Below are 56,705 nucleotides of genomic sequence, written 5' to 3'. Positions count from 1 at the left end.
TACCTACCGGCTCTTTTCCATTGTACGTAGACAACAACGGTGTTTTAACCCTTGGTTTAATCCCACTTGCAAACAGTGACGGGTTGGACGCCATCAATCACTTAACCATTCCACAGGCTTCCGTTACCCTTTCAAACACAGATGCAGACGGAAAACAGGAAGGCACAATTTTATCTTATGATATAACCGTTACAAGAAACACTATCCTGGAAATCAAGTACAGTGTAAGTTTTGAAACGTACTTTATCAGTTCTCCTTTAACGATAATTAAAGATGGTGCCGCAAGAAGAATCAGTACGTATTATGTATTGAACAACCAAACCCGAAGATACGGTCAGGCCTCTAAGAGTTATTTAAACAACAACGGTAACAACCCTGCGCCTTTTCCGGCAACTCAAAGAATGGGAGCAGTTGGACCTTTGTACAATTCAAGTTCTTCTTACATCCAATTAACGCCCGGGACACACAACATTAAATTAAAAGCAGAAGTTTCGTCCGGATTACCCTCCATGGCTACCCACGTAAAACTTGCCATGAACACTGATTCTATATTCATGAGAATGTACTAAAAGCCCCCACACCATGAAAACAATTGTAACCCTTTTAACAGTATTCCCTATGCTGCTGAATGCACAAGTAGGGATTGGAACACAAAATCCAACGGCTGCCCTTCATGTTGCCGGAACAAATTCCACCATTCGTATAGAAAGTCAAAGTAACGCTAATTATCCGACTTATAATGACGGCACTAAGCCTGCGTATTCTTACGTGACTGCAAACGGTGATGTTACCATCAACCCTTCAGCCAACAATGGAACCTCACCGGACGGAAGCATTAATCCAATCAACTTTTTGAATTTAAGTCAAAATTTTATTCCTGATGGGCCAAATAATTATGGCACTATTATAAACAACACGCTATCAGAAACCGTTAGTTCCGGATTAATTCACACGTATCCGTTCACCACTACGCACACATCATTAGTGGAGGTTAAATTTAGCATCTCCTCAATTTTATCGAGCACAGACTTAAACACTACACTAACCCCGTTTAACGATATTTCTGCAAGAATATACAGAATCTATTTTTGCATTGATTTAAATAATAACGGACTAGATGCTGCCGAACTGTCACGAAAATATGGGATGAATGCACAATCATTTGCCTCAAGCACTCAGGGTATTTATGGATATGCCTTCACCAACGGACATGGATATTCCACTATTCCCGTTGGGAACCACTCCCTTAAATTCTTTGCAGAAATTGTAGACGCTGAAAGCAAGTTTACCAGCATTGGATTTGGTGGCGACAGAGATTTTATAAGAATTCGTATTTACAACTAAAAGTCCCGGATCATGAAAAAATATATATTCCTTTTAGTCCCGATTGCTGCCTTTAGCCAAGTAGGAATCAACACCAATACTCCACAACAAGGTTTACATGTTGCCGGAAGTACCGCCCAAGTAAAAATAGACGGATTAAGTGCCGCGAACAATCCTTTAAATCTGGGGACTGGAAACACCACCCGAGTATTTGTTGATGGGGACGGAGATTTAGTTTTGGGAACTGCCCAGGACAATATCGCCATTCTTTTTGATGCCGAAAATTATCTGGATGACAATTCAACGCCAAGTATAAATTTAATTACACAGCACGGATATGGAGACGGTTACACCTATGCAGGTGTTCCGAGAGACATTCCTAACTCAACTTTTACCATAACCCGACCTGCCATTATTGAAATCAATTATTCGGTTTCTTACAAAATTGAAAAAAATAACGGCATAAAAGTGTCCGATGGACACGCCCGTGCCGTACAAACTCTTTTATACTTCAGAAGAGATAATTACCTAGGCCCTGTAGTAACAACAGATTTGGATGGGAATCTAATAGGTGGAACCTTCGAAATAGACAACGGAACCTCAACAATTGGAGGCGGCTTGGGAATCGTGGGGCAATATTACAGCAATCACTCCACAACTGTTGGTGAAATTGAAAACTTCCACAACACGGCATCCGACTATGTTAAATTACCTCCCGGGACTTATTGTCCTATGTTTTCGGCACAATTAGCCGTTTCCGATGCCAGTGGTTCCGGAGCCATGAAAATGTATATAGGAACCGGTAATGACGAAGTTCAAATTATCGCCCATTATTATCAATAAAAAACACGCTTTTTAAATAATGCAAAGGCTAATTAGGACACCCTAGTTAGCCTTTTCTAATAAATATTTTTTGGGTGTAGTGCCGAATTTTTTCTTAAACGCTGCAATAAAATGACTTGCCGTACTGTAACCGATTTTCAGTCCTACTTCATTCACATTATACGAACCGGAATCTAAAAGACGTCGGGCATATTCCATTTTATAGTCAAACAAAAAGCCATACACCGTATCTCCGTAAATCTGTTTGAAACCCATTTTTAACTTTTTAAGATTCAGACCTACTTGTTCGGCCAATTCCTGTAATCCGGGCGGTTCTGCCATATGCGCAATAACGATTTCTTTCGCTTTTTTTAGTTTTTGAACATTTTCCTCGTCAATAAGAAAAGGACATTGTTCGGCATTTGGATCTTCGTTACGGTTAAAAAACAAGCTCAGCAATTCATAGCCTTTGCCTTTATAATACATATTCTTAATCGACGGATTCAGTGAATAATGAAACATTTGGTTCAACACAATGGCCATTGACGGGCTAATGTTTTCTTCACCGTAATATTTTTTATCCTTATTCTCATCGCTCAAGAACGGAATATGCTCTGCCTGCTCCGAAAACAAGCCGTGAAATTTTTTAATCGAAACCAAAACGGTAATCAGCCACGATTTGGGGGCAATTTCCATCTGCAGCGGCAATTCTTTCTGCGGATTGTACAACAAAAGCGATTTTTCTTCATTAAGCTCCAATGCATAATTGCCTTGGTTAAATATAAATTTGGCATGACCCTTCAATCCAAAATGAAACTGGATCAACCCCGTTGCAACCTGACGTTCAAAGCGAACCACCTCCTCGGAATCATTCTGAAAACGGAGCAGAATGAAATCTTCTTCAATTTTTATCTCTTCTGTAGAACCCATAGCGGTATTTTTTCGTATATATTTTTAAATCAAAATCGAAAAACTATTTAGAATCGCTCTAAATAAAATAGTTCTGAAGGCTTGATTTTCATACAAATTTAAAAGAAATAACGCTTAAAAGTCAAATTCACTCAAAAATATCCCTGAGCGACATAAAAAGAACTTCCAGCGTTATTTTTATAAAAAGGTACGCACTACTTTTGTTGAACTTTAAGTATAAAGTGAAAAGAATGGAAAATAATACGATATCAAAGCCTGCTTCTTTCTATGTTGTTGGATTGAGTTATAAAAAAGCAGACGCCGAGATTAGAGGAAAATTCAGTTTAGATCCTGAAGCCAAAGCAAGTTTATTGCAGCAGGCAAAGGAAAATGCGATTGACAATTTACTGGTTACCTCAACTTGTAACCGTACGGAGATTTACGGTTTTGCCCAGCATCCGTTTCAGCTGATTAAATTGCTATGTGATAATTCACAAGGAACCGTTGAAGATTTTCAACAAGTCGCTTACGTACATAAAAATTCCGAAGCCATACACCATATGTTTCGTGTGGGGACCGGTCTGGACAGTCAGATATTAGGTGATTTTGAAATCATCAGCCAAATCAAGAACAGCTTTGTCGAAAGTAAGAAAGTCGATTTAGCCAACAATTACCTGGAGCGTTTAACCAACGCTGTCATTCAAGCCAGCAAGCGCATCAAGAATGAAACGGAAATTTCTTCGGGAGCCACTTCGGTGTCTTTTGCCGCAGTGCAGTACATCATGCGCAATGTGGAGGACATTTCCAATAAAAATATTTTACTTTTTGGAACAGGGAAAATTGGAAGAAACACTTGTGAAAACTTAGTAAAACATACCAAAAACGATCACATTACCTTAATCAACCGCACCAAAGACAAAGCCGAAAAAATTGCCGGTAAATTCAATTTAATTGTAAAAGATTATGCGGATTTACAATTGGAAATTCAAAAAGCAGATGTTTTAGTGGTTGCTACCGGAGCGCAAAATCCAACCATCGACAAAGCCATTTTAAATCTGAAAAAACCGTTGCTCATTTTAGATTTGTCCATTCCGAAAAACGTAAACGAAAACGTGCAGGAATTGGAAGGCGTTACCCTGGTACACATGGATCATTTATCACAAATGACCGACGAGACTTTGGAAAACCGCAAAAAACACATTCCGGCAGCCGAAGCTATTATCGAAGAAATCAAAGACGAATTCATCAGCTGGACCAAGGCGCGAAAATTTGCACCGACTATTCACGCACTAAAAGAAAAGCTGAATACCATCAAAGAAAAAGAATTGACGGCACAGCGCAAGAAAATCAGCAATTTTGATGAAGAACAGGCGGAAATCATCAGCAACCGTCTTATTCAGAAAATCACCAACCATTTTGCCAATCATCTGAAAGACGACAACACCATGGTCGATGAAAGCATTGAGTGGATCGAAAAAATCTTCCAGATACCAACCGTGAAAAATGACTAAAAAAATACGCATCGGAACCCGTGACAGCGAATTGGCACTTTGGCAGGCACACACCGTTCAACACCAATTGCAGCAATTAGGGTATTCCACCGAAATAGTAGCCGTAAAATCAACCGGTGACATCATTTTAGACAAGCCGTTATACGAATTAGGCATCACCGGTATTTTCACCAAAACGCTGGATGCCGCAATGATTTCGGGAAAAATCGACATTGCCGTTCATTCCATGAAAGATGTGCCCACCACTTTACCGCAAGGAATTGTGCAAGCTGCTGTTTTGGAACGCGCTAACACCGTTGATATTTTAGTGCACAAAGGCAATCTGGATTTTCTAAACGGAAACGGAACGATTGCTACCGGAAGCTTACGCCGTCAGGCGCAATGGTTAAATAAATATCCCAACCATACCGTGGTGGATTTACGCGGCAACGTAAACACCCGCATGCAAAAATTGCAGGAGAACGACTGGAACGGAGCGGTTTTCGCTGCGGCAGGCTTGGAGCGAATCAACTTAAAACCGGAAACTTATATCGATCTGGACTGGATGATTCCGGCTCCCGCACAAGGGGCGATGGTAGTTGTAGCAATGGAGCACGATGAGTTTGCTTTAGACGCTTTAAGCCAGTTGAACCATATCGAAACTGAGATTTGCACCTATATTGAACGTCAGTTTTTACGAACACTGGAAGGCGGTTGTACGGCTCCAATCGGTGCTTTAGCAAAATATGACGAAGCCAATGACACCATCCATTTTCAAGGGGTTTTGTTTTCCATCGACGGGCAACAGAAAATCGAGATCGACAAAACAGTCGACATCTCCGAATGGAAGAAACTAGGCTTTCATTCCGCACAGGAAATCTTAAACAATGGCGGCAACGAATTAATGGCGGACATCAAATCAAAACTGAAAAAGTAATGAGTGAATCGGTGCGCATACTGTCTACAAAGAAGTTATTATCCAATCAGAAACAATACTTACTGAACGCCGGTTTTTCTGTAGTGGAAGCCGATTTCATTACCACAAAACCCGTTGCTTTCGACTTGAAAAACATTAACGACACTTTGATTTTTACCAGTCAAAACGGCGTGCAAAGCATTTTACAACATCCCAACGTTGCCGAGTTAAAAGCGAAAGAAGTATTCTGTGTCGGGATAAAAACCAAAGCTTTATTGGAAGAAAACGGTTTTACGGTAACCGCGCACATGGGCTATGCGGAAGATTTGGCGGAAATCATCACCTTAATCTATCCGAACCACACGTTCACTTTTTTCAGTGGCAATTTGCGTCGTGATACGCTGCCGAACGCTTTAAAAGAAGCTGGTGTGGTTTATAACGAAATCAACGTATACGAAACGCTTTTAACGCCACAAAAAATTGACTCCAAACCCGACGGCATCTTGTTTTTCAGCCCGTCCGGCGTGGAAAGTTACCTAAAGGAAAATAAAATTTCGAAGGAAATCGCTTTTTGCATTGGGGAAACTACTGCAAATGCTGCGAGTGAATTCGGAATCAAAAATATAATTATTGCCAACCAACCCACCATTGAGAACACGATTATCCAGTGCATCAATGAGTTTAAATAATCCAGGCAGCAAATCTGCACTATACACGAAAACATGATCAAGAACGACTTATTTCTAAGAGCTTTAAAAGGAAAAACCGTAGAACGCCCACCGGTGTGGATGATGCGTCAGGCGGGAAGATATTTACCGGAATTCCGTGCGTTGCGCGACAAATACGATTTTTTCACCCGTTGTGAAACTCCGGAATTGGCGGCTGAAATCACCGTACAACCAATCCGTATCGTAAAACCGGATGCAGCGATTTTATTCTCGGATATTTTAGTAGTGCCGAGAGCGATGGGTATCCACGTGGAATTAAAAGACAATTTAGGTCCGATTATTCCCGACCCGATCCGTACAACGGAGCAAGTGGAAAAAGTATTCATCCCGAATATCGAAGAAAGCTTAGGGTATGTCATGGATGCCATCAAACTGACCAAAGAAATGCTGAACGACGAAGTGCCGTTGATCGGTTTCGCAGGTTCCCCTTGGACCATCTTCTGCTATGCTGTAGAAGGAAAAGGTTCGAAAAGTTTTGATACTGCAAAAGGGTTCTGCTTCTCCAATCCTGTTGCCGCACATACTTTATTGCAAAAAATTACCGACACAACTATCTTCTATTTAAAAGAAAAAGTAAAATCAGGGGTGAATGCCGTACAGATTTTCGATTCTTGGGGCGGTATGTTGTCCCCAGCTGATTATCAGGAATTCTCTTGGAAATACATCAATCAAATCGTAGAAGCGTTAGCGGAAGACACAGAAGTAATCGTATTCGGAAAAGGATGTTGGTTTGCCCTGAATGAAATGTCAAAATCCAAAGCTTCGGCTCTTGGGGTAGATTGGACGTGTTCGGCAAGAAACGCACGTTATTTAACCGGTGGCAATATCACCTTACAAGGAAATTTTGATCCTTCGAGATTATTGTCGCCGATTCCAACCATCAAAAAAATGGTACATGAGATGATTGACGAATTCGGTAAAGACAAATACATCGTGAATTTAGGTCATGGAATTTTACCAAACATTCCGGTGGATCATGCCAAAGCGTTTATTGAGGCGGTGAAGGAATATCAAAAATAAGCTAATCGCCATTGGCTCAAAAAATGAAAGAACAATTTTATTCTTATATACAAAATCTGCAAGACCAAATCTGTAAAGGTTTGGAAGACTTGGACGGTAACGCAAAATTCCGTCAGGATTTATGGGAGCGTCCCGAAGGCGGTGGCGGCAGAACCCGCGTGATTGAAAACGGAAACGTATTCGAAAAAGGCGGCGTGAACATTTCCGCCGTACACGGAGCGTTGCCGAAAACGATGCAGGACTATTTCAAAGTAGGCGAAGTCGATTTTTTTGCCTGCGGACTGAGTTTGGTCATCCATCCTAAAAACCCAATGGTGCCAACCGTGCATGCGAACTGGCGCTATTTTGAGATGTACGATAAAGACGGAAATATTATCAACAGCTGGTTTGGCGGCGGGCAGGATTTAACACCGTATTATCTGTTTGAAGAAGATGCAAAACACTTCCATCAAACCTGTAAAACCGCTTGCGACAAACACAACCCAGAATTCTATCCAAAATTCAAAAAACAATGCGACGAGTACTTCTGGAACGCCCACCGTGACGAAGCACGAGGCATTGGCGGTTTGTTTTTCGACCATTGCAAAGCGACCGAAACCATGTCGATGGAAAACTGGTATGATTTCGTAACTGAAGTCGGCAACAGTTTCTTATCCGCCTATTTACCGATTGTGGAAAGAAGAAAAGATTTACCCTATTCCGAAGAAAACAGAACGTGGCAGGAAATCCGTCGCGGCCGTTATGTCGAATTCAATTTGGTGCACGACAAAGGCACGCTGTTCGGATTAAAAACCAACGGAAGAATCGAATCGATTTTGATGAGTTTACCACCGCACGTGCAGTGGGTGTACGACCATCATCCGGAAACGGGAAGCGAAGAAGAAAAATTGATTGAAGTATTAAAAGAGCCTAAAAATTGGCTTTTAGCTGACAGCCTTTAGCTTTTAGCTGTTTTTCATGAGAGATTATAAAAAAATACTGTTTGGTAAAAATCACATGAGTTGGTTTTAGAAATTTATAAAGTAACTGGTAATTTCCCAAAGGAAGAACTTTATGGATTGACTAGCCAAATGAGAAGGTCGGCTGCCTCAATCCCAACCAACGTAGTTGAAGGTTGTGGCAGAAATACAGATAAAGACTTTTGTCGATTTTTATACATTGCTTTTGGGTCTGCAAATGAATTGGAGTACCAACTTATTTTAAGCAAAGACCTTATTTTTTTGGAATCTGAAAAAGCTACAGCCTTGATTTCAAAAATAGAAGAAATAAAAAAGATGTTAAACACGTTAATTTCAATACTGGAAGCCGAAAAGCTAATCGCTAAAAGCTGACAGCTAAAAAATAAAAATTATGTTCCCATTACACAGAGGCAGAAGATTGCGCGTGAACGAAAGCATCCGCTCGTTAGTGCGTGAAACCAGTTTAAGTCCGGCAGATTTTATGTTCCCGATGTTCATCGCAGAAGGGGAAAACGTAAAAGTCGAAATCCCATCGATGCCAGGGATTTACCGTCGTTCCATCGATTTAACGGTGGAAGAAGTGAAAGAATTGTTTGCCTTAGGCATTCGCGCGGTGAACATTTACGTAAAAGCAAACGACGACTTAAAAGACAACACCGGAAAAGAAGCCTGGAACCCGAACGGACTGATGCAACAAGCCATTCGCGCCATCAAAACCGCTTGCCCGGAAATGATCGTGATGCCGGATGTCGCTTTAGACCCGTATTCGATTTACGGACACGACGGAATCATTGAAAACGGCGATGTGGAAAACGATAAAACCGTGGCCGCTTTAGTAAAAATGGCCGTTTCCCATGCGCAGGCCGGTGCCGATTTCGTAGCCCCGAGCGACATGATGGACGGACGCGTGTTGCGTTTGCGAGAAGGTTTGGACACAGCAGGTTTTCACAATGTGGGGATTATGAGTTATTCGGCGAAATATGCTTCGGCGTTTTACGGACCGTTCCGTGATGCTTTGGATTCAGCACCAAAAGAAGCCGATGTAGAAGTTCCGAAAGACAAAAAAACTTACCAAATGGACTACGCCAACCGTATCGAAGCGGTGAAAGAAGCGCTAATGGACGTGGAAGAAGGTGCCGATATGGTCATGGTAAAACCGGGGATTGCCTATTTGGATATCGTACGCGAAGTGAAAGATGCGGTAAATGTTCCGGTTACGGTGTTCCATGTGTCGGGAGAATATGCAATGATTAAAGCCGCTGCTGAAAGAGGCTGGCTGGATCACGATAAAATTATGATGGAGCAATTAATGTGCATCAAACGTGCCGGTGCGAGTTTAATCTCAACTTATTTTGCCAAAGAAGCCGCTATTTTATTGAATCAGAAATAATGAGAAAATTAATTTTAATGCTTGCTGTTCTTGCCCTGACAGCCTGTAAAAATGAAGAAAAAGAAAAAGCAGCCTTGTATCCGGAAGTAAAAAAGTCACCGGAAGAAATAGCGATGGCTTTGGGAAAAGAAGTTTTCGACGGTAAAGGGATGTGCTATTCCTGTCACAAACCCAATCAAAAAGTGATTGGCCCGAGTGTGGCGGATATTGCCAAAATCTACAAAGAAAAAGGTGCCAGCATCACCGATTTCTTAACCGAAAAAAGCGGGCCGATTGTAGACCCGACACAATACAGTGTGATGAAAACCAATTTCGCCATCACCAAAAACCTGCCGGAAGAAGAGCTGAAAGCCCTTGAAATCTATATGTTGAGTTTCGCTAAATAATACTTTGTCCTCTTCAGAGGACATTTTTATGTTACAAAATGTAAAGTTTGCTTGTCTTTTTGGAAATTATATTTTACATTTGATCTAATCATTTAAAATCAATCCTTATGAAACTCACTTATTTATTCCCGCATCGTTTCAAATTTCTGAGTGGTATTTTATTTATTCTATCAGCTATCCTACTTATAAGTGCTTTATTCGATGATTTACTTTTATTTGAAACTTTCGAATTAAAAACAACGGTATTTGCAATAGCGGAAACCGGCATTATGGGACAACAAAAATCATTTTCTATTATTGAAAACAACATCATTGACGAAATAATTTTCACCCTCTTTATTCTTTCAGGACTGGTATTTGCCTTCAGTAAAGAAAAAATGGAAGATGAAATGACCGAAAAAATACGATTAGACAGCTTGGTCTGGGCAACTTATTGTAATTATATAGTTTTTTTACTTTGTGTATGGTTGGTTTACGGCGTACTCTTTTTAAATGTTCTGATGTTTGCCGTTTTTACACATTTAGTATTTTTCATAATTCGATTCAACTGGAAAATGTATCAACTCCGAAAAGCGAATACAAATGAAGAATAATATTAAAGTACAACGCGCCATTTTCAACCTCACTCAAGCGGAACTGGCTGAAAAAATCGGTGTGAGCCGGCAAACCATCAACGCAATTGAAGCCGGAAAATATGTACCCTCCACCGTCTTAGCCTTAAAGATTGCCAAACTGTTTGAAAAACCTGTAAACGACATTTTCGAATTGGAAGCCACCGACTAATTTGCTATCTTTAGCAAATGCAAACTGTCTTTATAAATACCCCGTTAGGCACCGCTAAAATTAAAGGCGATGAGTTGGGCGTTTCGGTGATTTCGATTCTTCAGGAAGGGGAAATTTCGAAGACAATCCCTTTGGAGTTGAAAGATGCCGTAAAACAGTTGCAGGAATATTTTGAAGGCAAACGCACCACATTTAATTTTCCGATCAATCCGAAGGGTACGGATTTTCAGCAGAAAGTCTGGAAAGCCCTTTTGGAAATCCCCTACGGCAAAACCACTTCCTATATGGATTTATCCAAGAAATTAGGCGATGTAAAAGCGATTCGCGCCGTGGCCTCGGCTAATGGTAAAAACCCGCTTTGGATTGTAGTGCCGTGTCATCGCGTCATTGGTTCCGACGGCTCGTTAACAGGCTACGCCGGCGGTTTGTGGCGCAAGAAATGGTTGCTGGAACATGAAAATCCGCTGAAGCAACAAAGTTTGTTTTAACTTTCAAATACTATATCAAGGCAAGGCAAAACATAAGAATTTATAGTGGGGTCAAGTGAACCGTTATCGTAAAATACCGCCCCTGTTATTGTCATTTCAGAAGTATTCAAAGGCAAAAAACTTGCATAGCCAAAATTTCCGTCACCGAGTCTCAGAATCTTTCCGCAAACATTAAACGCATTTCCACCCCAATCGGTTTGAATTCTTCTAATCGTGTAGAAGACATTAGGTTGTAAGGTGACTGTTGCATTTAAAGACACATAACTCATCGCTGTTTGTGAAAAAACATGACTCCCAGAATAAATTACAGTATTGTTGGCTTCATTCACAATCTCAATCGTATAAGGTCTGGCGGCATCCGTATGATTGCTTTGATAACCAACCCTGCAAATTGTTTTTTCCGAAGAAATCATAAATGTATAACCGTGTACCTCAGTATCAATTGAGATTTGTTCCAAAGACAATGGATTACCCGCAATCTGACTGTATATTTGCTGAAACTCCGTGCTTTCGGAATTACAAACAGTTTGTCTTGCAGTTGTTACATCATCCTGATCCGAACAACTCACGAGTACTAAAAATAAACCTAAAAAAACAGATACTTTTTTCATGATATTTCTTTACCACAAGACTCAATTTGTAAGATAAGGTTGCGTTAAAAATAAATTTATAATACATTTTACATTTTTTGTTACTTTTATCATCCTAACATAATCAACATGACTTTCCTGAAAAAATTCCTGAAATGGTTTTTAATCATTTTTACCGGCATCATTATCCTGATGTACATTTTCGATGTGGATTATTTACTGCGTGCCGTTCGAACGATATACTTCAGAGGCTACACTACCGCCTTTTTAGACGATTATACCCACTTCCCCAACCGAGAAATCAAAAAAGGAATCGGGCAACCTTGGGCCATTGCGAAAGATTACAATTCTGTTCCGGCTACTGAGGCCCTAGACAAAGAGCACAAAGAATTGGGCACCGTGGCCTATCTCATCATCAAAAACGACAGCATCTGGCACGAAAGTTATTTTGATGGCTACGATAAAAATTCCAAATCGAATTCGTTTTCGATGGCAAAAAGTGTAGTGTCGGCCGCTTTAGGAAAAGCCATCATGGAAGGTAAAATCAAAAGTTTAGACCAAAAAGTCACCGATTTTTTCCCGGAACTGAAAGGTCAATTTGCCAAAGAAGTAACAGTAGGTGATTTGTCGTCCATGGCTTCCGGATTGAGTTGGGACGAGAAATACTACAGCCCATTTTCCATCGTAACCCGCGCCTATTTTGACAACGATTTGAAGAAAGTAATTTTAGGCTTGGACGTAAAGGAAAAACCGGGACAATCCTTTAAATATTTAAGCGGATCGACCCAATTGTTGGCCATGTGTATTGAAAAAGCCACCGGGGAATATTTATCCGATTATGTTTCCAGAAACTTCTGGCAGCCGATGGGTGCAGAAAACGACGCGCTTTGGCAGTTAGACCACGAGCCGGACGGTATTGAAAAAGCGTATTGTTGTATCGCCAGCAATGCCCGAGATTTTGCCCGTTTCGGAAAACTGTACAACCAAGGCGGAAAATGGAACGGCAAACAACTTTTGGACAGCACTTTTGTAGCCAAATCAATCACACCAAGATTTCCGGAAAGCCCGCAATACGGTTACGGATTCTGGCTGCATAAAATCAATGGCAAAGAGTTGTTTTACATGCGCGGTCATTTGGGACAATTTGTAATTGTGGTTCCGAAAGACAACATAATCATTGTACGCTTAGGGCATATTAAAGGGCTTCAAACCGAAGAAGATCCGCACAGCAACGATTTGTATGTGTATTTTAACGAAGCCTACAAAATGTTGGAAAAGCGAAAATAAATTATTTTATTTGTAGTACTATTCATATATAATCCAAACCAAATTTTTACACACCATCCCGCATGATCGAGAAAATTAAATTAGACAACATCCTGTTTCTGGACATTGAAACCGTACCGGAAATTGAAGATTTCAACACATTGGATCCTGTAAAACAGGAACTTTTCGCCACCAAAACACAATACCAGCGCAAAGAGGATTTTACTCCGGAAGAATTTTACGAACGTGCCGGCATTTGGGCCGAATTCGGGAAAATCATCTGTATTTCCGTGGGCTATTTTACGTTGAAAAGCGACATCCGTCATTTTCGGGTGACCTCGTTTTTTGGGGACGAAGTCAAAATCCTGAAAGACTTTTCAAATTTGCTGAACAATCATTTTGCGCAACCGCAACATTTGTTGTGTGGCCACAATGCCAAGGAATTCGATTTTCCTTTTATCGCCAGAAGAATGCTGATTCACGGGCTTCAAATTCCGCAAAAATTGAACCTGTTCGGCAAAAAACCTTGGGAAGTGCCGCATCTGGACACCATGGAATTGTGGAAATTCGGCGATTACAAAACGTTCACTTCTTTAAAATTACTCACCAACGTTTTGGGAATTCCTTCTCCAAAAGACGACATTGACGGCAGCGAAGTCGGCAAGGTTTTCTACATCGACCAAGACATCGACCGCATCATTACCTATTGCGAAAAAGACGTGATTGCCGTAGCACAGATATTTTTAAAAATGCGCCGGGAAGACTTACTGATAGAGGAAGAAATCATTCATGTTTAGAAGCTTTTTCCCGCTATCCGCTAACCCGAGCGAAGCGAACTGACGAAGTAATCTTTTTTGCTGTCACGCCCGGTGGAATTCAGCTAGTGCAAAAAAGGATGCCGCTGCACCCGAGCGGAGCGAACTGACGAAGTAATCGGGGCTAGGCCTACGGAAAAGAGAAAGAAATTTCGGTGATCTTTACGGCACGTGATCTAACCTCGAACATACGAAGTAAAAAACCTTTGCGAACGTTGCGGTTAAATAGTACATTTACCAAAAAACAGATTTTATGGTATTAAGCAGATTCTGGCTCGCGATTTTTATCTCTTCCATTGCCTTTGTTGTTATCGGTTTATTTTCCGGTAGCAGTTATTCCATCGATTACGTATTGAACGGCAAAAAGGACGAACCGATTTTAATCAACGAAAAGTACCTAAACGAAGTACCTCTTTTCATTAAAGACAGTATCGAAAAATCCCCGGAAAAAACCATTGTCATCAACAAAGTCGAAACGAATCCGGATACGACATACGTGTACAAAAACCAAACGGTGAAAATTTACAGCGGAGTTCAGAAATCAGACGGTTTATTACCGACCTGTAAAAGCACAGTACTCGATCTGATTATTCCGTTGATTGCCTATTTGGCCTTTTTCTGCGGATTAATGGAGCTTTTAATCATCTCCGGTGCTTCCGGAAAATTAGCGAAAATTTTAAGTCCGGTTTTTGTAAAAGTGTTTCCCAGTGTTCCAAAAAACCATCCGTCGATTTCTTATATGACCTTGAATTTTGCCGCTAACTTTTTAGGTTTGGATTCTGCGGCCACGCCATTCGGCTTAAAAGCCATGGAAAGCTTACAGGAAATAAATCCCGAAAAAGACAAAGCCAGTGATGCGCAAATTATGTTCATGTGTTTGCATGCCTCGGGACTCACCTTAATTGCTACCTCTATCATAGGCTATCGGGCTGCTGCGGGTGCTACCAACCCGGCCGATGTAATGTTGCCTTGTATCATCACTTCTTTCATCGGAACAATTGCTGCTTTTCTGATTGTTGGCGTGAAACAAAAAATAAATTTCAAAAGCGCTTCTCTGGTGGCGACTTTGATGGCATTAATTGCCGGAATCATTGGCTTGTTGATGTACGTAAACCATTTGGATCTAATCGGTAAAAACTATTTCACCTCCAATCTTTCTGCGTTGATATTGGTGGGCATCATTGCTTTTACGTTGCTTTTTTCCTTCCGTAAGGAAAAGAAATTTACCGAGGCAGGCACTACCGTTTTTGAAGCCTTTGTAACGGGGGCCAATAACGGCATTAAAACCGGGGTTACTATTTTTCCTTATGTTTTGGGAATGTTAGTAGCCATCTCGTTATTCAGGAACAGCGGCTTGTTCGAAATCATCAGTAATTGGATTGCCTTTCTTTTCTCCAATATGGGCGTAAGCAAAGAAATTACCGACGCATTACCGGTGGCATTGCTAAGACCTTTCAGCTCTGCGGGATCACGAGGATTTTTAATTGATTCGATGAATACCTTCGGCGCCGATTCCATGACCGGAAGATTGAGCAGTATTTTCCAATGCAGCGCCGAGAGTACGTTTTACGTGATTGCAGTGTACTTCGGTTCGGTGAACATAAAAAACACCCGTTATGCTTTGGGAACGATGCTTTTGGTGGATGTGATTTGTGTGATTACGGCTATTTTCGTGGCAAGCTGGTTTTTTTAAAAACTTCTTTTGAAATAAGTCATGAAAAAAATATGTCTGATTTTCACATTATTGACTCTGATAAGTTGTAAAAAAGAAAATACACTTCAGGATACTGTGACCGAAAGTCATCATTCGAAATTTAAGAGTCATACAACAACAAGAGTTTCAATAGATACTGCCTTCTTTTCATACGATTCAAAAAGAAGACAGAACGATTATGTGTTAGTTTATGTGTTGCAAAAACAGTACGATAAAGACAGCATTTGTAAAGCAACATTTCGATTGGATTTCGTTCAAAACCAAAAGCGAATGTATTCCCGTAATGTTGTAGTAAATGGTTTTTACCTCGGTGCTGCCTGGTATGCCAACTATGAATTGGATTCTGTGGCCTCTCCTCTGAAAAGCGTAAATGTTGGCGTTGAAGCCTGTGGTTATACACAAACGCATTTTCTCTTTTACATTGATGGAAAAAAATCAGATTTAGTGCACCAATGGGAATCTATGAGCGACAGCGGTTGGGGTTCTTGGAGTGAGATCATTTCCGGTACACCAAATGATTTTTATTTCCGAACAGAAGCTTTTTTACCAGCAGACGAAACTCCAGATGAAAATGAAGAATGGGGTATCAATACTTTTTCAGATTCTACTCATTTTCAATTAAAAAATGGGAAATGGATAAAAACCCAACTGACAGAAAAAGGAAAAACATACCGAAGCAAGAAACTTACTTTTAACGAGTATAACAAAATAGACGAATAATTTGATTTTTAAAAAGTTGACCGTTTACTAAAAAAATGGTATTCCTTAAAAACACAATATTCCTTATCTTTACGCTCCAAAAAATTACGAAACTATGGACTTTATATACCAAGACCCGTATCCGATTCTAAAAGACGATACGCACTACCGAAAAATCACTTCCGACTACGTAAAAGTTGAACAATTAGGTGACCGTGAAATTCTAACGGTTGATCCAAAAGGGTTGGAATTGTTAGCGGAAGAGGCGATGAGCGATGTATCGTTTATGCTGCGTTCATCGCATTTACAAAAATTAAGAAGTATCATTGACGATCCGGAAGCGACTGACAATGACCGTTTCGTAGCCTATAACTTATTGCAAAACGCTGTTGTGGCTGTTGACGGGCAATTGCCTTCCTGCCAGGATACCGGAACCGCTATCGTCATGGGAAAAAAAGGAGAAAACGTCTATACGGGTGCTGATGACGGTGAATGGTTGTCGAAAGGAATTTTCAATACCTACCAAAAAAGAAATTTACGTTATTCCCAGATTGTACCGATTTCGATGTTCGAAGAGAAGAACTCGGGTTCCAACCTTCCGGCACAAATCGATATTTATGCAAAAAAAGGAGCTTCCTATGAGTTCTTGTTTTTAGCGAAAGGCGGTGGATCTGCCAACAAAACGTTCTTGTACCAAAAAACAAAATCGTTGTTAAACGAAAAATCCTTAGACGAATTCGTTCGCGAACGTATCATGGATTTGGGCACCTCAGCTTGTCCTCCGTATCACTTAGCCATTGTAATTGGTGGCACTTCTGCGGAAGCGAATTTGGCAGCCGTTAAAAAAGCATCTGCCGGATATTACGACAATTTACCGACTTCCGGAAACATGGCGGGTCAGGCCTTCCGTGATTTGGAATGGGAAAAACGTGTACAACAAATTTGCCAGGAAAGCCATATCGGAGCGCAATTCGGTGGAAAATATTTAACGCATGACGTTCGTGTGATCCGTTTACCGCGTCACGCTGCTTCCTGTCCGGTGGGCATGGGGGTTTCGTGTTCAGCCGACAGAAACATAAAAGGAAAAATCACTAAAGACGGGATTTTCGTAGAGCAATTGGAAACCAATCCAAAACAGTTCTTACCGGAAACCGCTCCGCATTTGGAAGCACCGGTGGAAATCGACTTGAACCGTCCAATGGCGGAAGTTTTAGCGGAATTGACCAAATACCCGATTAAAACCCGATTAAAACTAAACGGAACCTTAATTGTGGCCCGTGACATCGCGCACGCTAAAATCAAAGAATTATTGGATGCCGGACAACCGATGCCGGAGTATTTCAAAAATCACCCAGTGTATTACGCCGGACCTGCAAAAACACCAGAAGGTATGCCTTCGGGAAGTTTCGGACCAACCACCGCAGGACGTATGGACGTGTACGTGGACGAATTCCAGAAACACGGTGGCAGCATGATCATGTTGGCCAAAGGAAACCGAAGCAAAGACGTAATGAACGCTTGTAAAACATACGGTGGTTTCTACTTAGGTTCCATCGGTGGGCCTGCTGCAATCTTAGCCAAAGAAAACATTCTTTCGGTAGAAGTGGTGGATTTTGAGGAATTGGGCATGGAAGCCGTTCGTAAAATTACCATCAAAGATTTCCCAGCTTTTATTATTACGGATGATAAAGGAAATGACTTTTTTGAAAACCTTTAATAAGTCTTCAGTCGCAGTCACAGTATACAGAAAACCCCGAAAATAATTTTCGGGGTTTATTTTATAACTTATTTTAGAATGAAAACCGAGACTGCAACTGTAAACTATTCCACATAAAGTACCAATCCTTTCAGGTAATGGCCTTCCGGATGGTAAATGTTGGTAGGATGATCCGGTCCTTGTGACAGCTTGTGCAGCACACGAATATTTCGTCCGGTTTCAATGGCCGCGGCGGCAATCGTATTGTAAAACAACACATCATCAATCACCTGAGAACACGAAAATGTAAATAAAATTCCTTTTGGCGCTAGTGATTTTAATCCGGCAATATTCAAACGCTTGTAAGCTTGGGTCGCGGTATGTTTACTTTTGATACTTTTGGCAAAGGCCGGCGGATCGAGAACAATCAAATCGTATTGCTGGTTGTGTTCTTTCAGAAAATCAAAAACATCGGAGGCAACGGCTTCGTGGTTACAATCGTCATAATTCAGTTCCATGTTCCGTTCGGCTAAAGCCACGGCTTTTTCGGAAATATCTACGGAAGTAACCAATTGGGCTCCGGCGCTCATCGCATAGACGGAAAAACCTCCGGTATAACAGAACGTATTTAAAACCCTTTTGCCATGCGCATAGTGAGCTAACAATTTTCGATTGTCGCGTTGATCTAAGAAGAATCCTGTTTTTTGACCTTCCACCCAGTTTACTGCAAACAGGATATTGTTTTCTTTGGCTACCGCTTCAGGTTTGTCCCCAAACAAAAAGAAATCTTTTCCGGTATGCGGCAAAGTACCCGAGCTTTTGCAGTAAATCGTGTCACAATGTTCGGTGAAATTATCTTTGATGGCTTTTGCAATGGCTTCAATCTGAAAATAGATTCCCGAGGAATGCGCCTGCAAGACCCAGTTTTTATCATAATAATCGATGATTAAACCCGGGATTCCATCACCTTCTCCATGAATCAGACGAAACGCGTTAGTTTCCTCTAACTTCAATAATTTCAAACGCAGTTCCCAGGCGGATTGCAATTTGGTTACCCAGAAATCCGCATCAAATTTTTCTTTTCCGAAAGTTAAAATCCGAACCACGATGCTTCCTTTGTCACTAAAATACCCCGTTCCTAAATGGTTATTTTGGGAATCCACCACATCGACCATTTCGCCGTCGTTAATTTCTTGCGTAACGCCATAAACCGCACCGCTGAACACCCATGGATGACGGCGCTGAATGGATTTTTCTTTCCCTGCTTTTAAAATTACTTTCGGATAACTCATGCTTTCTTATTTTGATGCAAAGGTAAAAACAAAAAGCATCTTTAGTAAGTTTTACCAAAGATGCTTTATTATTTATTACAAAAATATTAGTTGATGGTCATTTCCGGAATATCGCCTTCAATGATTAATTCTGCCTCTGTAGCCTTGATGACATCTTCAACGGAAACACCCGGAGCTCTCTCAAGAAGTTTGAAACCTTTTGGTGTAACTTCCAAAACAGCCAATTCTGTCACTACTTTTTTCACACAACCTACACCCGTTAATGGCAAGGTACATTTTTTAAGAATTTTAGATTCACCGGCTTTGTTTACGTGCATCATCGCCACGATAATATTTTCTGCGGATGCCACCAAGTCCATAGCACCTCCCATTCCTTTCACCATTTTCCCCGGAATTTTCCAGTTGGCAATATCTCCGTTTTCGGAAACTTCCATCGCTCCTAAAATCGTTAAGTCGACTTTTTGAGCGCGAATCATCCCGAAACTAAAAGCCGAATCAAAGAAACTCGCGCCCGGTAATGTGGTTATGGTTTGTTTTCCGGCGTTGATGATGTCTGCATCCTCTTCACCTTCAAACGGAAAGGGTCCCATACCCAATACGCCGTTTTCGGATTGAAATTCTACTGCGATATCTTCACGAACAAAATTGGCAACTAATGTTGGGATTCCAATTCCTAAATTTACATAGTAGCCGTCTTTTACTTCTTGTGCAATGCGTTTTGCTATCTGATTTTTATCTAATGCCATGATTAACTTCTTTGTCGTACGGTTCTTTGCTCAATTCGTTTCTCAAATTTTTCACCTTGGAAAATACGGTTGATCATAATTCCGGGAATGTGAATCTCATTTGGATCCAAGGTTCCTGCCGGCACTAATTCCTCAACCTCAGCGATAGTAATTTTTGCCGCTCCGGCCATAGGTGCGTTAAAGTTACGGGCGGTTCCTTTAAAAATAAGGTTTCCGGCTTCGTCGCCTTTCCAAGCTTTTACAATCGAAAAATCGGCTTGGTAAGCCAACTCCATGATGTGCATTTTTCCGTTGAATTCGCGTACCTCTTTTCCTTCCGCCACTTCGGTTCCATAACCGGCCGGTGTAAAGAATGCGGGAATACCGGCTTGTGCGGCACGACATTTTTCAGCCAACGTTCCCTGTGGTGTTAATTCCACTTCCAATTCACCGCTTAACATCTGGCGTTCGAATTCGGCATTTTCCCCTACATAAGAAGAAATCATTTTTTTAATTTGTCTTTTTTGAAGCAATAAGCCCAAGCCGAAATCGTCTACTCCGGCATTGTTGGAAATACAGGTTAAATTAGTGGTTTCCTTGCGAACCAATTCGGCAATACTGTTTTCCGGAATACCGGACAGACCGAAACCACCCAACATGATGGTCATTCCGTCCTGAATCCCTTCTAAGGCTTCTTGTACGTTATTAACTTTACGGGTAATCATTGTTATAGTTTGTGTTTGTTTAATTATATAAGTATAAAGACGTCCCAAAACAGGACGTCTTTGTTTTAAAAATCGAATTCTTCGGTAGTTGGTTCTTCCACTTTGGTTGAATCGGTCTCGACAGCTTTTCTAGGTGTCCAACAGTCTACTTTTATGGCGAAATTTTCTGGTTTTTCAAACGGTTTCTGAGAAACATTCAGCGTTTCATCTTCATAACATTTCTTCATGAAGATTCCCCAAATCGGTAGGGCCATTGTAGCACCTTGCCCCATATTGGTCTGCTCGAAATGCGCCGATCGGTCTTCGTTTCCTACCCAGACTCCGGCTGCTAAATTTGGCACCATTCCAATAAACCAACCGTCGGAATTGTTTTGTGAGGTTCCTGTTTTACCGGCAATCGGATTTCTCAAATTATATGGAACTCCTGTAACGCGCGCCGATTCCGGGGCACTCCCCCAACGCAAACGGGAACCGGTTCCGTATTCGGTTACTCCTTCCATCAATTTGATCATGGTATAAGCGACATCTTTACTCATTACATCGCGGGATTCCGGTATAGGTTCGTACAAAACCACGCCGTTTTTATCTACAATTTTCTGAATTACCTGAGGCTTCATATATACCCCTTGATTGGCGAACGTACTGAAAGCCGCCACCATCTGTTCCACCGTAATGTCTACTGCCCCTAAGGCAATGGATGGCTGTACCGGAATTTCGGAAGTAACCCCTAATTTCTTAGTCATGTCTACTACGGCTTCAGGGCCTACTTTGTCGATCAGTTTGGCAGAAACGGTATTGATGGAATTTGCCAGGGCTGATTTTAAATTCACCAAACCACGATAATTTCCGGTGGAATTCTTAGGGTTCCAATCGGCATCGATTCCATAACGTCCTTTTGGCATCGTAAACGGTGAATCGTAAACGGAATCACAAGGCGACATTTTTAACTGCTCAATAGCTGTCGCATATAAAAACGGCTTAAACGTTGAACCTACTTGTCGCGCTCCTTGCCCTACGTGGTCGTATTGGAAATGCTTATAATTGATACCTCCTACCCAAGCTTTTACATAACCGGTTTGCGGCTCCATGGCCATCATTCCGGTTTGAAGGAAGTGCTTGTAATATAAAATGGAATCGCGCGGACTCATCAAGGTATCTTTTTCGCCTTTCCAGGTAAAAACCTTCATCTTGGTTGGAATCTCAAAAGATTTTACAATTTTATTTTCATCAAAACCTTTATCCGTCATAATACGCCAACGTTCGGAATTTTTCATGGCACGGCTCATGATAAGCTTGGTTTCCTCAGGAGTAATACCGATAAAAGGAGCGTTTGGATTGTCTTTCTGACGCTTGCTGAATTCCTGTTGCAGATTGGCCAAATGCTCTGCTGTCGCTTCTTCGGCATACTGCTGCATTCGGGAATCGATCGTCGTATAAATTTTTAAGCCGTCGCGGTAAATATCGTATTCGCCTTCCCCGTCTTTTCGCGGATTGTCTTTTACCCATTTTTTCATGAAATCACGCAGATATTCTCTGAAATAGGTTGCGGTTCCTTCAATATGACTTTCCGGCGTGAACTTTAAAACGATCGGTTGTTTCTGAAAATATTCTTTCTTCTCTTTGGTTAAAAAACCGTTTTTCTCCATCTGATGCAACACCACATTACGTCTTTGGGTTACTTTTTCCAAACGCCTACGCGGATTAAATAACGATGGGTTTTTCAACATGCCCACAAACATCGCGGCTTCATCCACGGTTAAATCTTTCGGCTCTTTGTTCAGGTAAATTTTGGCTGCGGAACGAATTCCTACCGCATTGTTTACATAATCCACCGTATTAAGGTAGTGCGCTATAATTTCCTGTTTGGTATACTGACGCTCCAATTTGGTAGCAATAATCCATTCTTTAGCCTTCTGGATGATACGCAACGGCAAAAACTTCGATCCTTCTCCGTGGAAAAGATTCTTCGCTAACTGCTGGGTTAAGGTACTGGCACCTCCACTGCTTGCTAGGCTCAAGACGGCACGTAAAGTTCCCTTACTGTCAATTCCTGAGTGTTCGTAAAAACGTTCGTCTTCGGTGGCTACCAAAGCTTTCACCAAATGATCCGGCAATTCCGCATATTTAACCGGTGTTCTGTTTTCCAGATAGAATTTCCCGATAGTAACCCCATCCGAAGAAATAATTTCCGTAGCCACATTAGAGTTCGGGTTTTCCAACTCGTCGAATGAGGGCATCGCTCCGAAAAGTCCCCAGGAAGCGAAAAGGAAAAATAAAATCACCCCGCCAAAGCAGTAGAAAAAAAGTTTCCAGAACTTCTTAACATAAGGTGAAAAGTCTTCTTTTTTATTGTTGATCTGAGCCATTGTTATTTTGTATTTTCAATTCTAAAACCTATTTCTGAAATTCCGGGCAACTGCTCTAATCCCGGCACTTTTCCGGTTTCACGCACGGCTTGTTCAATACTTACAACATACTTGCCTTTTTTAGGAAAGTTCTCCTTTTCCTTATACCACAATTTACTTTCCTTAACATCGGAAAAACCTTCTCCCATTAAAGTACCATCCGGATTTGCCATCTGGTATTCCAACGTATCAACTTTCGTTACGCCGTCGGGTTGCAGCATCGAAACAATCAGAAACAAATTGTTGAACGGATAGTCACTATTGTTCCGAACATTGATAAACATGTTGTATTTCGCTACCGTATCCTGTTGTTCGAAGGTAAAAGCCACCTTCTGTTTGGTGTGCCAGCTACCGTCGATTTCATGGTATTCATCGAAAACTCGTTGCTTGTCGCAGGAAATAAAGGCCAGCGACATCAAAAATCCAACAAGCAGTACGTTATTCTTTTGACGCATTTTTATCGTTTGAAGGTTTGTTTCGGTTAGGTTTGTATCGTTTTTTATTCTTTTTCTGTTCCTCAGAAGCATTCGTATTGTTATCCTTAGGGGTTTGTTCCGGACGCTCTTGTTTTACCGGTCGTTCACCGCGTTCGGGTCTTTCTGATCTTTCTGGTCTTGGTTGACGTTCTCCTTGCGGTCTTTCCGGTCTTGGCTGGCGTTCCCCTTGAGGTCTATCCGATTTTTCCGCTGTGGCATTCGGGCGCTTTTTATTCGGGCGCTTTTTCTTTTTCGGCTGATCGAAACGGGTTAAACTGTCCTGCCCTACAGCATTCTGGAAGTTTTCCTCCACCGATTGCGTTTCTTCCACGGCATAATCCTCAATAGACGAAACACGTTTCTTTTCTTTGTTCTGCGCCACAATTTCTCTTACCTGCTCAACTTTTAACACATGCCAATGCGCAAAATTATCGGTGTAGGCAAACCACATCAGTCCTTTAAAAATATCTAACTTCTGACAAATGGCGTCGCCTTTTTCCGTGTACAATTTGGTATCCATTTCCGGAAAACCTTTCAAGGCATCCAAATAAGTATCCAATTCATAGTTTAAACAGCATTTCAGTTTACCGCATTGTCCGGCTAGTTTCTGCGGATTTAGGGATAACTGCTGATAACGCGCCGCGGAAGTATTCACACTTCGGAAATCGGTTAACCAGGTCGAACAGCACAATTCGCGTCCGCACGAACCGATTCCGCCCAAACGCGCTGCTTCCTGACGGAAACCTACCTGCTTCATCTCGATTCGGATGCTGAATTCTTTGGCGAAATCTTTAATCAACTGACGGAAATCCACACGATCATTCGCGGTATAATAGAACGTCGCTTTCGAAGCATCACCCTGAAATTCAATGTCGGAAATTTTCATCTCCAGTTTTAAAGCAATGGCGATTTCGCGGGCACGCACCTTCATCGGCTCTTCCCTGTCGCGGGATTCACTCCAGATATCGATGTCTTTTTGAGACGCTTTTCGGTATACTTTCGGCACTTCTCCATCCGGATTTACGCCTTTTTTCTTCATTTGAACCTTTACCAATTCACCCGTTAAGGTTACAATCCCCACGTCGTGACCCGGAGAAGCTTCGGTTGCAATAATGTCTCCGATGGATAAGGTTAGTTTTTCGGTGTTGCGGTAAAATTCTTTTCTTCCGTTTTTGAAACGCACTTCCACACAGTCGAAAGGTTCCTGTCCTCCCGGTAAACTCATGTTGGAAAGCCAATCGAAAACCGTTAATTTGTTGCAGCTGTCGGTGCCGCAAGTCCCGTTATTTTTACATCCGCGCGGTGTTCCGTCCTTGGAACCCGTGGAACAGTTGGTACATGCCATAGTTTTGAATATATAGTGGTCGTCCGCCGCAGCGAACTACTTTGTTCGTAATTAGGTTTTGTGTGTAAAGATAGTATTTTTTAGTTGCAAAGCCACACTCTGAAAAGTTGTAATCTTCTTAATTTTTACCAACAAAAAAACCTGCTCCATTATAAAAACGCAGCAGGTTTAGTATTAGTATTTTAGAACAAAATTAGTCTAAAACTTTGTATACTTTATCGGACAAACGAACACGAAACGGCACGGCAAACGTAATTTTATCACCTTTAGCTGCTGTTGTATTTTCCTGCCCGTTAACACGCATCGCTTTCACGACTATTTCCTGGTTTCCGGTTGTTGGTCCCGAGATTAAGATTTTGTCACCGGCTTTCATTTCACCATGAGTTAGCGAAAACTGCCCAACGCCTGCTTTGGTAAAGTAATGCTCCGCTACGCCTAAAATCGTTTTTTTGGTTTTGATTTTCTGACGGATGTTTTTCGGTGCTTCTTCTGTAGCCTGAGCCAGAGAAATACCTTCTAAAACCCCTGATTTTTTAAAGGTCAGCGATTCGGATTTTCCTTTACGGAAGATTTTATTCCCTACCTGAAGCCCTTTGCGCTTCTTGATTTGCTCCACTAATGTCAAATGTGTAGTTTCCAAACAATCGGTCGAACAACAGTTTTCCATTTTTTCCGCACATTCGTCACATTGAATGAACAACAAATGACAGGCATCATTGGAACAATTGGTGTGGTTGTCGCACGGTTTTCCGCATTGGTGGCATTGTGCAATGATATCGTTGGTGATGCGCTCGCCCAAACGGTGGTCGAATACGAAATTCTTCCCAATGAACTTGCTCTCAATCCCTTCTTCTTTGATTTGTTTGGCGTAATTAATGATACCGCCTTCCAACTGATACACGTTTTTAAAACCCTGATGTTTAAAATACGCAGAAGCTTTTTCACAACGAATGCCTCCGGTGCAGTACATCACTAGGTTTTTATCTTCTTTGAAATCTTTCAGTTGCTCGTTGATGATCGGTAAGGATTCACGGAAGGTTTCCACATCCGGCGTAATCGCTCCTCTGAAATGGCCTACTTCACTCTCATAATGGTTTCGGAAATCAACAACGATGGTATTCGGATCGTCTAAAATATCATTAAAGGCTTGGGCATTCAAATGAACACCTTTATTGGTTACGTCGAAGGTTTCGTCATTCAACCCGTCGGCTACAATTTTATTACGGACTTTTACCGTTAACTTTAAAAAGGAGTGATCGTCGTGTTCTACCGCCACATTTAAACGAATCCCTTTCATAAAATCGTAAGCCTCCAAGGTATCGCGAAAAGCTTCGAAATTTTCTGCCGGAACAGACATTTGCGCATTAATACCTTCTTTAGCCACATAGGTACGGCCAAGAGCGTCTAGCTTATTCCAAGCTAAAAATAAATCGTTACGAAATTGTTGAGGGTCTTCAATGTGCGCATATTGGTAGAAAGACAAAGTAAGACGCTGCTGACCTGCTTGGTCGATAAGCTCTTTTCTTTCTTCTGCGCTTAAGGTGTTATACAGTTGCATGCTATAAACGTTTAAGTGAGAAATTACAAAATGTCGGGAACTCTAAATGGAAGAATTCGGATGCAAAAATAATCATTTTACGATAATTTCAAAATAGATTGACAATCAGACGCTTGAAAATAAGTTCAATTGTTAATAACATCTTATTTGTAACTTAAAAAAAAACAGTAATTTTAGCAAAATTTAAGTACCATGAGTTCAGAGAAAGAAGCCAAATTAAAAGCCTTACAATTAACATTAGACAAGTTAGACAAAACCTACGGAAAAGGTACCGTAATGAAATTAGGAGATGCTGCTGTGGAAGAAGTGGATGCTATTCCATCAGGTTCTCTTGGGGTAGATTTAGCCCTTGGGGTTAACGGATATCCGCGCGGAAGAATCATCGAAATCTACGGACCGGAATCGTCAGGTAAAACAACTTTAACCTTACACGCCATTGCTGAAGCTCAAAAAGCGGGAGGCCTAGCAGCCTTTATCGATGCAGAACACGCTTTCGATCGTTTTTATGCCCAAAAACTAGGAGTGGATATCGACAATCTTATCATATCCCAGCCGGATAACGGAGAACAAGCTTTAGAAATCGCGGAAAACCTAATCCGTTCAGGCGCGATTGATTTAGTTGTCATTGACTCCGTAGCGGCTCTAACACCAAAAAGTGAAATCGAAGGTGAAATGGGCGATTCCAAAATGGGATTGCACGCGCGTTTGATGTCGCAGGCACTTAGAAAATTAACCGCTACCATTAACAAGACGAATTGTACCGTTTTCTTCATCAACCAGTTGCGTGAAAAAATTGGCGTAATGTTCGGAAATCCAGAAACCACAACGGGTGGTAATGCGTTGAAATTTTACGCATCGGTTCGTATTGACATCCGTAAATCTACACAGATTAAAGATGGTGAAACCGTATTAGGTAACCGTACCAAAGTGAAAATCGTCAAAAACAAAGTAGCACCTCCGTTCCGTACCGCAGAATTTGACATTATGTACGGGGAAGGGATTTCCAAAACCGGAGAAGTACTGGATTTGGCTGTAGAGTTTGAGATCATTAAAAAGAGTGGTTCGTGGTTCAGCTACGGCGATACCAAATTAGGACAAGGACGTGATGCCGTAAAAGCATTAATTAAAGACAACCCCGAATTGATGGACGAATTGGAACAAAAAATCAAAGAATATATTAAAGAACAAAATGCATAATAAAAAAATCCCGAAAATTTTCGGGATTTTTTTATTATGCGACGCAACCCTTTTATAAATATCTCATCTTCTTTATAAAGAACATGTTGAATATGAAGAATCTTTTACTTTTTTTACTGTTTACACTATTGCTGTCTTGTCAGCCGGAAGAAACAGAAACTGTAACCTATGAATTACTTCCCGTTACCGAAGTAACCATGCCCGCAAGCTTTAAGGTGAACCGTACAGCAAATATTCAGGTGAAGTTTACAAGACCTACAGGCTGTCATGCTTTTAATAAATTCTATTCGGAAAAAGAAGCGACGAGCAACAAAGTAGCAGTTGAATCGGTGATCTTTGAAAACGCAGGAAAAGAATGCCCTGCAATTAACGGAAATGCAACAGTAACAAATAATTACAAGTTTACTCCAGACGCAATCGGTCCTTACACCTTACAGTTTTGGAACGGTAAAGATGCTAACGGAGAAGATGTTTTTTTAACTTACGAAATTGATGTAACCGACCAATAGTGCGGTAAAGTTTTGGGATTAGAACAAATTGTCATAGAATGTCAGAAGAACAGTCCGGTTGCTCAGGAACAACTGTACAGGCTTCTTGCGTCCAAAATTTTTGGAGTTTGTTTAAAATATTCCCGTAGTCGCGATGAAGCGGAAGACAATTTACAGGATGGTTTTATCCTGATTTTTGAAAAGATACACAAATTCGAATTTAAAGGCTCATTTGAAGGTTGGGCAAAAAGAGTAGTAATAAACTACATTCTTCAAAAATACCGTACCGAAGGTGTTTTTGAAATATTACACGAGAATGTTCCAGATGTTCCTGTTGTTGATGTCGAAGAAGATTCTCTATCCATGGATTATTTAGTTTCACTAATCCAGCAACTACCGGATCGGTACCGGTTGGTTTTTAATCTTTATGTGATTGACGATTATTCCCATAAGGAAATTGCTGAAATGTTAAACATTAATATTGGTACATCAAAATCAAATTTAGCAAGAGCGCGAATGATTTTAAAAGAGAAAATCGAGTCACAACAAGCAAGTAATAAAATTAAGTCTGCAAAATGAGTGAGAGAAATAACATAGACAGACTCTTTCAGGAAAAATTTAAAGATTTCGAAGTTGCTCCACCAGAGAAGGTTTGGGGTAACATCCAATCTAAAATGTCCAAAAAGGACAAGAAGTTTAACATACTTCCTTTGTTCCTTATCCTAAGTGGTTTTGCCGCTGTGGTGGTCATTGGATTATCCGTAACGAACACGTTCCGATTTAATCCGTTTAATTCCGGTTCAGAGACTGTCACTAATAAAGAAGAGGCATTAGACTTAGAGACAACAAATCCAAACCCTGCTGTCGTTTCAACTTCTGATGCAAATCAGGATGCGAATTTGTCTCCTGCAGAAACACAAACTTCTTCAAAAAACAGTGCTGCAACTTACAACAATAAAAAGGTGACATCTTCTGTTGTAAATACTGGCAACGACAACCAAAAGAACAATTCGGTTGCTTCTAAAAATTCAGGAATCAACAATAACGAAAGTGAAAGAAACACCGGTGCAAAACAGCCGATCGCGGTTCAAGCCGGTTCAGTCCAAAATTCTGAAATTGTTAAAAACGCCGAAAACAAAGGCACAGACAAAAACAAAACCGATATTGACAAACGCAATGCCGATATTGTAACCGAAACAGAATCCGATTGGCTGTATGAAAACAATTCACAGTCTAAGATTGCTTACGAAACCAGAAATAACCATCCGCGAAATGCAACAGGGAAAGAAACGAATACAGGACGCAAAGCCGATTCCAAAAACACTGTAAGCAACGGAATGGAAAGAAATACAAACGAACAAAACCGAAATGATGCAGTAACCTTTATATCTACAACATCAGAAGATGTCGTAGCAAAAGATTCGATTGCCTTAACAACCGGTGAAATTGTGGAAGTTGTAACACCGGAAGAAACGGAAGAAAAACCAAGAGAAGAGAAGAAAAAAGAGCATAAAATTATCGTTTCTACTTTGTTCTCTCCGGTTTACATGAATTTAAATGGTTATGGATCAGCTTTGGATGCAAAATTCAATGACAATTCAAAATCGTACCGTACAAGTGTGAGCTATGGTGTGGGTATCATGTACCCGATAAACAACAAATGGTCGGTACGTACTGGACTGAACATTTTAAATTTTGAATACAACACCAATGATATTGTTTTTTATGAATCCCAAAACGGTGCCGGATTACAATATGTAAACGAAAACGGATTTGGATCTGGGGTGACTGTATCCAATACCAATCCAAAAGGAATTCCTCAGAATGGAGGACAAGTGGTTACCACTTTACATTCGGGTGAACTCAACCAAAAAATTGGATATGTAGAACTTCCAGTAGAGGTTTCTTATAAAATCCTAAACAAGCGTTTCACTGTAGATGTAATCGGAGGCTTCAGCTCAATGTTCTTAAACGACAATCGTGTTTCCTTAGTATCATCAACAACAAACACTACTATTGGCGAGGCAAATAACCTGAACAAGGTACACTTCAGCAGTAACGTAGGTGTTGGTTTCCGATATGGGTTCCTGAAATCTTTTCAGGCCAATTTCGAACCAATGTTTAAATATCAGTTCAATACATTCAGTAACGAATCCGGAGATTTCAAACCTTACTTTTTTGGTTTATACACCGGACTTAGTTACCGTTTTTAAAATAAATAATAAAAGTTAGTTAAGTTAAGTTTTAGTTAGGTTGTTTTAATCTGTGGTGGGTTAAAACGTAAAAAGGCACTCTTTTGGGTTAGAGTGTCTTTTTTATTTTTACTATTTGCTGTTTTCGAATTGTTGTAATTGCGTCAATATGATTTCCCGTATCTGATGCTTAATTTCACCTTTATGTTCCATACCTTTTCCTGACGTTTCCACTGGTTTATGGATTTTGATGCGCATCTTACCCGGACTTCCGCTAAAAAAAGTAAACGAAAACCTTTCTTTCACATCGCCAAAAGTCATGGGCAAGATTGGGAGCTGATGCTCGATGGCGATACGAAAGGCTCCATCTTTAAATTCATCAAGTAAAATACTCTCATCCGGTACACCGCCTTCCGGAAAAATGCAAATGCTCAATCCCTGATTGATTCGCTTTTGTGCTCTTTCAAACACTTCAAAACGGCTTTTGGAACTATTACGGTCCACCATAATACAGGTTCTTTTGTAGAAAAACCCAAAAATGGGAAGTTTGACCAATTCTTTTTTACCTACAAACACAAACGGATTATCTTTTACCAGGAGTAACATCAACATCACGTCCATCATCGAGGTGTGGTTGGCTACCAGCATATAACTTTTATGCTTCTCAAGTTCATAGTCTTTTTCCACCTCGTAACGAAAGCCCATCCCATAAAGAATAATTCTGGCCCAGAAGCGCGCCAGAACAAAAAAAAACGGATACGTTCGTTCCGACACTATGGAAAGAAACAATATCGGAAACATAATAATAATCGGAACCGTTACCAATACATAGAACCAAATACGCCAAAGCGTCCAAAAAATGATTTTCATAACTTTCATAGCCTCAAAAATAGCAAATCGGATGCAAGATTTTACCAAAACGATTACCTTTGCCAAAATTATTTTACCATGGCAAAAATCTTAACCGGTGTTCAAAGTACGGGAACACCACACTTAGGAAATCTTTTGGGAGCGATTATACCGGCTATTGAAATGGCCGCCAATCCCCAAAACGAATCGTTTCTTTTTATTGCCGATTTGCATTCGGTAACCCAGATTAAGGATGGGAAAACGTTGCGTGAAAACACCTATAGTGTCGCTGCAGCTTGGCTTGCATGTGGTTTAGATGTAAACAAAGTTACTTTTTACCGTCAGAGTGATGTACCACAAACAGCCGAATTGTCATGGTATTTGAGCTGCTTCTTCCCATTCCAACGCTTAACACTGGCACACTCTTTTAAAGATAAAGCCGACCGTTTGGACGATGTGAATGCCGGGTTATTTACCTATCCAATGCTAATGGCAGCTGACATTTTATTGTACGATGCCAATTTCGTTCCCGTAGGAAAAGACCAATTGCAGCATTTGGAAATAACGCGCGATGTAGCTTCGCGTTTCAACCACCAAATGGGAGAAACTTTTGTGTTACCAGAAGCTAAAATTGAAGAGAACATCATGATTATTCCCGGAACGGATGGCGAAAAAATGAGTAAGTCCAGAAATAATTTCATCAATATCTTTTTGGACGACAAAGCATTACGCAAACAAGTTATGGCCATTGTAACCGACAGCACGCCACTGGAAGCTCCAAAAAATCCGGACACTTGCAATGCTTTTGCTTTGTACAAATTACTGGCTTCCCCGGAGCAAACCGAGATCATGAGAGCTAACTATTTAGGAGGAAACTACGGCTATGGTCATGCCAAACAAGCCTTGTTTGAAGTAATTCTTGAAAAATTCAAAACAGAGAGAGAAAAATACAATTATTACATCAACAATTTAGAGGAGCTCGATCACTTATTGAAAATGGGTGCTGAAAAGGCACATAAAGTAGCGGATGGCGTTTTGGCCAAAGTACGCGAAAAATTAGGGTACTAAATCTGCAATCACATATCTTGCCACGAATACAAGACTCGCAACCAAATATCGAGTTGCGCTTGTATTCGTGGCTTTTTTAAATCGCTTCAAACAATTTACCAGGCAACGGTCGAACCACACCTTTCAATTCCATACTCAGCAGAATGGTTGCTAATTTATAAATCGGAAGTTGGCATTCCAATGCAATACTATCAAGTACTTCCTTTCCGGATTGCTGCAGAAAATCGTAAACCAATTGTTCTTCAGCTTCCAAAGTCACAAAAAGTTGTTTTTGTACCATCTTGTTGGGAACCGTCGCGTTCAATTCCCAACTCAGCATGTAAATCAGATCGGCGGCGGATGTTAACAAATGTGCCCGTTGTGTCTTAATGAGCATATTGCATCCCTGGCTGTATTTATCACTGGTTCTTCCTGGCACAGCAAAGACATCGCGATTGTAGTCATTGGCAATGCTCGCAGTGATAAGGGAGCCTCCTTTTTCCGCACTTTCAATCACCACTGTTGCCTCAGACATCCCGGCAACGATACGGTTTCGCTTTACAAAATTTTCTCGCTCCGGATTAGAGTTGCTCCAGAACTCGGTTAAAAAACCACCGTTTTGTTCCATCTTGGCCACATATTTTTTATGCGCCTTAGGATAGATCTGATTCAGGCCATGTGCCAGAACACCTATGGTTTGAAGTTTATGATCTAAAGCCGCTTGGTGTGCCACAATATCCACACCGTAAGCAAAACCACTAACAATTACGGGATTTAAAGGTGCCAATTCTTCAATCAGCTTTCGGGTAAAATCTACACCGTAACTGGTAATTTTCCTTGTACCTACAATGGAAATAATTTTTTGATTTCCCAGACAGATTCGACCTGATTGAAATAAAACGGTTGGACTGTCTACACAGTGTTTTAAACGATCCGGATAGTCATTATCCAGATAAAAAACATAATTTATATTTTCCCTCTCCATATAATCAAGCTCCGATTGCGCTAAAGCAAAAACTTTTTTATCCTGAAGGTTTCGGAACAATACTTCACCAACGCCATCGAGTGTCAGCAGTTGTTTTTTGGTTCTGGAAAATACTTTTTCGGCAGAACCACAGTGGTTAATGAGTTTCTTGGCAACAATGTCACCAACCCCTTCTACCTTGAGCAGGGCTAAGGTGTAAAATAAATCGGATGTGGTCATGGCGTATAATAAAATTCAAAGTAAAGCAATTATAAATTAATTTGAAATAAAAAGACTACAAAAAATAAAATAGCATCCCCTCTAGCCCTGATTATAGTGGAAACTAATTTTTCATTAGTTGCAACGGAAAGCGGGAAAATGGATTCCCAAAAAACCTAACCCATTCGCTCCCAAAATCTTAGTCCAAAAAATAAAATTGTTAATAAAATTTGTTGATAATTTTTGGTTGCGCACCTTGAATAATTAAATTTGTATCTATGAAGATTGAAAAATACATTTCTGCTTTACTCTATCGCTATCAGTGCGTTACTGTGCCCGGTTTTGGTGCGTTTCTGACGGAAATCCGTTCGGCACAGCTGGATGCAAACAGTACTACCTTTTTTCCGCCTAAAAAAGTGGTTTCGTTTAACCCGCATCTGAAAAACAATGACGGTTTACTCGCGAATCATGTTGCTTTACAGGAAAAAATCTCCTACGATGAAGCGGTTACGGCCATTCAGCAGGAGGTCCTGTTGTGGATTGAAAGTTTGCAACGCAGAGAAACTGTAGCGTTAAAAGACATCGGAACCATGACGGTAAATTCGGAATGGAACTGGGTTTTTGAGCCGGTAACTTCTGTAAATTATTTGGCGGATGCTTTTGGTTTAAGCGCCGTGGCTTTCCCGTCCGTTAAACGCGAGGTCTTAAAAGCACAGATTGCAGAACTGGAAGAAAAAGCACCCATCGTTTTTACTCCGGAAAGAAAGAAAAATTATTCCTATCTTAAATACGCAGCAGTTTTTGCGGTGATGTTAGGGTGTGGCGGTGCAGCTTACAACTACCAATACAACCAACAATTGACTAATGACACCCTGATGGCAGAAAAAGCCGTACAGGAAAAAGTACAGCACAAAATCCAGGAAGCTACTTTTTTTATTGAAAATCCACTTCCGGCAGTTACTTTGAATTTAAAAGAAAACAGCAGAAAACCGTACCATGTGGTAGCCGGTTCTTTTCAGAATGAGGCGAATGCCAACAAAATATTCCAAGAACTGAAAGCCTTGGGCTATGAACCTATCCGTTTGGAAAAGAATCAGTTTGGTCTGTATCCGGTTTTATACGGTAGTTTTTCGAGTTATACCGAAGCGCAAAACCAAATGAAAGAAATTCAGAAAGCACACAACAAAGAAGCATGGGTACTGATCAAAGAATTATAAAATTACGAAATCCTCAATTTTTGAGGATTTTTTTATTTCTTTATTGCTAACTTTGCAAAAAACAATCACAATGCAAGAGAAATCCCCATCTGATTCCCTTACCACACTGACTGACTTAGTGTTGCCGGGAGAAACCAATCCTTTGAACAATCTATTTGGTGGCGAGCTGTTAGCGCGAATTGACCGTGCAGCCAGCATTACCGCAAGGAGGCATTCCCGAAGAATTTGTGTAACGGCTTCCGTAAATCATGTGGCGTTTAACCGTGCCATTCCCCTTGGAGCTGTGGTAACGATTGAATCGAAAGTGTCACGCACCTTCACCAGTTCGATGGAAATTGTAATTGATGTTTGGACGGAAGATAGGGAATCGGGCATAAAAAACAGTGCCGGGACCGCGATTTACACCTTTGTGGCCGTAGACGACACCGGAAACCCAGTTCCAGTTCCCCCGGTAATCCCACAAACCGACGAAGAAAAAAATCGTTTTGATGCCGCTTTAAGAAGAAAACAATTGAGTTTGATATTGGCTGGAAAAATGAAACCTTCTGACGCAACAGAATTGAAAGCGTTATTTGCCGGAGAATAATTTAGAAAAAACAAAAATTAAAAAAAGCCGTTCGGAATTTGAACGGCTTTTTTTATTACATATTATTAATCCAACTCTGTGGGTTGAGAATCGTCGTGTTTTGATAAATTAAAAGTTTCATCGTGGCTTTCCCCTCTGAACTCACATGGATTTTTCCGATTACTTGTTTTGCGGCAACTTTATCACCAATGGACACGGAAACATTACTTAAATTTTGATATACTGTAATATAATCTCCATGCTGAATCATAACCACTTTGGTGTTGCTGCTTTTCTGCATTATCTGAACACTCATAACGGTTCCTGTGAAAATTGCCCTTGCGCTGGAGCCCGCTTCGGTAGCGATTTCCACCCCGGAATTCGTAATGGTCAAATCGGGATAAGCCGGGTGCGCGTGAGTACCGAATGCCGAATACACATATCCTTTCTCCACTGGCCATGGCAAACGTCCGCGATTCGCTTTGAAGTTATCTGCCAACAATTGGCCTTCTGTCGTTAATACGAATTTAGTGGAAGAACCTGAATCTGATTTCACAACCGATTTCCCGGACTCTTTCGCTTTTTTATTTGCTGCTGCAATTGCTTCCCGAATCATTCGCTGGATTTGCGCGTCAATTTTTCTTGTTTCAGCCTGCATCTTTTTAATTTCGGCTGTATATTTTCTCTTGTCCTTCTGTACAATTTTTGCTAAACGCTGCTGTTCAGCACGATCTTTTTCAAATTCTTTTTTCTCTTTTTCACTCTCCACCAAGACTTTTTCCTTGGCTTTCTTCTTGACTTCCAATTTGTTGGTAGCCACTTCCAATTGTCCGGTTTTTATTTTGATCTCATCACCCTGCATTTTTCGGAAACCGGCATATTGCTTCATGTATTGCATTCGCTTGTAAGCCTGTAGAAAATTTTCCGAAGAAAGCACAAACATGATACGGCTTTGCTCCGATCGGCTTTTATACGATTTAACAATCATTTTGGAATAATCATCTTTCAACTCTTTTAATTCGCGATTCAACTTATTGATTTCCAATTGTTTTAAATAAATATCATCCGAAAGCAATCGCTTCTGCTTCGAAGTTGTGTTGATCAATTTTTCACTCAACCGGATTTTAGCGCTCTGTTGTGCAATCTGCCCAAGGATGTTTTTTTCCTTCTTCTTTTCCATTTGCAACAAACGCTGCATTTCCTGCATTTCTTTCTGAAGCTGGGCTTTTCGTTCTTCTAATTGACGTTGCTTTTCATCACCGGGTTGTGCCCAGGTTGCTGCGGTTATACAAAAGAAAAATAGGGTAAAAAGGAGTCTGCGCATTGTTACAAATTTTGGCATTTAATCAATAAATATTTGTTCGTAGCCTTCCGGTACATCGTATGTAAACGACAAATCCTCGTTGAAGGTTACGTTGTTATAATTAATTTTTATGTTTACTTTTTCCTTTTGAAAGGCTTCAATAAAAATTTCGGAAGGATAAATTCCTTTAGGCGATTCTTTGTGGGACGGGTAACTGACTTCTACCGAACGCTCCTCATCTTTTTGGGCAACGACTTCTTTTTTTAGCAAAAAGTTGGCCCCTTCAAACATGAATATTTTCTCAGTACTTTCCGTTTCGGAACTTTTCAGAACATGCAGTCCGCTTTGAATACTTTCCACATATTTTCCTTTGGTCAAATCATCAAGGGCTTGTCCCAAAAGTAGGTTTTGTACTTTATCAAAATCCAGATCAGTACCTAACCAATCGCTCAGTAATTTATAATTACCCTGAAAATATTTTCCGTTTATTTTTTCGTAGTAGCTCACTTCCTCCGGCGTGATTAAGGCCTTGGCCATGGTAATCCCAAAGAAACGGACAATTATAAGAATCTTTTCGTCTTTTTTAATACGTACTTCTGCCGTTACATTTTGCGATTGTTTCTCGTCTTCATAACGTGCACTGGCCTTAAAATTGGCAGTTTTAAAATCCTTTTTGTTGGCGTAATGCCCCATGATTACAGCCGATGACGATGCTTCATTCGCAACCGGTGTACCCGAAACAACAGCCTGCTTAGATTTACAGGAAATCAGTAAAAAAAGTCCGAAGACGATCAGTATTTTTTGCATTATTTTTTTGATTTAAGCAGCTGCTCCGCTTTTGTGAAATAAAGGTCTTTGTTTTTTTTATCACCTAACCCATTGTAGGCCTCTCCCAACTGCACATTGAAATTAATTTCCAACTCCAGATCATCCACTACAAAATCTATACCTGATTTTAAAAACGTAACCGCATCCCCGAAATTTTTTTGTTGGTTGTTGGCCAGTCCGGCAAAATAGTACAACCGCGCTTGTGTCGGAAACAATTCTATATATTCCAATGCCTTTTTGCCTACAAGATCGAACTGTCCTTTATCAGTATAGGCCTGCAACAAAATTTCCACTGTGGAAACATCATCTTTATACATCTTAAGGCTCTTAAGGAGATAGGTAATGGCCACATCGGTCTTTTTCTTGTTCAGAAAGAAAATCCCCACCTCTTTATTTACATTTACCTCTTCACTGTCGCTGAAATAGTCGGTAGCGGTATTGAGTTCGTTGTAAAAAGTATTGGTATTGTTGACAAAAATCAGGAATTCGTTTAAAATTCGATGTTTGATTTTATTATCAATCTTTCTGCTTTTCAAGGCTTTGAACATCGATTGTGCCGCCTTGGCTCCATCACGGTTGTTCAGATGAAACTTAAATAGAGTGACCTGAGCCCAATCGGAATCCGGAATGGCAGCTTCAAGTTTTTGGGCCACTTCCATGGCTTTTTCTTCCTGATTGCTTTCCGAATAAATATAAATCAGCTGGATGTAATTTTGCTCGTCTTTGGGATTTTTGCGAATGGCTTCTTCCAATTGTTCCTTCTGCGGATTTTTATACCGTCGGTCGTTGGTAATCTGCAGTTTATACAACTCCAAGGTAGAACTGATTCCAACGGTACGCTCCATTTCCTCAATTAAAAACAAGGCCTTATCGTATTGTTGGGTATACATATACAGGGAAACCAAATCGTCCTGAAATTTCTTGTCGAACTCGATTAACTTCTGCACCACACTGATGGAACTGTTGTAATCTTTGGTTTCATAATACACATCATACAAACCGTTCCAGTACCAACGCTCTTTCGGATTCATGTCGATGGCCTTTTTAAAGGCATTTTCCGCTTCCGGATACCGCTTTAAAGAAAGGAAGTTTTTCCCAAGTTCATTATAAAGTGCCGGGTTGTTGGGCTGTAACTGAATACATTCGTGCATTGCTGCAATAGCTTTATCGTAGTTTTCGATAGCCTTCTGTTTCAGCGATTCATAAAAATGATTTTCAAAGGCGTCACTTTTCATAGCAATATCATCCGGATTGTCCTGCGCGCCAACGTTCATCGGCAACATCAGAAATCCAAGTATTAAAAATGCTATGATACGCTTGCTGTTCATTTTTACTAATCTAAAACAGAATAATCTCCAATACTGACACTTTTGAACTCTCCGTTAAACGAAGCGTGATTCCCAATCATGGCGTTATCCAGATTGGCGTTTTTGATGTGGGCATGCGTTTGTACCAAACTGTTTTTAATCTTCGTATTGGTCAGGTGCGTTGCCTTGCCTAACGATACATTCGGACCAACTACGGAATTGATTAAAACAACATCATCCCCGATAAAACAAGGTGGAATGATGGTTGAGTTTTCAATACGAACAGTACCTGAAACCAAAGCCACGCCGTCTTTTTCAAGAAAATTCAGCATTCTGGTGTTGGTCTCCACGGTAACGTCTTTGTTACCACAGTCCATCCATTCGTCTACTTTTCCAGGCACAAATTTCAGGCCTTTCTGCTTCATGTTTTCCAGACCGTCCGTTAGTTGGTACTCGCCTCCTTTCACTACATTATTATCTAATAAATATTGCAACTCGGCTCGAAGGGTTTCACCGCTTTTAAAATAATAAATTCCGATAATGGCTAAATCCGATACGAATGCTGTAGGTTTTTCCACGAAATCTACAATCTGATTGTTCTCATTTAGTTGTACCACACCGAAAGCGCTGGGATCTTCCACTTGTTTTACCCAGATTACACTGTCGGCTGTAGTATCTAACGTAAAATCAGCACGGAATAGTGTGTCGGCATACGCCACTACTATCGGACCACTCATACTTTCTTTGGCACACATAATCGCGTGTGCTGTTCCCAAGGCTTCGTTCTGGTAATAAATGGTTCCTTTGGATCCTAATTTTTCAGCGATAGCAACTAAGTCTTTTTCTACAGGTTTCCCAAAACTTTCGTGAATGATAAAAGCAATTTCGTCTATTTTCTGATCAATAACACCGGCAATATCCTCTACCAAACGGTGCACAATTGGCTTTCCGGCAATGGGGATTAAAGGCTTCGGTATGGTTAAGGTGTGTGGACGCAAACGGGATCCGCGTCCGGCCATGGGTACTATTATTTTCATGCTTTTGTCTTAAAAGATTAAAAAAATAAATGATTAACAAAGTAAAGCAATCATTCAATCTTTACATTATTCAATAAATCTATTTCACTCCGGTACTTCCGAATCCGCCTTCTCCTCGTGAGGTTTCGGAAAGTTCAAACGTTTCCTGCCATTCGGCTCTTTCGTGCTTCGCAATGATTAATTGGGCAATGCGCTCGCCATTTTCTACAACGAAAGTCTCATTGGATAAATTTACCAAAATCACACCTATTTCGCCACGGTAATCAGCGTCCACAGTACCCGGTGAATTTAAAACGGTAATGCCTTTTTTAAACGCCAGACCGCTTCTCGGACGCACCTGCGCTTCGTAACCGATCGGCAATTCGATGAAAAGTCCGGTCTTCACTAACGCTCTTTCTAAAGGTTGTAATGTAATTGGCTCGGTAATATTGGCACGTAAATCCATCCCGGCAGAAGCATGGGTTTCATAACTTGGCAACGGATGTTCCGATTTATTGATGATTTTAATGATCATTGTGATAATTTAATAAAGTCTAAAAATAAAAAATTTAAGCGGTTTTTCGCTTAAGAATGCGCAGTAAAGTTTCTTTTTCGTTATAGTAGATGAAATAACTGAAAGCAAGAATAGCCGCAATGCCGAAAATATAGTTTTCACGAAAAACATCTACGTAAAAAGAAAGTCCCGCCAAAACGGTTGAAAGTCCTAAATAACCAAAAATTCTTTTTTTATCGTACGGAATCGGATAGTACTTGTTGCCCAGATAATATGAAATAAACATCATAGAGCCATAGGCAGCCAAAGTAGCAATGGCCGAACCCATATAACTGAATTCCGGTATCAGTAAATAGTTCAGGGCTAACGTAATAATCGCCCCTACAACTGAAATATAAGCGCCAACTTTCGTTTTATCGATCAATTTGTACCAAACGGAAAGACTGGTGTAAATACCCAAAAAGAAATTCGCCAAAATAATTAACGGAACTACTTTCATGGCTTCCCAATACTCGCTGTTTCCAATCAGGATTACTTTCAGCACATCGGAGAACACAACCACGCCCAACAAAATCAAAGAACCGAAGATTACAAAATATTTAGTAATAGTTGCATACGTCTGTGGCGCATTTTCATTACCGGCATGACTGAAGAAAAAAGGTTCAATTCCCAGCGTATAAGCCTGTCGAAACAATACCATAAACAATCCGATTTTATAACAGGCCGCATAAGCTCCTACTTCGGCTTTGGCAATGCTCTCCGGCAATAAGTTCCCCAATAGTATTTTATCAAAATGTTCATTGATACCAAAAGCCAAACCTGCGAAAAGAATCGGCCAACCGTACTGTAGCAGCTGTTTCCAAAGTGCAAAATCGAAGCGCCATTTCAGCGAAAAATAATCCGGGAGAAATGCTAAAAGGGTTACCAAACTGGCAATCAGGTTGGCAATGAAAATATATCCTACCTGAAAATCATCAAGATAGAAACCACTCCAAAAACTTTCAGGGTTTGATTGTGCTATTTTAGGCAAGAAGTACAACAAAAATACATTTAATCCTAAATTGATAAGAACATTACCGATTTTAATCACGGCGTATTTTACAGGTCTTTGAAAGGCACGGAGTTTTGAAAAAGGAATGATGCTTAAGGCATCCAAAACCAAAATCCAAATAGCATAGGTTACATATTGTGTTTCAACATTTGCCCAATTCGCCAACGTATTTCGAAACAACAGCGCAAGGGCTAAAAAAACCATGGATGTCGTGAAAATAGAAATCGTAGTGGTTTCGATAACTTTGTTCTTATCCTCTTCTTTGTTATAGAATCTGAAAAACGAGGTTTCCATACCGTAAGACAGAATAACATTAAAGAAAACCATCAGCGATAGTACAATCGTTACATCGCCATAGGCCGTCGTAGGCATCAGATCCGTATGCAAACGGACAAGTAAAAAACTTAACATGCGCGGAAGCACCGTAGCAATTCCGTAAATAACAGTTTGTTTGAAAAGGTTTTTGTATAAACTCAACGGATTGGATTTTGACTAATGATAAACAAATGTACTTAAAAAAAGAAGCATAAAAAAAGAGCTAAACAAATGTTCAGCTCTTTTATGGTATTGTATTGAAAATCTTAGTTGTTCAACGCTGCGCTGTTTTTCAATCTGAAAGATTTTGACAAATTTTTCTAATTGTTCAACGCTTCCGCTCCTCCTACAATTTCCAAGATCTCTCCTGTAATGGCAGCCTGACGCGCTTTGTTGTACGTAAGTTTCAACTGGTTTCTTAAATCGGTAGCATTATCGGTTGCTTTGTGCATTGCCGTCATACGTGCTCCGTGCTCGGAAGCGAAGGAATCACGAATCGCTTTGTACAATTGTGTTTTTAATGATTTAGGAATCAAGGTTAACACGATTTCCTCTTTTGAAGGTTCAAAGATATAATCCGAAGAGGCTGCAACTTCTTTACTTTCGAGAGGTGCTAATGGTAGGAACTGCTCCGTAACCACGACTTGAGTCGCTGCATTTTTAAACTGGTTGTACACCAATTCAATTTTGTCGTACTCTCCATCTACGAACAAATGCGTTAACGATTCTGCAATGTGTGCTGCATTATCAAATGTTAAATCGTCGTAAATATCGCTACGGTTAGCAATTACATAATTGGTTTTGTGCAACGCATCGTTTGCTTTTTTACCAATCGCAAAAATACCAACATTGTCCTGACCATAGATTTCCGACAACGCACGTACCTGCTTCAGAACATTCGCATTAAAAGCACCACAAAGACCACGGTTAGAAGTAATAGCAACTACTAAAACCTTTTTCACCTCGCGCTGCTGTGTATACTTTCCTGCGAAATCACCCTCTAAAGAAGCACTCAGGTTTTGAATTAACTCGGTTAATTTTTCGGCATAAGGACGCATTGCTGTAATCGCATCCTGTGCTTTTTTCAACTTTGCTGCAGAAACCATTTTCATCGCCGAAGTAATCTGCATCGTAGATGAAACGGAACTAATCCTGTTACGTATTTCCTTTAAGTTTGCCATTTTTTTCTAGTAATTAGTAACTAGTAATTAGTAATTAGCTGTACACTAATTACTAATCACTTTTCACTCATATTAATATTTTGCAGAAACTTCTTTAGCTACTTTCTCTAAAACATCGGTGATGTTATCGTCGAATTTACCCGCTTTTAAAGCATCTAATATATCTCTGTGTTTTGCGTTTAAGAACTCTAAGTAGTCTTTCTCGAATTCTTTTACTTTGTTCACTGGAACATTTCTTAATAAGTTTTTAGTCCCAGCGTAGATAATCGCCACCTGATCTTCAACCGTAAACGGTGTATTTACCGCTTGCTTCAAGATTTCCACGTTACGCTTACCTTTTTCGATTACGTTCATCGTAGCCGCATCCAAATCCGAACCGAATTTAGCAAATGCCTCTAACTCACGGAATTGTGCCTGGTCTAATTTTAACGTACCGGATACTTTCTTCATCGATTTGATCTGTGCATTACCTCCTACACGAGATACAGAGATACCCACGTTGATCGCCGGACGAACCCCTGAGTTGAATAAATCTGACTCCAAGAAGATCTGACCGTCTGTAATCGAAATTACGTTGGTTGGGATATAGGCAGAAACGTCACCCGCCTGAGTTTCGATGATTGGTAACGCTGTTAACGAACCACCACCTTTAACGATTGGCTTTAACGATTCTGGTAAATCATTCATATTTTTAGCAATGCTGTCATCTGCAATAACTTTAGCAGCACGCTCTAATAAACGGGAGTGTAGGTAGAAAACGTCTCCAGGGTACGCCTCACGACCCGGTGGTCTTCTTAACAACAAAGACACCTCACGGTAAGCTACCGCTTGTTTTGATAAATCATCATAAACAATTAAAGCCGGACGACCTGTATCACGGAAGTACTCTCCGATAGCAGCACCTGCCATTGGAGCATACACCTGCATTGGAGCCGGATCGGAAGCATTAGCAGCAACGATAACGGTATACGCCATTGCTCCTTTTTCTTCCAACGTTTTTGCAATACCTGCTACTGTAGACGCTTTTTGCCCTACCGCAACATAGATACAGAATACTGGTTTACCAGCATCGTAGAATTCTTTCTGATTTAAGATGGTGTCAATACAAACTGTTGTTTTACCAGTCTGACGGTCACCAATTACAAGCTCACGCTGACCACGTCCTACCGGAATCATGGCATCTACCGATTTGATACCCGTTTGTAACGGCTCTGTTACCGGCTGACGGAAGATAACTCCCGGCGCTTTTCTTTCTAATGGCATTTCGTAAAGATCACCACCGATTGGGCCTTTACCGTCAATAGGGAAACCTAACGTATCCACTACACGACCAACCATTTGTTCACCAACTTTTAAAGAAGCGATACGCTGCGTTCTCTTTACAGTTGAACCTTCTTTGATTCCTGTTGATGGCCCTAAAAGTACCACACCCACATTGTCCTCCTCAAGGTTCAATACAATAGCCTCCAACCCGTTTTCGAATTGAACTAACTCACCGTATTGTGCATTAGACAAACCGTAAACACGAGCGATACCGTCACCCACCTGAAGAACTGTTCCCACTTCTTCCAAGGTAGCACCTGATTCAAAACCAGATAATTGTTTCTTTAATATTGCTGAAATTTCAGCAGCTTTAATCTCTGCCATTCTGTTTTATAATTTAAACACTTTTCAGTGTGGTAAATACTAATTTAAAAGTTCTCTTCTTAATGTTTGTAATCGGCTTGCAACCGAAGCATTGTATTGTTTATCGCCAATTCGCAACACAAACCCTCCAATGATGGATTCGTCAACAATGTTTTGAATGGTAACTGTCTTATTAGAAAATTCTTTGATTTTCGCCAATACTTTAGCTTCCAATTCCGGAGTGATCGGGAATGCAGTCGTAACTTTCGCCACCTGAATACCGCTCATCTCGTCGAACAACAAATTGTACTGAGAGGCTACCGCCGGTAAAATCTCAAATCTTTTGTTTTCCAACAACAACTGGAACAAACCTTTCGTTTCGTTTTGTGCGGAAGCAAAAATTTCCGATAAAGCCGAAATTTTAACGTCACCCTTAACCGTTGGGTTCGCTAAAAAATCTTTCAACTCTGCGCTATCCGCGATGGATGTGGCGATAGACTTCATGTCATCGTTTACATTCGACGCCTTTCCGTTCGAGTTGGCAATATCTAAAATTGCTTTTGCGTATCTAATCGCTGCTCTTGACATATACGATTAATTTAATTTTACTTCCTCTAACATTTTCTCAACCAAAACCGTTTGAGACTCTTTGTTAGAAAGTTCACCTTTTAATAATTTCTCAGCGATTTCCAAAGAAAGACCCGAAACCTGAGTTTTCAATTCAGCCATAGCTGCATTTTTCTCGCTTTCGATAGATGCTTTCGCCTGCTCGATCATCTTAGCACCTTGAATTTGTGCTTCTGATTTCGCATCAGCAATCATCTTTTCTTTGATTTCACGAGCTTCTTTCAACATCGTGTCTCTCTCTGCACGAGCCTCATCTAACAATCTTTGATTATCAGCTTTAAGGTTCATCATTTCTTTTTTAGCCGTTTCAGCCGACGCAATCGCATCTCTGATTCCTTCTTCTCTTGCCGTGATTGATTCCATGATTGGTTTCCATGCAAATTTCACCAATAAAACAATCAATATCAACAAGATAATTGCCTGCCAAAAAAATAGACCGAATGAAAAATCGTTAATTAACTTCTCCATTATAATGAATATAAAATGATTTAATTTTTTACTTTAAAAACAACACCTGCAACCAACCGTTACAGGTATTGTTTATTGCCTTTATTATTTTCCTAAGATTAAAGCAGCAAATGCTAAACCTTCTAATAAAGCCGCGATGATAATCATCGCAGTTTGGATTTTTCCAGCAGCTTCTGGCTGACGAGCAATAGCGTCCATAGCCGAACCACCGATTTTACCTAAACCTAAACCAGCACCGATTACTACTAAACCTGCACCTACTAAAGTTGGAATAGTTCCCATAAGTATATATATAAAAATTAAACTTCTAAATTAAACAATTAATTAATGGTGGTCATCGTGATGATGATCCTGTACCGCCATTCCGATAAACAACGAAGACAACATCGTGAAAATGAACGCCTGCAAAAACGCTACCAACAACTCAATAACCGAGATAAACAATGTTAATCCTATTGAAATTGGCATGTCTGATGCTAAATTCTTTCCAACGAAAATCATAGCAATCAAACTCATAATCACTACGTGACCTGCCGTGATGTTTGCAAATAAACGAATTAATAAAGCAAATGGCTTTGTCAATGTTCCCAAAACTTCAATCGGCGCTAAGATGATTTTCATCGGAACCGGCACACCCGGCATCCAGAAGATGTGTCCCCAATAATCCTTGTTCGCACTAAATTGCGTAATAACATACGTGAAGATTGCCAAACAAACAGTCACTGCAATATTTCCGGTTACGTTGATACCCAGTGGCGTCATCCCTAAAAGGTTTAACAACCAAATTAAGAAGAACACTGTCAACAGGTACCCCATGAATTTTCTGTATTTTTTCTCACCAATGTTCGGAATCGCTACCTCATCACGAATGAAGATAATAAGCGGTTCTAAAATTCTTCCGAAACCTGTCGGGATTGGTCCTTTTTTGTATGATTTTGCCAAGCTCGTGAACATGAACAACAACATGATCGAAACAATCAACAAGGAAAACACGTTTTTCGTAATGGAAAAATCAAGCGGTTTTGCATTAGTTGGATGATGGTGTTCGTCGTACGTAATGGTCCCAGCAGCATCTGTTTTGTAGATTTTACCGTGGTATAATTTGTAAAAACTTCCGTCTACTTCTGCAACTGCCTCACCATGGTTAAATTTTGATGAAGAGAAAACTTTTAAACCGTTATCCAATAAAATAACCGGCAAAGAAAAACCGTAGTGCTTCCCTTCTTTCTCATCAGAGAAAAAAGTAAAATCATGAGAATCCTGAAGGTGGTGCTCAATAAACGCCGTAACTTTTTCTTTCTTTTCCTCTTCAGGAGTCAATGCTTTAACTTCGTGACCCGCTTCCGCATGAGCCGCTTCCACAGCCACATGAGCAGTATCCACTTTTACTTGAGTAGAATCTGTTGTAGGGTTAGCCATAGCTACTACGGAAAGTAATCCTACAAAAGCAGCTAATAGTAATCTTACAGGTTGTTTTGTAATCACCATACCTTATTAAATATCTTAATTTTTTACGGTCTAAAATTTGGTGCAAAGGTACATTTAAAATTAATATTTCAAGGGGGTAATTTGCTTTTTTTAGTGTATTTGTGAATTTTAGTCCTTTTTACCAACATCCTTTAACAATGTTGAAGTCATAACAACATCCATTGCTAAAAAAATAATAAATACGATAAAAAAATTGTTTTTCTCCAATACTGCATTAAAATCCTTCTCTTTTAGCAACGGATATACCATCGCATATGAAACCGCCATCTTAAGAGAGGTCAATATTAAAAAAACATACCCTATTTGCTCCGGATTTTTCTTCTTTACTTTATTCTGAATAAACAATATAACTAAGGAAGCCACACAGAAAATCACATAAAGGTTAGGCAGTGAAAAATGAAAATCCCCTTGATTCAAAGCCGGAAAAAGGCTTTTCAGAAGTATAAAATTAATGCCGGCAAGAAGGAAGGATGCGAATAGAATTAAAAAATAGTGCTTGAAATCTTTCAAAATAGTTATTGCTTTTTATTTAAGTCGTTTACCTGACGGATCACATTGTAGAGTGCTACAAAAACACCAACCAGGGTCATGATCTTTACATACAGATCATTTTTATTGGGATACTTGTCATCCAGCCAGCCCCCAAGCCAGGCAAAGGCAAAAATGACAATACCCATTTGAAACGGGATATTAATCAAGGCCATCCACTTATTGTTAGGCTGTTTTTTCTCCGGATTGTCCATCATTGATGTTTTTAACGGTATTGCGCATGGTACAGGAAGCACTGAAATCGGCTCCGGGTTCTACAGACAATTTACCGATTATTGCTTCTCCTTTAATACTGGCTTTACTGCGAACGCTTAACAAATCGGACACCTCAATTTTTCCATTGAATTTGCCTTCAATATCGGCCGTTTTACAATTTACATCACCAATGATGCTTCCGCTTGGTCCAATCACCAATCTTCCTTTTGAGGTAAAATTCCCGGTCAGTTGACCGTCCAGACGAAAATCCGCCTGAGAAACAATATCGCCGTGAAGTACCGTTCCTTCCACAATCCGATTGGTTTTACCCAACAAATCGGTATAGGGTTTTTGAGGTTTGTCAAACATCCTGATTTAGTTTAAAGTTCCCAGATATTGTTCAAGATTCTTTTTAATCTGTACTACTTTATAATCCTCATTGGAAATTACAAAAACAGCGTCTTTAATTTTATAATCCCTGAATTCTTTAAGTACCGAAATGGTAGACTGTGCGCCTTCCTTGTTGCTGAAACCGTGAATCACCATAAAACTCTGGTTCATCATATACACATCTTCCGAAAGGGTAATGCTTACGCTGTTTCTGTCCTTAATATATTTCTGCAGCTTATCCTTCAGCACTTTCACTTTGGCATCTTTATCGTTCGGATACGGAATCGGATAAATAATTTTCCAGCTCACCGGTGGCGCTGCGTTAAACGTAAGGGCTTCCAATTTAGGAATGTCATTTTTCACAATGGCATCGGCCCGTTTTCCTTCCTCCAGATTAGGATAATTGTACGCAACTGCTGTCAGTGCTCTCTTGTATTCTTCCACCCCTTTAAGTCTTCCGAGAAGATTGGCACGCAACATTTCGAATTTAACGATGATCTCATCACCGGCAAAACGCTCCGTCATCAATTCTACCTGCTGAAGGGTCTGGTGGTAATTTCCGCTTTCGTATTCTTTATACAATTGGGCAAAAACCACATCCGGTGCTTCCTGATTTTTAGCAATTTCCGAATTCGGATTGGCTAGAATCTGTGCATAATGACTGTTCGGATATCCGGAAATGATTTCCTGTTTCATAGCCGCCGCCTTATCAGAATTGATAATTTCGTAAATTTTATACAGGTTGTATTTTGCCGGCAATACCAAACGTTCTTCCGGCTGGCTCACCAATAATTTTTCCAGTCGGGAAGCAGCCAATTCATATTCGCGGAATTTTTCCTTATAGATAGACCCTAACTGAAAATACGCGAAGTTTCGCTCTCTTGCCAAACTGTCCAAAACTTTTTGATCGGTTGGCAATTGCTTCAAATAATACTCCGCTGAGTACTCCGGTTTGGCAACAACCTCTTTCGGATTTTCATCGGCTTTTACCACATCGGCTAGCGTATCATTAGCATCATCATCGGGCTTGTTGTCGTCTTTAGATTCTCCTGAGGATGCCCAACGCCAATTCTCTTTGAGTGTTCGGTTCCCCCATTTTTTTCGGAATTCATTCTTTCCAAAAGCGACCGTGGAAGGATTATAGAAATAGAAATTACTTTGCGAAGAAGGCATCCCCGAAGGTTCCATACCGGGTGGTAAACCGCTGTTAGGATTTGTCTTCCCACCTTTTACTTCCGATGGTGCATTAACAACACCCGGCTTAATATCCAGATCACCTGATCCTTGTTCCTGCTGTTGTTGCTGTTGTTCCTGTTGTCTTTTCGCTGCTTCTAAGGCCTTTTTCTCATCGTCTATTTTACGTTTGGCAATATACGCTTCGTAAAAGTTTCTCTTGTCGTTATCACTCATGGCCACGACTTTCAAAATACTGTCGTTAGCATGGACAATTCCTTCATAACGGATAACATCAGACAAATTCTCACGTTTCTTTTTAACGGCAAAATATTCACGGGATTTATTGTCCAGACGTAACATGGTACTGTCATAATACTTGCCTGCCGTTACATAACGGGCTTCGTCAAAATGGATTTCGGCCAGATTGCGATGATTGGACGCCATAAGATAATTATCCTGAGAAAGCGATCGTAGGGATTTGTTGTAATATTTTTTTGCATGCTGAGGCAATCCCTGTTTGTCGTAAAAAAGACCCACCTGATGGTTGATTACATCCAGATATGGACGGTTTTCGCGGTCTTTCAATAAATCGTTGTATTTTTCCATAAAGGCAAGGGTATCACCGTTTTTGTAATCGAATTGCCCTGCCTGCTTGGCATGTGCCCAAATTACGTAACGTCTTGGCGATTTTCGCTTCATGTCGATTACTTCCTGGAAAGCCGAGTAAGCGCTGTCTTTATATCCCAAACTCTCGTAAAGCTGTCCTAAGATGAAACGGTATCTTGCTTTTTCTTCTTTGTGCTCTGTAATCTCGCGTGCAATTTTCAGTCTGGCAATGGCCGTGTCTTTTACCCCGACATTCAGATAGGCCTGCGCTAAGATGGCGTTTGCATCGGCCTGAACCTGCCCTTTAAGTTTTTTATCACTGATTAGTTTTTTAAGATTCTTGATGGCCTGCTGATCATTTTCCAAACGAATATTTGTTTTTTCACGCCAAACCTTAGCCTCGAAAATCTTGTCGCTGGTAGGATATTTATAAAGGATGTAATTAAAAGCTTCCAAGGCCGGAAGAAAACGATTATCATAATAACGGGCCTTGCCTAATAATAAATGTGCCTCATCCATTTGCGGATTTTTCTCGCTGCCTTCAATATACATGGCGTGCTTCTGGATCGCTTTTGCGGCTTTGGTTTCTGCTCGCTCGAAATTAGGGTTCTTATTCTGCTGACCTGGCAAAATATTCTCTTCCTTACTCTGCATACGCTCTACCGGAAGAATTTCCCAAAAGTTGTCTTTATATGTTACTTTTAAATCTTCCACTCCTTTATCAAAGGCCACTCCTCCGTTATACAGGATATTGTATTTAGCTGTTTTGGAGTGGAATTTCCGATTGACAAACGAATTCCTTTTCGTGGAACAAGCCACTAATACTGTTAAGAATCCGATAATAAGCGTATATTTTAAAATGTTGTTTTTCAAAGCAAAAACGTTTTATCTTTTAACTGCTGAAAGTGCTGATTTAGTATATCAACTGGTAAAAATACGTTTCTTTTTGATATGTCGGAAAATTTCAGATGAAAATTCGGATGAAAGGCGCGAAACCATAGCTATATGTACTTTTCCGGATAGGTTTGCCCCAGATAAACTTCTGATTTTTTGGGAATCGCCACCAAAAGCACATATTCCAGCACCGCCATGATTACTATAATGATGCTGATGACCCAAATCATAACCGGATGCTCAGAATGTTCCCAGATTCTCAGAAAAATTTGAAGCGGCAAATAGGTAAATCCCGCCATCGAACCAAAAGTGTAGATTACCTCCTCCAGCATCCATTTTTTACCTGACATTTTGAGTTTCCGATTACTCTTCCGCTTGGCAATTATCAGTCCGATGAAAAAGAAGAGGAGCAGCCCGATAAATAAGGTCAAGACCAATTCATCTGCAAAAAGGATGCGCTTCAAAACCAATTTCAAAAGCAAAACCGACAACACGGTAATTGCAATTTTCGGCAGTGTAAAAAACGCCTTGAAATGGATCCAGACAATACGATTGTACCGCTTGTACATTGCTTGTTGCCGCTCTTCCACCACAGTCATAAAACCAAAAACACCAAACTTTTTAAATTCTTGCTGTAGCGCTTCTTCGAATGTCAATTTTGGATTTTTCCTCCACTGATTTTCAATTCCGTTGGCCAAATGATCGACGAGTTCCGTTTGTAAATCGTAGTATTCCACGTAGTGCTGACGGGTGAATTGGTAAAGCTGTTCGGTTTGTTCGGCAGTGATTTTCATGCTATTGCTGATACAATTTAAGTTTGTAAAACATTCTGACTTGTCTTACTGTATAAATAACATATCCCAACATTAAGAATACAAAAATGAAAACAAGCACCTGATTGGACGCTGTTGCTTTTATATCAGGAAAAACAACCAACCGTAACCAATATAATATCGTAAGAATCTGGCTTGATTTTTCTAAATAATAAAATCTTTTTTTCAACATCAGATGTGTAATAAAAAACTGGGCAACCGCAATAACCAAGATTGTAATAATAAAATAGTAGGGTGAGTTTTCTATGAAAGAATCAAAATATGATGATAATCTAAAGCAATAAGCCAATAACAGAAGTGCCGTCAAAACTAATATCATTACAGAACTTGACATAAACTTCAAAAACAATTTTATTTCCTGGAATGACGGCACAACAGAAACCAATGAAAATCTTGTGAGGTTCTTATTATTTTTAAGAACCTCTTTTTTATTAATTGCCATATAAGCCTTAAACGCATTGTAAAAATCCAGATTCTCATTTTCCATTTTCACTTCTACGGCTGAAGCGATGTGATCAACCATTTCACTGCGGATATCGAAATACACTACTTCTGCTTTTTGCAAGTAGTTGTCTATGAATTGGATTTCGTCTTTGGATAACTGCATCATCTTTAATTTATATTAATTCCATCTTAATAACTCAATTTAGGATTCACCAACGTTTGCATGTTGCGGATAAACTCCTCCAGTTCTGCCAAACGGTTAACGGTTTCCTTCTGACCGTTTTCGGTGAGTTTGTAATATTTACGCAGGCGGTTGTCCACGCGTTCCACTTCCACTTCGAGGAAACCTTCCGCTTCCAGTTTGTGCAAGGCCGGATACAAAGCACCTTCAGTGATGGAAAGCTCCCCTTGCGTGGTGTCTTTTACTTTTTGGGTGATTTCATAACCATACATTCTGCCGTTTTCTTCCAACAGTTTCATAATGATCGTATTCAGGCTTCCTTTATACAATTGCGAATTTTTCATCTCTTCGGATTTGCCACAAATATACATAAGTTTCTTATACATAAAAATCTTAGGTATCTTTTTTATGATTTTTATCAGGTGTACAAAACGCAGATTGTCTATTTTTGTACAAACAAATTAAACTACTATGTCAGCTTTTCACAGTTTAACCATAAAAGAAATTACCCGCGAAACACCCCATGCCATTTCGGTGGTTTTTGAGGTTCCGGAACACTTAAAATCAGACTACGCTTTCATTGCGGGACAATACCTGAATTTGAAATTTATCATCGACGGTAAAGAAATCCGCCGTGCCTATTCCATTAGTTCTTCCCCTAACATTCATGAATTGCGCGTTGCCATCAAAGCCGTAAAAAACGGAGTGGTTTCCACTTATGCTAACGAAAAAATGAACGTGGGTGACAAAATGGATGTCGGTACTCCGGAAGGGCGTTTCACCTTCGAACCCAAATCGGACAACCAGAAAAACTATGCGGCCTTTACAGCCGGCAGCGGGATCACCCCGGTAATGTCGATCCTGCACAGTGTGTTGGAAAACGAACCGAAAAGTACTTTCGTATTGATTTACGGAAACAAATCGCCGGAAGAAACTATTTTCCACAAGCACTTACACGATTTACAACTGAAATATGTAGGGCGTCTTTTTGTACATTACGTATTTTCTCAAACCAATACGGCGGAGTCGCATTTCGGAAGAATTGATAAGTCCATTGTAAATTTCGTGCTGAACAACAAACACGCCGAAAAAGATTTCGATAAATTTTACCTGTGCGGCCCCGAAGAAATGATTTCAACCGTAAGCAATGTACTGAAAGAACACAACGTTCCGGAAAAAGACATCAAGTTTGAGTTGTTCTCCACTACTCCTAACGAAACCAAAGCCGAGAACACGCTGGGCGGTCATACGAAGATTACCGTAATGGTAGACGATGAAGAATTCGAGTTCGAAATGGCTCAGAAGCAAACCGTTTTGGAAGCCGCTTTAAAACAAGGCATTGATGCACCGTATTCCTGTCAGGGAGGCATTTGCAGCAGTTGTATTGCTCGTGTTACCAAAGGTTCCGCAGAAATGAAGAAAAATTCCATCCTAACCGATAAAGAAATTGCCCAAGGGTTGATTTTGACCTGTCAGGCGCATCCGACTTCCGCAGAAATTGCCGTGGATTATGACGATGTCTAGAAAAACCAAAAAAGGAGCTTTACTGAAGCTCCTTTTTTATTGTATTGACAACTGTTTCCGGTAAGATGCTCCGCATAGCCTCTTCATAACCGGGAACTGTTTTGTTGCCATAAACCGAAGTGGGTAACAAAGGATATTTACCCCTGTCTGCAGTTAAACAATACTCCATCGGCTGATTGAACGGTTTAAATCCCGCGAATGGATGGGTCGCACCCCACAGCGTGATAACTTTTATCCCAAGCATTGCGGCGATATGTGCATTCCCCGAATCCATACTCAGCATAAGATCAAGATTAGAGATTAAATCGAGTTCTGCTTTTAATTTCAATTTTCCGGCAACAACAATAACATTTTGATGGTTTTGTTTAAGTTTGTTCAGCTTTTCAATTTCCTGCTGTCCGCCTCCGAACAGAAACAAGGTTGCTTTTTCATCCGAAGCGAGTGCATCTACCGCTTTCTGCAATAAATCCAGAGGATACACTTTACTCTCGTATTGTGCAAAAGGAGCAATGCCAATCCAATTGCCTTTTTTGGCACCGGTTATTTTCAGAATATCATCCGATAAAACCGCTTGTTTGGGAAAAACCGGATGCGACAAATCGATTGGAAATCCTAACGCGGCAAATGTATTCATATGCCTTTCGAACATTGGTTTCACCGGCTGGAAGATTTTGTTTTCAGCACGAGTTAGGGCTTTTTTATCCGCTCTGCCTTTGTCGGTGGCCGCAACTTTTTTTCCGCTCAAGGCGAATAAATTGCGAACCACTTTCGAACGCAACACGTTGTGCAAATCCGCTACGGCATCTATACCCAGTTTTCGCAAATCGGAATACAAACGCAATAACCCGATAAAACCTTTGTGCCGTTTTTTTACATCTGCCTCAAAAAAATTCACATTGGGAATCGTGCCAAAAAAAGGTTTGAAAAAAGGGCGGGAAACCACGGTAAGCCGTACTTCCGGGTGCTGCAAAACTAAGGCTCTCAACACGGGAACCGTCATTGCGACATCACCCATGGCAGAGAGCCTTATTACTGCAATATGCTTTGGTTTAGCCATCAAAAAGAAGACTATTTTTTATTCTGATACAACACCGGGTTCAGTTCCTCGTCGTTGTACATTTTCATTTGCTTGTACACTTTCATGTACTTGTCGCCATTGGCGATGTCAGTCAACAATTCACTGATCGACGTAAACATGTCATTTTTCTGGTCCAACAATACGTTTAATTTTTCCTGACATTTTGCACGATGCTCCGGAGTCGCTTCCACGCGGTTGGCTTCTTCATGCATGTGGTAAATTTTCAGAGCTAAAATCGACAGACGATCAATCGCCCATGCCGGACTTTCGGTGTTGATTTTCGCATTCGGTTTTACCTGAACATCTTGGTATTTCTGAAGAAAATAACTATCAATGAATTCTACCATATCGGTACGCACCTGATTGGAAGCATCGATTTTACGTTTCAAATCCAATGCGGCTACCGGGTCGATATTCGGATCGCGCACGATATCTTCGTAATGCCATTGTACCGTGTCTACCCAGTTTTTGGCAAACAATAAATATTCTATAGAACCTTTTTCAAAAGGGTTTTTTACCGGCTGGTACACATCATCTATAATGTGATATTCTTTGATACTTTGTTCAAAAATTGGAAAGGCAAATTCAGCAAACATAGCTCTTGATTTTATTTACAAACCTACATAATTTTTTCCACCTGGGAGTACGCTATCGAAATTATGTGAGTTCCTTCGTCCCAAAATAAAACAATGCTTTTGCCAGAAGAAATATAGTTTTTATACTTTTAACCGTTACTTTTGAACTTCAAACTTTAAACAAAATTTATGCATATCCATTATATCTCCGAAAAAAACAGCATTCTGAATCATTTTCTAACCCAGCTTCGCGATGTAACCATTCAGAAAGACAGCATGCGTTTTCGAAAAAATATTGAGCGCATCGGGGAAATCATGGCGTATGAATTAAGTAAAACCCTAGACTATAAAGATATTTCCGTTGAAACACCTCTGGGAATAAAACATACCACAACCATTGCCGAACCGGTGGTTTTGTGTTCAATTTTGAGAGCTGGTTTAGCCCTACACCAAGGGTTTATGAACTTTTTTGACGATGCGGAAAACGGTTTTGTATCGGCCTACCGTCATCATTACAACAACGATGATGCCTTTGAAATTTTAGTGGAATATCAAGCTGCTCCTTCCTTCGAAGGCAAAAACCTGATCTTGGTTGACCCGATGCTGGCTACCGGACAATCTTTAGTGGCCGTGCTTCATAAATTGCACTTGGAACAAAAACCAAAAGAAATTCACATTGCTGTAGTGATTGCCGCTCCGGAGGGTGTAGCGTATTTACAGGAAAACTTACCGGAAAATTGTCATTTGTGGATCGCGGCGCTGGACGAAAAACTCAACGAAAAAAACTACATCGTGCCTGGATTAGGCGATGCCGGTGATTTAGCGTATGGCAACAAATTATAATTGTCCAAAGAAGATAATCAAAGCGGTCAATACAACACCTCCCAATACGCCTTCCTTAACCCAATTGTTTTCCTGACTTTCCAGAAAATTGGTGCCCAAAACCGACAACGGAAAAAAAGTAAACATGAGAAAACTGTTGTTTTTATCGGCGGACAATACATAAATTCCAACGCCCAACAGGAACGTGAAAAGTATCTTCTTATACGAAGACTGCATGTTTAAAGGTCGATTCGGAAGGGAGAGTAACTGCGTCGAAAAAAACAATACCGCTACAGAAGAAAAGAAGGCCAGAGCAATATTCTGGAATATGTTTTCAAAATAAGTGAAATCAAAACTCACACTAATCTGTTGTTGCACAAAATCAATCAGGCTGGGATCAATTAACAACACAGCCATAAGAAACAGGGTGCCCACCGCAAACAAAGCAATAAAAGG

Annotated in this window: 61 protein-coding genes (2 of these 61 cut by a window edge); 28 read left to right on the top strand and 33 right to left on the bottom strand. The window is 40.4% G+C overall.

The features are described 5' to 3' along the window. The 3 genes in view from ABGT15_RS09960 to ABGT15_RS09950 are tightly spaced (at most 13 nt apart) and all read left to right on the top strand, a layout consistent with a single transcriptional unit that may run on beyond the window. A protein-coding gene (locus tag ABGT15_RS09960; RefSeq protein ID WP_367231277.1) for a hypothetical protein crosses the window boundary here: on the top strand, positions 1-569 show its 3' portion. It extends 181 nt beyond the left edge of the window; only the last 569 of its 750 coding nucleotides appear in the window; its start codon lies beyond the left edge, outside the window; it ends in the stop codon at positions 567-569. 13 nt (positions 570-582) lie between these two features. Then, complete coding sequence (locus ABGT15_RS09955) at positions 583-1,344, top strand: hypothetical protein (RefSeq protein WP_367231276.1); 762 nt, start codon at positions 583-585, stop codon at positions 1,342-1,344. A gap of 12 nt (positions 1,345-1,356) precedes the next feature. Then, positions 1,357-2,166, top strand: coding sequence for a hypothetical protein (locus tag ABGT15_RS09950; RefSeq protein WP_367231275.1), 810 nt, complete (start codon positions 1,357-1,359; stop codon positions 2,164-2,166). Between the two features lie 42 nt (positions 2,167-2,208). Here the strand turns inward: ABGT15_RS09950 and ABGT15_RS09945 are convergent, their stop codons facing one another. After that, positions 2,209-3,075 (bottom strand): helix-turn-helix domain-containing protein, encoded by an 867-nt coding sequence (locus ABGT15_RS09945; RefSeq protein ID WP_367231274.1) that lies wholly within the window; start codon positions 3,073-3,075, stop codon positions 2,209-2,211. A gap of 230 nt (positions 3,076-3,305) precedes the next feature. Between ABGT15_RS09945 and hemA the strand changes: the two genes are divergently transcribed. The 11 genes from hemA to ABGT15_RS09890 all read left to right on the top strand — a co-directional run bounded on the left by hemA (position 3,306) and on the right by ABGT15_RS09890 (position 11,214). Next, complete coding sequence (gene hemA, locus ABGT15_RS09940) at positions 3,306-4,565, top strand: glutamyl-tRNA reductase (protein ID WP_367231273.1); 1,260 nt, start codon at positions 3,306-3,308, stop codon at positions 4,563-4,565. Further along, the gene (hemC, locus tag ABGT15_RS09935) at positions 4,558-5,481 is read left to right on the top strand and encodes a hydroxymethylbilane synthase (protein ID WP_367231272.1); all 924 of its coding nucleotides are present in this window, start codon (positions 4,558-4,560) and stop codon (positions 5,479-5,481) included. Before hemA ends, hemC begins: the two co-directional genes overlap by 8 nt. Beyond that, positions 5,481-6,149, top strand: coding sequence for a uroporphyrinogen-III synthase (locus ABGT15_RS09930; RefSeq protein WP_367231271.1), 669 nt, complete (start codon positions 5,481-5,483; stop codon positions 6,147-6,149). The genes hemC and ABGT15_RS09930 overlap by 1 nt, the downstream gene beginning before the upstream one ends. Positions 6,150-6,182: 33 nt before the next feature. Continuing rightward, a complete protein-coding gene (hemE, locus tag ABGT15_RS09925; RefSeq protein WP_367231270.1) occupies positions 6,183-7,208 on the top strand; it encodes a uroporphyrinogen decarboxylase in 1,026 nt (341 codons plus the stop codon). A 23-nt stretch (positions 7,209-7,231) separates the two neighbouring features. Continuing rightward, positions 7,232-8,149, top strand: coding sequence for an oxygen-dependent coproporphyrinogen oxidase (hemF, locus tag ABGT15_RS09920; protein ID WP_367231268.1), 918 nt, complete (start codon positions 7,232-7,234; stop codon positions 8,147-8,149). 60 nt (positions 8,150-8,209) lie between these two features. Next, positions 8,210-8,539 (top strand): four helix bundle protein, encoded by a 330-nt coding sequence (locus ABGT15_RS09915; protein WP_367231267.1) that lies wholly within the window; start codon positions 8,210-8,212, stop codon positions 8,537-8,539. A gap of 19 nt (positions 8,540-8,558) precedes the next feature. Further along, positions 8,559-9,557: a porphobilinogen synthase gene (gene hemB / locus ABGT15_RS09910; RefSeq protein ID WP_367231266.1), complete on the top strand. Its 999-nt coding sequence runs from the start codon at positions 8,559-8,561 to the stop codon at positions 9,555-9,557. Further along, positions 9,557-9,943, top strand: coding sequence for a c-type cytochrome (locus ABGT15_RS09905; RefSeq protein ID WP_367231265.1), 387 nt, complete (start codon positions 9,557-9,559; stop codon positions 9,941-9,943). The genes hemB and ABGT15_RS09905 overlap by 1 nt, the downstream gene beginning before the upstream one ends. A 107-nt stretch (positions 9,944-10,050) precedes the next feature. Continuing rightward, positions 10,051-10,536: a hypothetical protein gene (locus tag ABGT15_RS09900; protein ID WP_367231264.1), complete on the top strand. Its 486-nt coding sequence runs from the start codon at positions 10,051-10,053 to the stop codon at positions 10,534-10,536. Further along, positions 10,526-10,726 carry a helix-turn-helix transcriptional regulator gene (locus ABGT15_RS09895; protein WP_437125360.1) on the top strand — a complete coding sequence of 67 codons (201 nt, stop codon included), beginning with the start codon at positions 10,526-10,528 and terminating at the stop codon, positions 10,724-10,726. The genes ABGT15_RS09900 and ABGT15_RS09895 overlap by 11 nt, the downstream gene beginning before the upstream one ends. A 17-nt stretch (positions 10,727-10,743) precedes the next feature. Then, positions 10,744-11,214 carry a methylated-DNA--[protein]-cysteine S-methyltransferase gene (locus tag ABGT15_RS09890; RefSeq protein ID WP_367231263.1) on the top strand — a complete coding sequence of 157 codons (471 nt, stop codon included), beginning with the start codon at positions 10,744-10,746 and terminating at the stop codon, positions 11,212-11,214. Here ABGT15_RS09890 and ABGT15_RS09885 read toward each other — a convergent pair. Next, a complete protein-coding gene (locus tag ABGT15_RS09885; RefSeq protein ID WP_367231262.1) occupies positions 11,211-11,825 on the bottom strand; it encodes a hypothetical protein in 615 nt (204 codons plus the stop codon). The genes ABGT15_RS09890 and ABGT15_RS09885 overlap by 4 nt on opposite strands. A gap of 108 nt (positions 11,826-11,933) precedes the next feature. On the opposite strand from ABGT15_RS09885, the gene ABGT15_RS09880 reads away from it, so the two are divergent. The 5 genes from ABGT15_RS09880 to ABGT15_RS09860 all read left to right on the top strand — a co-directional run bounded on the left by ABGT15_RS09880 (position 11,934) and on the right by ABGT15_RS09860 (position 18,015). Continuing rightward, entirely contained in the window at positions 11,934-13,091 is a 1,158-nt protein-coding gene (locus tag ABGT15_RS09880) for a serine hydrolase domain-containing protein (RefSeq protein WP_367231261.1), read from the top strand. 62 nt (positions 13,092-13,153) lie between these two features. Then, positions 13,154-13,867, top strand: a complete 714-nt coding sequence (locus ABGT15_RS09875) for a 3'-5' exonuclease (protein ID WP_367231260.1) — start codon at positions 13,154-13,156, stop codon at positions 13,865-13,867. A 271-nt stretch (positions 13,868-14,138) separates the two neighbouring features. Then, positions 14,139-15,578 (top strand): nucleoside recognition domain-containing protein, encoded by a 1,440-nt coding sequence (locus ABGT15_RS09870; RefSeq protein ID WP_367231259.1) that lies wholly within the window; start codon positions 14,139-14,141, stop codon positions 15,576-15,578. Positions 15,579-15,599: 21 nt separating this feature from the next. Then, entirely contained in the window at positions 15,600-16,319 is a 720-nt protein-coding gene (locus ABGT15_RS09865) for a hypothetical protein (protein ID WP_367231258.1), read from the top strand. A gap of 94 nt (positions 16,320-16,413) precedes the next feature. Continuing rightward, the gene (locus tag ABGT15_RS09860) at positions 16,414-18,015 is read left to right on the top strand and encodes a fumarate hydratase (protein ID WP_367231257.1); all 1,602 of its coding nucleotides are present in this window, start codon (positions 16,414-16,416) and stop codon (positions 18,013-18,015) included. A 104-nt stretch (positions 18,016-18,119) separates the two neighbouring features. On the opposite strand, the gene ABGT15_RS09855 is transcribed toward ABGT15_RS09860, so the two are convergent. From ABGT15_RS09855 to trhO, 7 genes are all read right to left on the bottom strand, one after another. Then, the gene (locus tag ABGT15_RS09855) at positions 18,120-19,286 is read right to left on the bottom strand and encodes a class I SAM-dependent rRNA methyltransferase (RefSeq protein WP_367231256.1); all 1,167 of its coding nucleotides are present in this window, start codon (positions 19,284-19,286) and stop codon (positions 18,120-18,122) included. A gap of 86 nt (positions 19,287-19,372) precedes the next feature. Beyond that, positions 19,373-20,032: a CoA transferase subunit B gene (locus tag ABGT15_RS09850; RefSeq protein ID WP_367231254.1), complete on the bottom strand. Its 660-nt coding sequence runs from the start codon at positions 20,030-20,032 to the stop codon at positions 19,373-19,375. A gap of 2 nt (positions 20,033-20,034) precedes the next feature. Beyond that, entirely contained in the window at positions 20,035-20,736 is a 702-nt protein-coding gene (locus tag ABGT15_RS09845; protein ID WP_367231253.1) for a CoA transferase subunit A, read from the bottom strand. Between the two features lie 65 nt (positions 20,737-20,801). After that, positions 20,802-23,102 carry a penicillin-binding protein 1A gene (locus ABGT15_RS09840; RefSeq protein ID WP_367231252.1) on the bottom strand — a complete coding sequence of 767 codons (2,301 nt, stop codon included), beginning with the start codon at positions 23,100-23,102 and terminating at the stop codon, positions 20,802-20,804. 2 nt (positions 23,103-23,104) lie between these two features. Continuing rightward, positions 23,105-23,596 carry a gliding motility lipoprotein GldH gene (locus tag ABGT15_RS09835; protein WP_367231251.1) on the bottom strand — a complete coding sequence of 164 codons (492 nt, stop codon included), beginning with the start codon at positions 23,594-23,596 and terminating at the stop codon, positions 23,105-23,107. Beyond that, positions 23,580-24,962, bottom strand: coding sequence for a PSP1 domain-containing protein (ricT, locus tag ABGT15_RS09830; protein WP_367231250.1), 1,383 nt, complete (start codon positions 24,960-24,962; stop codon positions 23,580-23,582). Before ricT ends, ABGT15_RS09835 begins: the two co-directional genes overlap by 17 nt. A 193-nt stretch (positions 24,963-25,155) precedes the next feature. Continuing rightward, positions 25,156-26,520: an oxygen-dependent tRNA uridine(34) hydroxylase TrhO gene (gene trhO / locus ABGT15_RS09825; RefSeq protein WP_367231249.1), complete on the bottom strand. Its 1,365-nt coding sequence runs from the start codon at positions 26,518-26,520 to the stop codon at positions 25,156-25,158. Positions 26,521-26,712: 192 nt separating this feature from the next. Between trhO and recA the strand changes: the two genes are divergently transcribed. The 4 genes from recA to ABGT15_RS09805 all read left to right on the top strand — a co-directional run bounded on the left by recA (position 26,713) and on the right by ABGT15_RS09805 (position 30,418). After that, positions 26,713-27,717, top strand: a complete 1,005-nt coding sequence (gene recA / locus ABGT15_RS09820; RefSeq protein ID WP_367231248.1) for a recombinase RecA — start codon at positions 26,713-26,715, stop codon at positions 27,715-27,717. 92 nt (positions 27,718-27,809) lie between these two features. After that, positions 27,810-28,226 carry a hypothetical protein gene (locus tag ABGT15_RS09815; RefSeq protein WP_367231247.1) on the top strand — a complete coding sequence of 139 codons (417 nt, stop codon included), beginning with the start codon at positions 27,810-27,812 and terminating at the stop codon, positions 28,224-28,226. A gap of 12 nt (positions 28,227-28,238) precedes the next feature. Continuing rightward, a complete protein-coding gene (locus tag ABGT15_RS09810) occupies positions 28,239-28,784 on the top strand; it encodes an RNA polymerase sigma factor (RefSeq protein ID WP_367231246.1) in 546 nt (181 codons plus the stop codon). Then, a complete protein-coding gene (locus ABGT15_RS09805) occupies positions 28,781-30,418 on the top strand; it encodes an outer membrane beta-barrel protein (RefSeq protein ID WP_367231245.1) in 1,638 nt (545 codons plus the stop codon). The genes ABGT15_RS09810 and ABGT15_RS09805 overlap by 4 nt, the downstream gene beginning before the upstream one ends. A 111-nt stretch (positions 30,419-30,529) precedes the next feature. Here ABGT15_RS09805 and ABGT15_RS09800 read toward each other — a convergent pair whose 3' ends face one another. Then, positions 30,530-31,276: a lysophospholipid acyltransferase family protein gene (locus ABGT15_RS09800; protein ID WP_367231632.1), complete on the bottom strand. Its 747-nt coding sequence runs from the start codon at positions 31,274-31,276 to the stop codon at positions 30,530-30,532. 69 nt (positions 31,277-31,345) lie between these two features. On the opposite strand from ABGT15_RS09800, the gene trpS reads away from it, so the two are divergent. Further along, entirely contained in the window at positions 31,346-32,314 is a 969-nt protein-coding gene (trpS, locus tag ABGT15_RS09795) for a tryptophan--tRNA ligase (protein WP_367231244.1), read from the top strand. 76 nt (positions 32,315-32,390) lie between these two features. Here the strand turns inward: trpS and dprA are convergent, their stop codons facing one another. Continuing rightward, positions 32,391-33,497, bottom strand: coding sequence for a DNA-processing protein DprA (gene dprA / locus ABGT15_RS09790; RefSeq protein ID WP_367231243.1), 1,107 nt, complete (start codon positions 33,495-33,497; stop codon positions 32,391-32,393). Positions 33,498-33,754: 257 nt separating this feature from the next. Between dprA and ABGT15_RS09785 the strand changes: the two genes are divergently transcribed. After that, entirely contained in the window at positions 33,755-34,693 is a 939-nt protein-coding gene (locus ABGT15_RS09785) for an SPOR domain-containing protein (RefSeq protein ID WP_367231242.1), read from the top strand. 70 nt (positions 34,694-34,763) lie between these two features. After that, positions 34,764-35,279 carry an acyl-CoA thioesterase gene (locus ABGT15_RS09780; protein ID WP_367231241.1) on the top strand — a complete coding sequence of 172 codons (516 nt, stop codon included), beginning with the start codon at positions 34,764-34,766 and terminating at the stop codon, positions 35,277-35,279. A 55-nt stretch (positions 35,280-35,334) separates the two neighbouring features. Here ABGT15_RS09780 and ABGT15_RS09775 read toward each other — a convergent pair whose 3' ends face one another. The 19 genes from ABGT15_RS09775 to ABGT15_RS09685 form a co-directional block, all read right to left on the bottom strand. After that, complete coding sequence (locus ABGT15_RS09775; protein ID WP_367231240.1) at positions 35,335-36,582, bottom strand: murein hydrolase activator EnvC family protein; 1,248 nt, start codon at positions 36,580-36,582, stop codon at positions 35,335-35,337. 18 nt (positions 36,583-36,600) lie between these two features. Then, on the bottom strand, positions 36,601-37,368 hold the full coding sequence (locus tag ABGT15_RS09770) for a DUF4292 domain-containing protein (RefSeq protein ID WP_367231239.1): 768 nt from the start codon (positions 37,366-37,368) through the stop codon (positions 36,601-36,603). Next, positions 37,368-38,717, bottom strand: a complete 1,350-nt coding sequence (locus ABGT15_RS09765) for a tetratricopeptide repeat protein (RefSeq protein ID WP_367231238.1) — start codon at positions 38,715-38,717, stop codon at positions 37,368-37,370. Before ABGT15_RS09765 ends, ABGT15_RS09770 begins: the two co-directional genes overlap by 1 nt. Positions 38,718-38,722: 5 nt before the next feature. Beyond that, positions 38,723-39,733: a sugar phosphate nucleotidyltransferase gene (locus ABGT15_RS09760; protein ID WP_367231237.1), complete on the bottom strand. Its 1,011-nt coding sequence runs from the start codon at positions 39,731-39,733 to the stop codon at positions 38,723-38,725. 79 nt (positions 39,734-39,812) lie between these two features. After that, positions 39,813-40,247: a dUTP diphosphatase gene (dut, locus tag ABGT15_RS09755; protein WP_367231236.1), complete on the bottom strand. Its 435-nt coding sequence runs from the start codon at positions 40,245-40,247 to the stop codon at positions 39,813-39,815. Positions 40,248-40,281: 34 nt separating this feature from the next. Further along, complete coding sequence (locus ABGT15_RS09750; protein ID WP_367231234.1) at positions 40,282-41,754, bottom strand: lipopolysaccharide biosynthesis protein; 1,473 nt, start codon at positions 41,752-41,754, stop codon at positions 40,282-40,284. A gap of 158 nt (positions 41,755-41,912) precedes the next feature. Then, positions 41,913-42,773 carry an ATP synthase F1 subunit gamma gene (gene atpG / locus ABGT15_RS09745; protein ID WP_367231233.1) on the bottom strand — a complete coding sequence of 287 codons (861 nt, stop codon included), beginning with the start codon at positions 42,771-42,773 and terminating at the stop codon, positions 41,913-41,915. A 72-nt stretch (positions 42,774-42,845) separates the two neighbouring features. Next, positions 42,846-44,420, bottom strand: coding sequence for a F0F1 ATP synthase subunit alpha (gene atpA, locus ABGT15_RS09740; protein ID WP_367231232.1), 1,575 nt, complete (start codon positions 44,418-44,420; stop codon positions 42,846-42,848). Between the two features lie 39 nt (positions 44,421-44,459). Next, on the bottom strand, positions 44,460-44,987 hold the full coding sequence (gene atpH / locus ABGT15_RS09735; protein WP_367231231.1) for an ATP synthase F1 subunit delta: 528 nt from the start codon (positions 44,985-44,987) through the stop codon (positions 44,460-44,462). 6 nt (positions 44,988-44,993) lie between these two features. Beyond that, positions 44,994-45,494: a F0F1 ATP synthase subunit B gene (locus ABGT15_RS09730; protein WP_367231230.1), complete on the bottom strand. Its 501-nt coding sequence runs from the start codon at positions 45,492-45,494 to the stop codon at positions 44,994-44,996. Positions 45,495-45,578: 84 nt separating this feature from the next. Further along, positions 45,579-45,776, bottom strand: coding sequence for an ATP synthase F0 subunit C (gene atpE, locus ABGT15_RS09725; protein WP_008465835.1), 198 nt, complete (start codon positions 45,774-45,776; stop codon positions 45,579-45,581). A 42-nt stretch (positions 45,777-45,818) separates the two neighbouring features. Continuing rightward, entirely contained in the window at positions 45,819-46,982 is a 1,164-nt protein-coding gene (gene atpB / locus ABGT15_RS09720) for a F0F1 ATP synthase subunit A (RefSeq protein ID WP_367231229.1), read from the bottom strand. Positions 46,983-47,090: 108 nt separating this feature from the next. Further along, positions 47,091-47,492: a hypothetical protein gene (locus tag ABGT15_RS09715; RefSeq protein WP_367231228.1), complete on the bottom strand. Its 402-nt coding sequence runs from the start codon at positions 47,490-47,492 to the stop codon at positions 47,091-47,093. 5 nt (positions 47,493-47,497) lie between these two features. Beyond that, positions 47,498-47,725 carry an AtpZ/AtpI family protein gene (locus ABGT15_RS09710; protein ID WP_437125365.1) on the bottom strand — a complete coding sequence of 76 codons (228 nt, stop codon included), beginning with the start codon at positions 47,723-47,725 and terminating at the stop codon, positions 47,498-47,500. Then, the gene (locus ABGT15_RS09705; RefSeq protein ID WP_367231226.1) at positions 47,697-48,095 is read right to left on the bottom strand and encodes a bactofilin family protein; all 399 of its coding nucleotides are present in this window, start codon (positions 48,093-48,095) and stop codon (positions 47,697-47,699) included. The genes ABGT15_RS09710 and ABGT15_RS09705 overlap by 29 nt, the downstream gene beginning before the upstream one ends. Positions 48,096-48,101: 6 nt before the next feature. Further along, complete coding sequence (locus ABGT15_RS09700) at positions 48,102-50,771, bottom strand: tetratricopeptide repeat protein (protein ID WP_367231225.1); 2,670 nt, start codon at positions 50,769-50,771, stop codon at positions 48,102-48,104. 128 nt (positions 50,772-50,899) lie between these two features. Next, entirely contained in the window at positions 50,900-51,586 is a 687-nt protein-coding gene (locus ABGT15_RS09695) for a hypothetical protein (RefSeq protein ID WP_367231224.1), read from the bottom strand. Between the two features lies 1 nt (position 51,587). Next, positions 51,588-52,235 (bottom strand): hypothetical protein, encoded by a 648-nt coding sequence (locus ABGT15_RS09690; protein WP_367231223.1) that lies wholly within the window; start codon positions 52,233-52,235, stop codon positions 51,588-51,590. Between the two features lie 23 nt (positions 52,236-52,258). Continuing rightward, positions 52,259-52,594, bottom strand: a complete 336-nt coding sequence (locus tag ABGT15_RS09685) for a PadR family transcriptional regulator (RefSeq protein WP_367231221.1) — start codon at positions 52,592-52,594, stop codon at positions 52,259-52,261. 127 nt (positions 52,595-52,721) lie between these two features. Between ABGT15_RS09685 and ABGT15_RS09680 the strand changes: the two genes are divergently transcribed. Continuing rightward, positions 52,722-53,774: a 2Fe-2S iron-sulfur cluster-binding protein gene (locus ABGT15_RS09680; protein ID WP_367231220.1), complete on the top strand. Its 1,053-nt coding sequence runs from the start codon at positions 52,722-52,724 to the stop codon at positions 53,772-53,774. Between the two features lie 19 nt (positions 53,775-53,793). Here the strand turns inward: ABGT15_RS09680 and ABGT15_RS09675 are convergent, their stop codons facing one another. Continuing rightward, positions 53,794-54,831, bottom strand: a complete 1,038-nt coding sequence (locus ABGT15_RS09675; RefSeq protein ID WP_367231219.1) for a glycosyltransferase family 9 protein — start codon at positions 54,829-54,831, stop codon at positions 53,794-53,796. Positions 54,832-54,842: 11 nt separating this feature from the next. Then, positions 54,843-55,448: a DUF4254 domain-containing protein gene (locus ABGT15_RS09670; protein WP_367231218.1), complete on the bottom strand. Its 606-nt coding sequence runs from the start codon at positions 55,446-55,448 to the stop codon at positions 54,843-54,845. 168 nt (positions 55,449-55,616) lie between these two features. On the opposite strand from ABGT15_RS09670, the gene upp reads away from it, so the two are divergent. After that, positions 55,617-56,270 (top strand): uracil phosphoribosyltransferase, encoded by a 654-nt coding sequence (gene upp / locus ABGT15_RS09665; protein WP_367231216.1) that lies wholly within the window; start codon positions 55,617-55,619, stop codon positions 56,268-56,270. On the opposite strand, the gene ABGT15_RS09660 is transcribed toward upp, so the two are convergent. Then, positions 56,265-56,705 carry the final stretch of a DUF6427 family protein gene (locus ABGT15_RS09660; RefSeq protein WP_367231215.1) on the bottom strand. 489 nt of this gene lie beyond the right edge of the window, so only the last 441 of its 930 coding nucleotides appear in the window; its start codon lies beyond the right edge, outside the window; the stop codon is at positions 56,265-56,267. The two genes, upp and ABGT15_RS09660, sit on opposite strands and share 6 nt — an antisense overlap.

Origin of the sequence: Flavobacterium enshiense, from assembly GCF_040750275.1 — a bacterium.
In the GTDB taxonomy this organism is placed as follows: domain Bacteria; phylum Bacteroidota; class Bacteroidia; order Flavobacteriales; family Flavobacteriaceae; genus Flavobacterium; species Flavobacterium enshiense_B.
The sequence above is the reverse complement of the archived record's forward strand: the minus strand, read 5'-3'. Positions and strand labels throughout refer to the sequence as shown.

What these genes read in the sequence shown, in the direction of transcription:
- ABGT15_RS09955 (WP_367231276.1), top strand. Translation starts at nt 583, where the DNA reads ATGAAAACAATTGTAACCCTTTTAACAGTATTCCCTATGCTGCTGAAT.
- ABGT15_RS09950 (WP_367231275.1), top strand. Translation starts at nt 1,357, where the DNA reads ATGAAAAAATATATATTCCTTTTAGTCCCGATTGCTGCCTTTAGCCAA.
- ABGT15_RS09945 (WP_367231274.1), bottom strand. Translation starts at nt 3,075, where the DNA reads ATGGGTTCTACAGAAGAGATAAAAATTGAAGAAGATTTCATTCTGCTC.
- hemA (WP_367231273.1), top strand. Translation starts at nt 3,306, where the DNA reads ATGGAAAATAATACGATATCAAAGCCTGCTTCTTTCTATGTTGTTGGA.
- hemC (WP_367231272.1), top strand. Translation starts at nt 4,558, where the DNA reads ATGACTAAAAAAATACGCATCGGAACCCGTGACAGCGAATTGGCACTT.
- ABGT15_RS09930 (WP_367231271.1), top strand. Translation starts at nt 5,481, where the DNA reads ATGAGTGAATCGGTGCGCATACTGTCTACAAAGAAGTTATTATCCAAT.
- hemE (WP_367231270.1), top strand. Translation starts at nt 6,183, where the DNA reads ATGATCAAGAACGACTTATTTCTAAGAGCTTTAAAAGGAAAAACCGTA.
- hemF (WP_367231268.1), top strand. Translation starts at nt 7,232, where the DNA reads ATGAAAGAACAATTTTATTCTTATATACAAAATCTGCAAGACCAAATC.
- hemB (WP_367231266.1), top strand. Translation starts at nt 8,559, where the DNA reads ATGTTCCCATTACACAGAGGCAGAAGATTGCGCGTGAACGAAAGCATC.
- ABGT15_RS09905 (WP_367231265.1), top strand. Translation starts at nt 9,557, where the DNA reads ATGAGAAAATTAATTTTAATGCTTGCTGTTCTTGCCCTGACAGCCTGT.
- ABGT15_RS09900 (WP_367231264.1), top strand. Translation starts at nt 10,051, where the DNA reads ATGAAACTCACTTATTTATTCCCGCATCGTTTCAAATTTCTGAGTGGT.
- ABGT15_RS09895 (WP_437125360.1), top strand. Translation starts at nt 10,526, where the DNA reads ATGAAGAATAATATTAAAGTACAACGCGCCATTTTCAACCTCACTCAA.
- ABGT15_RS09890 (WP_367231263.1), top strand. Translation starts at nt 10,744, where the DNA reads ATGCAAACTGTCTTTATAAATACCCCGTTAGGCACCGCTAAAATTAAA.
- ABGT15_RS09885 (WP_367231262.1), bottom strand. Translation starts at nt 11,825, where the DNA reads ATGAAAAAAGTATCTGTTTTTTTAGGTTTATTTTTAGTACTCGTGAGT.
- ABGT15_RS09880 (WP_367231261.1), top strand. Translation starts at nt 11,934, where the DNA reads ATGACTTTCCTGAAAAAATTCCTGAAATGGTTTTTAATCATTTTTACC.
- ABGT15_RS09875 (WP_367231260.1), top strand. Translation starts at nt 13,154, where the DNA reads ATGATCGAGAAAATTAAATTAGACAACATCCTGTTTCTGGACATTGAA.
- ABGT15_RS09870 (WP_367231259.1), top strand. Translation starts at nt 14,139, where the DNA reads ATGGTATTAAGCAGATTCTGGCTCGCGATTTTTATCTCTTCCATTGCC.
- ABGT15_RS09865 (WP_367231258.1), top strand. Translation starts at nt 15,600, where the DNA reads ATGAAAAAAATATGTCTGATTTTCACATTATTGACTCTGATAAGTTGT.
- ABGT15_RS09860 (WP_367231257.1), top strand. Translation starts at nt 16,414, where the DNA reads ATGGACTTTATATACCAAGACCCGTATCCGATTCTAAAAGACGATACG.
- ABGT15_RS09855 (WP_367231256.1), bottom strand. Translation starts at nt 19,286, where the DNA reads ATGAGTTATCCGAAAGTAATTTTAAAAGCAGGGAAAGAAAAATCCATT.
- ABGT15_RS09850 (WP_367231254.1), bottom strand. Translation starts at nt 20,032, where the DNA reads ATGGCATTAGATAAAAATCAGATAGCAAAACGCATTGCACAAGAAGTA.
- ABGT15_RS09845 (WP_367231253.1), bottom strand. Translation starts at nt 20,736, where the DNA reads ATGATTACCCGTAAAGTTAATAACGTACAAGAAGCCTTAGAAGGGATT.
- ABGT15_RS09840 (WP_367231252.1), bottom strand. Translation starts at nt 23,102, where the DNA reads ATGGCTCAGATCAACAATAAAAAAGAAGACTTTTCACCTTATGTTAAG.
- ABGT15_RS09835 (WP_367231251.1), bottom strand. Translation starts at nt 23,596, where the DNA reads ATGCGTCAAAAGAATAACGTACTGCTTGTTGGATTTTTGATGTCGCTG.
- ricT (WP_367231250.1), bottom strand. Translation starts at nt 24,962, where the DNA reads ATGGCATGTACCAACTGTTCCACGGGTTCCAAGGACGGAACACCGCGC.
- trhO (WP_367231249.1), bottom strand. Translation starts at nt 26,520, where the DNA reads ATGCAACTGTATAACACCTTAAGCGCAGAAGAAAGAAAAGAGCTTATC.
- recA (WP_367231248.1), top strand. Translation starts at nt 26,713, where the DNA reads ATGAGTTCAGAGAAAGAAGCCAAATTAAAAGCCTTACAATTAACATTA.
- ABGT15_RS09815 (WP_367231247.1), top strand. Translation starts at nt 27,810, where the DNA reads ATGAAGAATCTTTTACTTTTTTTACTGTTTACACTATTGCTGTCTTGT.
- ABGT15_RS09805 (WP_367231245.1), top strand. Translation starts at nt 28,781, where the DNA reads ATGAGTGAGAGAAATAACATAGACAGACTCTTTCAGGAAAAATTTAAA.
- ABGT15_RS09800 (WP_367231632.1), bottom strand. Translation starts at nt 31,276, where the DNA reads ATGAAAGTTATGAAAATCATTTTTTGGACGCTTTGGCGTATTTGGTTC.
- trpS (WP_367231244.1), top strand. Translation starts at nt 31,346, where the DNA reads ATGGCAAAAATCTTAACCGGTGTTCAAAGTACGGGAACACCACACTTA.
- dprA (WP_367231243.1), bottom strand. Translation starts at nt 33,497, where the DNA reads ATGACCACATCCGATTTATTTTACACCTTAGCCCTGCTCAAGGTAGAA.
- ABGT15_RS09785 (WP_367231242.1), top strand. Translation starts at nt 33,755, where the DNA reads ATGAAGATTGAAAAATACATTTCTGCTTTACTCTATCGCTATCAGTGC.
- ABGT15_RS09780 (WP_367231241.1), top strand. Translation starts at nt 34,764, where the DNA reads ATGCAAGAGAAATCCCCATCTGATTCCCTTACCACACTGACTGACTTA.
- ABGT15_RS09775 (WP_367231240.1), bottom strand. Translation starts at nt 36,582, where the DNA reads ATGCGCAGACTCCTTTTTACCCTATTTTTCTTTTGTATAACCGCAGCA.
- ABGT15_RS09770 (WP_367231239.1), bottom strand. Translation starts at nt 37,368, where the DNA reads ATGCAAAAAATACTGATCGTCTTCGGACTTTTTTTACTGATTTCCTGT.
- ABGT15_RS09765 (WP_367231238.1), bottom strand. Translation starts at nt 38,717, where the DNA reads ATGAACAGCAAGCGTATCATAGCATTTTTAATACTTGGATTTCTGATG.
- ABGT15_RS09760 (WP_367231237.1), bottom strand. Translation starts at nt 39,733, where the DNA reads ATGAAAATAATAGTACCCATGGCCGGACGCGGATCCCGTTTGCGTCCA.
- dut (WP_367231236.1), bottom strand. Translation starts at nt 40,247, where the DNA reads ATGATCATTAAAATCATCAATAAATCGGAACATCCGTTGCCAAGTTAT.
- atpG (WP_367231233.1), bottom strand. Translation starts at nt 42,773, where the DNA reads ATGGCAAACTTAAAGGAAATACGTAACAGGATTAGTTCCGTTTCATCT.
- atpA (WP_367231232.1), bottom strand. Translation starts at nt 44,420, where the DNA reads ATGGCAGAGATTAAAGCTGCTGAAATTTCAGCAATATTAAAGAAACAA.
- atpH (WP_367231231.1), bottom strand. Translation starts at nt 44,987, where the DNA reads ATGTCAAGAGCAGCGATTAGATACGCAAAAGCAATTTTAGATATTGCC.
- ABGT15_RS09730 (WP_367231230.1), bottom strand. Translation starts at nt 45,494, where the DNA reads ATGGAGAAGTTAATTAACGATTTTTCATTCGGTCTATTTTTTTGGCAG.
- atpE (WP_008465835.1), bottom strand. Translation starts at nt 45,776, where the DNA reads ATGGGAACTATTCCAACTTTAGTAGGTGCAGGTTTAGTAGTAATCGGT.
- atpB (WP_367231229.1), bottom strand. Translation starts at nt 46,982, where the DNA reads ATGGTGATTACAAAACAACCTGTAAGATTACTATTAGCTGCTTTTGTA.
- ABGT15_RS09710 (WP_437125365.1), bottom strand. Translation starts at nt 47,725, where the DNA reads ATGGACAATCCGGAGAAAAAACAGCCTAACAATAAGTGGATGGCCTTG.
- ABGT15_RS09705 (WP_367231226.1), bottom strand. Translation starts at nt 48,095, where the DNA reads ATGTTTGACAAACCTCAAAAACCCTATACCGATTTGTTGGGTAAAACC.
- ABGT15_RS09695 (WP_367231224.1), bottom strand. Translation starts at nt 51,586, where the DNA reads ATGAAAATCACTGCCGAACAAACCGAACAGCTTTACCAATTCACCCGT.
- ABGT15_RS09690 (WP_367231223.1), bottom strand. Translation starts at nt 52,235, where the DNA reads ATGATGCAGTTATCCAAAGACGAAATCCAATTCATAGACAACTACTTG.
- ABGT15_RS09685 (WP_367231221.1), bottom strand. Translation starts at nt 52,594, where the DNA reads ATGAAAAATTCGCAATTGTATAAAGGAAGCCTGAATACGATCATTATG.
- ABGT15_RS09680 (WP_367231220.1), top strand. Translation starts at nt 52,722, where the DNA reads ATGTCAGCTTTTCACAGTTTAACCATAAAAGAAATTACCCGCGAAACA.
- ABGT15_RS09675 (WP_367231219.1), bottom strand. Translation starts at nt 54,831, where the DNA reads ATGGCTAAACCAAAGCATATTGCAGTAATAAGGCTCTCTGCCATGGGT.
- ABGT15_RS09670 (WP_367231218.1), bottom strand. Translation starts at nt 55,448, where the DNA reads ATGTTTGCTGAATTTGCCTTTCCAATTTTTGAACAAAGTATCAAAGAA.
- upp (WP_367231216.1), top strand. Translation starts at nt 55,617, where the DNA reads ATGCATATCCATTATATCTCCGAAAAAAACAGCATTCTGAATCATTTT.